This is a genomic window from Thalassotalea eurytherma (assembly GCF_030161415.1).
GTDB classification, from domain to species: domain Bacteria; phylum Pseudomonadota; class Gammaproteobacteria; order Enterobacterales; family Alteromonadaceae; genus Thalassotalea_G; species Thalassotalea_G eurytherma.
Window position 1 is genome coordinate 57672 of sequence record NZ_BSSU01000012.1, and the last position, 57671, is coordinate 115342.

Below are 57671 nucleotides of genomic sequence, written 5' to 3' on the forward strand. Positions count from 1 at the left end.
CCTATTGTCAACTTAGAGTGGATCCAAAAGATTATTCGAGATACCAATCAACGTGGTCATAGTCGTGAGGCTGTAACTCACAGCATTGTTCGCTCTATGGACGACTATATCAATTTTATAACGCCACAGTTTTCTAGGACACATGTTAATTTCCAGCGTGTGCCGACTGTAGATACGTCAAATCCCTTCAGTGCGAAAGCAATCCCTTCTCTTGATGAAAGCTTTGTTGTCATACGGTTTAGAGAATCCGAAAACATCGATTTTCCATTTTATTTAAGTATGATCGACGGTGCGTTTATGTCTCGTGTTAACACGTTAGTCGTGCCAGGAGGGAAGATGGGATTGGCAATGGAGCTCATTCTAACGCCATTGATCAAAGAACTCATGGTAAAAAAACAACAAGCAAATCAGCAGCTAGATTGGATGTCGGATCTATAAAAGGGGAGTTTGATAGAGTGCGCATCTAGCAATTACTCTATCAATGCGACTTGATTAAACGTCTACGATTTCAAAATCATGGGTAATGTTAACAGAGCTGTTGAGCATAAAAGCAACTGAACAGTATTTATCAGCAGACAAATTTATTGCTCGTTCAACCTGTTTTTCACTGACCTGAGTCCCTGTAATAACAAAATGCAAATGTATGTCAGAGAAAACCCGTGGTGTGGTATCGACACGATTGCCTGTAATCTCAACTTTTACATCACGGACATCTTGGCGTGATTTGTGGAGAATACTAACCACATCTACTGAAGAACACCCTCCTAAGCTCATTAATACGTTTTCCATCGGGCTAGGTGCTAAATTACCGCCATTAGCGTCCATATTGATGATGTGGCCACTTTCTGAAGTGCCCATGAAGGTTTCGTCACCGACCCATTTTACCGTTGCTTTCATAATGTAATTCCTAATCTAGTTTGGCACTATATTACCATTAGCTGTTTCAAAGCAGAATGAAAAATAGTGCCTAAAGTCTCTTGTTAGGCTAAAAGGTGGGTGTGAATTTCTGTATCGAAAAGGTTCTTGATAAGTAATGCAAACTCTTTAATAAACATGTTTTGTTCAGGTGTAACATTATTGTTAACTACACCTGACAATATCTCCTGCAGATCATAAACTATTGAGTCTACTTCGCGAATTACGGTATTACGTTGATTGAAAGACAATGCTTCGTTTTGACTACAGACACTTATTATCTGTTCACTTAGTTCATTTTCAATGACAGCCATAACGGTCTTGCCATTGCTAGTAGCATCGGCGCTGTTCTCAAACAATGATAAGTGCTCAGTCAAGTATTCGATGATGTGCACATAACCTTCAGTGTCAGTTACCATGGCTCACTTCTTATTATAGTTTTTCTCTACTTTACTGAAAAATTGTTGCTTGCTCAAGGCACAAAAAAAAGCCTTCAACAATGAAGGCTTTAACTATTTAATGCGTTTTCATTTACGCAGCATTAGTACTTTCAAAAATTTTGTCGGCTGACGCTGCCACAAAACCAGTGTAAAGGGTACCGTCTTCCAATGGGTAACGTTTCGCGAATTCGTAGAAGCAGCTTGGGATTTCAAGTGCTCTATCACTAAATTCAACAACCGCTTGGTCAGCCATTGTTGATGATTGCTCAAGCTTAACTTGAGGATCGCCTTTAATTTCACCGCCTGACGCATTTAGTACAAAACCTGCATCTTTAAGTGTCTGGTTTACCGTTTCAATGTCATTATAGTTCTGTAAGTGATTAATACTTACAGTAAAGTGATTTGCGCGGTAACCCCATGCAGCCATCCATGCGGCGTATTCGCTTTCTGCTAGGAGTGCTTTGTAGTCTTCTGAGCTAACTTGCCAATGTGTGCCTGAGTATAAAAAGCTTTCATCTGCGATGGCTTTTTCATCAATTTGATCAACCATTTTACGAATAATGGTTTGTGCTTCGTCAGAAAACTCTTCAACAAGTAACTGGCTGATGAATACTTTTGGTAAGGTATTGTCAGCATGCTCAAAGTGCTTTGCGTAAAGTTTTTTTGCTTCGAAATTGTATTCACCTTTCTCTACATAACCTAACGCTTCAAGATGAGCAGATAGTTTGCCAATGCATACTTTGTCGATATTGAATGTACGGTAAGCAACATGATCATTGATAAGATCATTGCCTGAACCAAGCAATTGGTGAACGTTTTTTGCAGAAGGAGTTACAGTTAAGTAGTTGTCCCAAATTTTGTCAAAAAGTGCTTTCACTTGTGTAGTCATAATACTTCCTCATATTTCTTAAAATAAATTCGAGTAAGGTAGAATGCTAAGCGACAAATTGTGTCAGAGGAGAGAAACTCATGACGAAGGTAATCGCTTACCATTCGTCAGATAAGTTATAGATTATCGATGCTTTTGAAGAAGCAGGGGCGATTCCCTGCTACTTCCAATTGATAATCAAATACTAGCATGTTAAATGCTTAAGCCTGGGCTTAACGTTGCTGGTAACTGAACTTTTTCAGCTTCGACAGAGGCAACTGGGAATGCACAGTAATCGGCTGCATAATATGCACTAGCACGGTGGTTACCGCTATCGCCAATACCACCAAATGGTGCTGCTGAACTTGCGCCAGTTATTGGCTTATTCCAGTTAACAATACCAGCTCTAATACGAACGAAGAAATGATCGTAATCCGCTTGGCTATCAGCTAAAAGGCCAGCCGATAAACCAAAGCTTGTATTGTTTGCTTCAGCAATGGCTTTATCAAAATCACTATAACGGTAGATTTTCAATAATGGGCCAAAGTGCTCTTCATCAGGCATGGTGATTGCTGTTACGTCTAAAATACCTGGTGTAACAAAGCCTGTACCTGCTTCTTTATGTGTTAACGGTAGTAAAGCTGTCGCACCTAAATCGACAAGTTGCGCTTGTGCATCTACTAAACCTAATGCTGCGCGTTCTGAAATCATTGAACCGATAAACGGTTGATCTGCATCGTCGTAGTAACCAATTTTAATCGCTTTAGTGGCATTAACTAATTTCTCAATCAATGCATCACCTTCGCTACCTTCTTGAATGAATACACGACGAGCACAGGTACAACGTTGGCCGGTAGTAATAAAAGCAGATTGGATAATATCGTGAACAACGGCGTCAGTGTTCTCAACATCTTTGATAATCAATGGGTTATTACCACCCATTTCTAGTGCTAAGATTTTACCTGGCTTGCCAGCGTATTGTTCATGCAATAATTTACCCGTAGTTGAGCTACCGGTGAAAAACAGACCGTCGATATCATCATGGCTTGCAAGTGCTTTACCTGTATCAACTTCACCCTGTACAAGATTAATGATACCTTTTGGTAAACCAGCTTTTTCCCATAACTTTATGGTTTCTTGTGCAACCATTGGTGTTAATTCACTTGGCTTAAATACAATGGTATTACCAGCGATCAATGCCGGAACAATATGTCCATTTGGTAAATGACCAGGGAAATTATAAGGACCAAATACTGCAACAACACCATGAGGCTTATGACGAATAAATGCTTTTGCACCAGGCATCGGGTTTTCAACCGTACCTGTACGTTCGTGATAAGCTTTTAATGAAATGGCTACTTTACCAACCATAGCACCAACTTCGGTACGCGTTTCCCAAAGTGGTTTGCCAGTTTCTTGAGCGATTGTTACCGCTAAAGCTTCTTTATTTGTTGTTAATTGCTCAGCAAATTTTTCAACGATTGCAATACGATCTTCTAAAGATGTTAATGCCCATGTATTAAATGCAGTGCGTGCTGCATTTACTGCTTCGTTTACTTGTGTAGCTGTCGCAGTATGACCTTGCCAAATCACTTCGTTCTTAGCAGGGTTTAATGATTTCATTTCATGGCCTTGGCCTTCTAACCAACTACCATTAATAAATTGAATCGCTTGAGACATAAATGAATCCTCTAATTAGTTGCTGGCAATGCGCACCCAGTCACCTTCAGTAACTAGCAATGCATCAGCGACAGCTTGCGGAATAACAACCTGATTGGCAGTTTCACGCAAAGAAATTTTTGTTTGTGTTGCTCTAAAGTCTTTTACCTTTGTGTTGCAAACAATGAAATTACCTTCTTCTGTCGGATCACCGATAATGACCTGAAGCTTGTTGCTTTGACGAACAGTTTTTATATCTTTAATACTTGCTTCAACGGTTGGGCCACCGTCGAATATGTCGACATAACCGCGACGCGCAAATCCTTCGGCTTCTAGCAATCGTAGTGCCGGTACAGTTTTATCATGCACCTTATTGATAACTTGCTGGGCTTCAGGGCTAAGTAAATTGACATAAATAGGGTATTTCGGCATCAACTCGGCGATAAATACTTTTTTACCTATACCGGTTAAATAATCTGCCGTTGGGAAATCTAGTGAGAAAAAATGCGTTTCTAACCAGTCCCAAAATGGTGAGCGACCTTCTTCATCTGAAACGCCGCGCATTTCCGCGATAACTGTTTCTGAAAAACGCTCATTGTGCTCTGCCATAAACATAAAACGAAAACGAGATAAAAAGCGCCCGTTATTATTTTTTCGGCAGTTTTCAGATAAAAATAGCGTACAAATCTCTGACGCACCGGTGTAGTCATTACACAAAGATAATGTTTCTACTGTGTTATATACGTTTAATTCGCGAGAGTGGTGAACAACTTTACCTAAATGGTAATGATAAAACGCATCGTCTAAACCTACCGCAGCTTCAATACCACTTGTTCCAACGACTTGACCCGTCTCGGTATCTTCCATGACAAAAAGATAACCTTCTGTACCCGGTTGAGTCACCGTTTTAGCAAATGACTCTTCAGCACGCTCAATGCGGCTTCTTAATAACGTTTCATTGACAGGTAGTGATGTAAAACCGTGTCCTGATTCAATAGCGATGCGATGCAGTGAATCGTAATCACTATGACGAATAGGGCGTATAATAATCATAAAAAAAGTCCTGTTTCGTGAAATTGACGTTCGTAAGCACTAGGCTTACGAACCATGCAAAAGCCTGTTATTACTGAGCAATCTTAGCAACAGCTTTTTCAAAGCGTGCTAAACCTTCAGTAATATCTTCGTTAGGAATAACAAGAGAAGGAGCGAAACGTACAATGCTTGCACCAGCAACTAATGTCATCACGCCTTCAGCCATTGCGGCTACTAAGAAGTCTTTTGCGCGACCTTGATAGTCATCATTTAAAACAGCACCAATGAGTAAGCCTTTACCACGAATTTCTTTAAATACGTTGTATTTAGCATTGATTGCGTTTAAACCTTCAACGTAGATTTCTGCTTTTTCTTTAACGCCATTTAACACTTCTGGTGTATTAACTGTATCAAGTGCAGCCTCACCTACAGCACATGCTAATGGATTACCACCGTATGTACTGCCGTGTGTACCAATTTTTAAGTGCTTAGCGATTTCTGTTGTTGTTAACATTGCGCCAATTGGGAAACCGCCACCTAATGCTTTCGCTGTCGTTAAAATGTCAGGTGTAACGTCTAAACCCATGTAACCGTAAAGTTCACCTAAACGGCCAACACCGGTTTGTACTTCATCAAAAATCAATAAAGCGTTGTTTTCGTCACATAACTCACGAACACCTTTAACAAATTCTGCTGTTGGAGCAACGATTCCGCCTTCACCTTGCAGTGGCTCCATCATTACGGCACATGTTTTGTCAGAGATTAACTCTTTAACACTTTCTAAGTTGTTGTACTCAGCGTGAACTACATCACCTGGTTTAGGACCAAAACCGTCAGAGTATGCCGCTTGACCACCTACAGTTACTGTGAAGAAAGTACGACCGTGGAAACCTTGTTTGAATGCGATAATTTGTGTTTTGTCAGCACCGTGAACATCTAATGCCCAGCGACGAGCTAGTTTTAATGCCGCTTCATTTGATTCTGCACCAGAGTTAGCGAAATATACCTTTTCCGCAAATGTGCTACCTACTAATTTTTTAGCTAAACGTAAAGCTGGCTCATTCGTCATTACATTTGATAAATGCCAGATTTTCTCACCTTGCTCTTTTAATGCGTTCACTAACGCAGGGTGACAGTGACCTAAACAGTTAACTGCAATACCACCGGCAAAGTCGATCAATTCATTGTCATTTTGATCCCAAACACGAGAACCTTCACCGCGAACTGGAATAACCGCTGAAGGGGCATAGTTAGGTACCATTACATCGTCGAATAATGCGCGGTCTACAGGGAACTTGTTAGACATCTCTCTCTCCTCATGTTGAAAATCGAATAATAATTTTTATCTCACCAGCTAATCATTTAATCAATTACTGATAAAAAATAGGCGGCCATTATGTCAGAAAATTTACCGTTTGTCTTGCTTGAAGCGTGCTGAAGCCTAGATAAAATAGGGTTTTGAGAGTTTTATTCAGTTATCTTGCATAACTATTTTTTATCGGGGATTTGGTTGATTTCTAGCAATTATTGGACTTGTCGGATGAAGGGCTAAGATTGACGACAATTTATGCAATTCATAACTAAGCACAAAAAAATCTTCAATATGTTAGTTAAAGTTCAGTTTCAAGTGATCAATATCGCTTTTGCGCAGTAAGCTAATGTCTTGCGTTGTTAATCCTGAAGCACTTAGCATCAATTTACTTTCATCGTTATCAATCAATGATTCTTTGGCTAACATTCTAAAAGCAACATAACCAACCGCTTTTAAAACGATGCGTGCTAATTCGTTCATTTGTGAGATCTTAGGCGTGTGAGCAATATCAAAAATAGCGTCAGTGATACGCAAGCGCTCAAAGTTCATTAATTCAACTATGTCAGCGCTTATACCAAAGCTACGATTGGTTAACTGATCGAGAAGAAATTCTGGAGCAGTTTCTAGTTCAACCAAGGTGTTATGGAGTTTTTTATCTTTATTTTCGTACGCTTCACGCAACGCTTGCTGATGAATGTCGTTATAAGTACGTAAAAAGCAACGTGTCACAGCTATGTTGCCAATATTAATGAGCATACCTGCACAAAATGCATGGTATTCATCTAGGCCGTAAGATTTTGCGAGTGTTTTTGAAGCAATACCAATCGATAAACTATGGCTCCACAACTTACGTTTCATCAGGCCAAAGGGCTGAGTTGTAGGTGGCAACCAGTGTTTTAGAATAAAGGTTGGCGCAACCAGTTTTAGGTTGTCTAATCCGATATAACTTAATGCCAAATTCGGGTTGGTGACTTTTACATCTGAATTTTTACGGTACTGTGGCTTATTAACTAGGTTGACGAGTTCATCACCAAGCCAAGGGAGTGAATTTACCAATGGTGTTATACGTTTGATTGACGCCGCTTTCAGTGAAAGCAACTCAAGAATATCGGCAGTAGCCATTTGAATGTTTAACGTACTGCTAAATAGTAGCTCTTTATTATCAAATTCTTCGTTGAAGCCTGAGCGCACTTTGGCATAAAGATCTTCCATCACTTGTTGCTTGAAGTGATTTTTACCATATTCTTCAATAATTTTATTTTTGTTGGCTTGTGCTTCAACAGCCAACAATTCACGACGACGATTAGCTTGCTCGCTACCTTGGTAATCAACAAATACATGCTCACCAAGGCTTTGCTTTGCAAATTCACTACTAATGCAAAGGCTTAAGGCTCGGTTGTAAATTGCAGTAACTAATTCGTTTTGCTCAAATATTTTCATAACACGTATTTACTTATCGACAACTTTCTTTATCGGCAATCAATCTAAGTTCATTAGAGGTATAGTCGATTTAATTATATAAATGAATAAAGTTTTTTAGCAATTCATGACCTTGTTTCGTCAAAATTGACTCAGGATGAAATTGTACACTCGCAATCGGTAAGCTGTTGTGCTCAAGGGCCATGATTTCGTCAATGTCACCTTGCGGCGTTTCAGACCAAGCTGTTATGACTAATTCATCAGGCAAGCTATCTTTATCGACAATAAGCGAGTGATAACGAGTAACCTGTAAAGGATTTTCCAACTCTGCAAATAACCCTTTGTTATTGTGTTTGATCATAGATGTTTTGCCATGCATCACTTTCCTTGCTTTTTGCACGTTAGCACCAAAATGTTGTGCAATTGCTTGGTGACCTAAACAAACACCTAAAATGGGTAACTTGCCAGCAAACTCTCTCACCACTTCGAGAGAAATACCTGCGGCATCAGGATTACATGGGCCTGGCGAGATAACGAGGTATTTCGGTGACATTTTCTCTATGCCTTCAAGGGTTACCTCATCATTACGACATACAACAACTTCTTGTCCTATTGCTTGAAAGTAATGAACTAAATTGTAGGTAAATGAATCGTAGTTATCGATCATTAATAGCATGTGATGATTACCAGTACTTCTTCAGGGCGAGCTATTTTAACCAAAGGTGGTCATTATGCCTAAGTTTTTCTTAGCTTAACATGCGTTGATAGAAACAAAGGTTCAACCACTTATCAAATTTGTAGCCAACTTCTTTTAAAGTACCGGCATGAAAAAAACCAAATTTTTTATGCAGTGCAATACTTGCATGGTTGTTTTCATCAATTGCCGCTATCAAGGTGTGGATATTTTGAGACGTAGCTTTGACAAGTAGCGCTGGTAGCAAATGGCTAGCAATTCCTTGTCCTTGCGCTTTATCATCTACATAAATGGCAAGCTCAGCGGTAAATTTATTGGCAGGATATGGCCTAAACATGCCGTAGCTCGCAAAACCGAGTAGTGTCTTGTCACTATCAATGATCCCTATCACAGGGAATTTATGTTGGTTCTTGTTGGTAAACCAATGCTCTATATCCAAAATAGAACGTGGTTGATATTCGTACAGCGCTGTCGAGTGCATAATCGCATGGTTAAACATCGTTAGTATAGCTTCGCCATGCTCTTCAAAACTGCAATCGATAATTTGCATGGTACTATTTTTTTCTTTGGTCTCTGTCATACCGGTTATTGTGGCATAAAACGTTGATAAAATGCGTTTAATTGACTTTGCGCTTGTTCAATTTCTGCAGGGATAAATTTTACTTTTTGCCCGGGTGTAAGCTGAGCTAAACGGAATAAATCTATTTGAAAAACATTACCTAGTGTAGGGTAACCCCCCATTGTTTGACGATCTTTCATTAAGACTAATGGTAGCCCCGAAGGAAGTATTTGAATTGTGCCAAAATTTACAGCACTTGAAAGTGTTTGGCTAAGTTTGCTAAATGCGTGACCTGTCGTTAGTTCTTTTTCAAATTGATAGGCCATTCGATTACTATTACTATCTACGATAAAAGTTGTGTTAAGCCAATCTTCTTGTTGATGATTAGGTGCGTCAAACCAATGTTGATGCGGCATGAAACGCAAATAAAGTACATCGCTAGCGTAAAAACCTGCTGGCGTGTATTTTGTTAAGTCTAATATTGTTTCGGGTAAATCATCAGACGATCGGGAAAATGGTAACTCTTGACCTTTAACAAGTGGTGAAAGAACAGGCATCTGCTGATTTGCAACAACGCTTTGAGCGCGAGATCCGAGAAATTGAGGGGAACGAATGCCTCCTTTAACTGCAACATAGCTAATAACACCTGTTGAGGGCCGATTAAGCACTATGCTATCACCGGCTTCTACTAAATAAGGTTGCCACATAGGGATATCGCTATGCGATTTATTTTTTGAAGTGACATAGGGCTGGCAATCAGCACCTGTAATCGCGATATAACAGCTATCATCAAACGCCAATTTTATTTGGCCATAGAACACTTCTAGGCTTGCATTTTGCTCATTAGATTTGTCGTTTCTTGTTGTAAAAACATGATTGCCTAAACAATGGTTGGCTTTTAAAAACGCAAACTCATCTGCAGCACCATTAACGCTAATCCCTTGGTGTTGATGTCTAAACCGGCCAAAATCTTGAATAAGCGCAAGACTATTAAGTTCAATAATTGACATGCTTGCCATACTAGCGCTCCCTCGCGATATTGCCGCCTTGAGCGATAAACGCTTCGCGAGAAATAGGGTTAAAACTGACAATATCACCAACGTTGATAAGTGGTTTGAATTGATTTTTTGCCATTGCGTACATAACGTTTGGCGTTTGGCCGATAATATGCCAGCCTCCAGGACTGCTGTCAGGGTAAATAGCCGTTTGATGGTGTGCGATTGCAACTGCGCCAGCAGGAACTTTTTTACGAGGAATTGTTTTTCTAGGTAGCTGTAAGCGTTTATCTAAACTAGCGAGATAACAAAATCCGGGTGTAAAACCAAGTGCATAAGCACGATAGGTTCTACTTGTATGCCAGTCTATGATGTCCTCTAGCGTACACTGCTTTTGTTGGCAGATGGTTTCAATATCCCAACCCGTTGCAACGTCATAGCAAACATCAATGGTAATCTGCTTAGCTTGTGAGGCGATTAAAGGTTTCTCATCAGCATTTAAGATCGCTTGTTCAATTGCTGAAATAAGTTTTGCTTTGAAATCGTGAGCACTAATTGCTTCAAATCTATAATAAACTAATAAGCTATTGTAGGAGCAGACTTGCTCGATAAACCATGGTTGTATGTTTTCAACAAGCTCACTGACAGAGATAATATGTTGGTGTAATTGCGCACTTATCAGCTCAGGCCATTGGATTAATATCGCATTTTCACTATACGAAAAAACTTTATAGTCGCTGAGCTCAAGCATTAAGTTCTTGCCTAACTGTTTTTGCTATTTCTACAGCAAGCGGATGATCGCCATGAATGCATAAAGTATCAATTTTCATATTAAGTTCGACACCATTTAGTGACTGAATCGTACCTTTCGTTTTAAGCTGTTGGCTACGATGTTTAATTAAGTCTAGTTCATTAATTGATGCATTGGCGTTTGTTCGTGAAACAAGTAATCCGTTGTCTTGGTAATGTCTATCTATAAACGCTTCAAACTGCAGTGATATCTGATATTTGTTAGCTAAATCAATAAAGGCCTGATTGTCTGGCAGGGCCTGTATCACTAAAGTAAGTTGGTGTGGGATTTCTTTGATTGCGTGACAAATGTTTTCAAATATTTCGACGTTCTTCATCATGTCGTTGTATAGTGCGCCATGTGGTTTTACATAGGACATTTGCAAACCATGAATTTGAGACATGCCATATAATGCCGATACCTGATATTGAATCGCTTTAATTAATTCAAGTTTACTCAATTGCATCGAGCGGCGACCAAAGCCAACCAGATCTGGGTAACTAGGGTGGGCGCCAATCGTTAAGTTGTGCTGTTTAGCAAGTTCAAGTGTGGTCGCTATTGTGACTGGATCTGAGGCGTGAAAGCCGCAAGCGATATTTGCCATATCGATGTAAGGCATGATGTGCTCGTCTTGCCCCATTTGCCAAAGACCAAGCCCTTCGCCTAAATCACAGTTAATTTTCATGTTTGCTACCTAATTAATCTTTGCTGATAACCACATCTGATTGCGGAATTGAGCTACACGCAAGAATGTAACCTTCATCTTGTTCTTGAGGTGATAAACCATCTGTAGCCAGTTGTCTAACGTCACCGGAATTGAGCTTTACTTTACAACGACCGCACATACCTCCTCGACAAGAATAAGGGAGAATTAAACCAGCCGCTTCCCCTTGCTCTAAAATCGTTTCTTGGCTATTACCTGGCACGTATTTGTCCCAGCTATCAAATAATATATTCACGTTAGCGTTTTCCTGTGCAGTTTGAGGAGAATTGTCTGGCTCTTTAGGCTTCAGTTGACTAGAACGTTTATTGATAAAGGTTGGAGGTGATTGTTTAGCAATAACTTCAACGCTATCAAAAACGCTAATTTTTCCTTGGTTGAGTGGAATGATGTTTTGTCCAAAACAGACGTCACCACCAGCTAATTGACGATATTTTTTTAAGCTATGAAGTGGCTCTTGCTTCGGGTGCTTTTCTGCCGTGCTTGGATTAATCGTGGTAAAAATGCAACGAGTACAAGGCTTAACCACGTCAAACTCTACTTCACCGATACGAATTCTTGACCAAGTATCTTCTTCATAAGGCTGACAGCCTGATACCACAAGGTTTGGTCTAAATTGGGTCATTGTCGTCTTATGGTAACTTCTTGCATTTAGGTCGTTAAGTGATGCTTCAGAGGTTAAAAGCAGTGGATAACCATCAGCAAAAGAAACTTCACTTGTTGAGTCTTTCACAGGGCGAGAGGAATGTTTACCAAAGTACATGAGTTTACATGACTCATTTAAATACTGTGATAGCCAAGTGTCATATCGCTCGTTACAGTGCTGGGCATTAATTGTATCGTTCCATACGTTAACACTTTCATAATTTTCCTGAAAGTCGTCATAATGAATCGATAAAACAGGCATGCCAGGAGCAACGAGTTTCAGACCTGTTGGAGTGATCACACACTGAATTAAACATAAATGATGATGTGTTCGAGCAGTGATGAATTCACCATTTGGCTTAGTGATAACAAAACGGCGATCAAAACTTAGGCCTAATTCGTCGACCCAGGTTTGAGAAAGGTGAATGCCTCCCGCAGATTTAATTGGATATACTGTGATTTCACTAACTTTCGACATGCTGGCGTTCCTATGCGCGTTAAAATCCAAATAGTTGTTTAGTAAAAACTTTGTCTTGTTATTTTTGCATCGCCAAATAATTAAGACAAATGTTATATTACGGTGAGTTTAGTTGTCCTTACAGATAATTTTAGGATTATTTGTTAGCAAAAGAGAAAATTAATGCATATACATATTTTAGGGATCTGTGGCACTTTTATGGGTGGCATTGCTGCTATCGCAAAAGAAATGGGGTTTCGGGTCTCAGGGTGTGACGCTAACGTTTACCCGCCAATGAGTACACAACTTGAATCTTTGGGTATTGAATTAATGCAAGGATACCAAGTTGAGCATCTTGCTGATGAACCTGATTTAGTGATTGTGGGTAACGCAATGGCTCGAGGAAATCCGTTGGTAGAATATGTATTAGATCGCAACATTCCTTATACATCAGGCCCTCAATGGTTGTTAGAAAATGTACTTAAAGACCGCTGGGTATTAGCTGTCTCCGGCACGCACGGTAAAACAACAACCTCTAGTATGCTGGCATGGATTTTAGAGTACGCTAAGTTAACGCCGGGCTTTTTAATTGGCGGCGTACCACAAAACTTTTCTAGTTCAGCACGTTTAGGAAATAGCCCGTTTTTTGTCATTGAAGCCGATGAGTACGATACTGCCTTTTTTGATAAGCGCTCAAAGTTCGTGCATTACAGACCGAGAACATTGGTCATCAATAATATGGAATTTGATCACGGTGATATTTTCAATGATATCACTGATATTCAGCGACAATTTCATCACCTGATTAGAATGGTACCAAGCAATGGTTTAGTTTTATCACCAGCAAACACGCAAACCATAGAAGAAACGTTGAAGTTAGGCTGCTGGACACCTCAAGAGCAAATGTCATTATCAGATGAATTGGTTGGCTGGAGCGTTCGAAAGTTAAAAGCCGACGGTAGTGAATATGAAGTGTACTTTAAAGGCACCTTGCAAGGTGTTGTTAATTGGCAGTTGATTGGTGATTTCAATATTGAAAATGGTCTTATGGCGATAGCTGCAAGTCGACATGCTGGCGTGCCAACTAACGTCGCGATAGAGGCGTTAGCCGAATTTGTTAACACTAAAAGACGCTTAGAGCTTAAAGGTGAAGTGAATCAAGTGAAGGTGTATGACGATTTTGCTCATCACCCAACGGCAATTGCTAAGACACTTGATGGATTGCGCAAACACGTAGGCCAATCACGTATATTGGCGGTGCTAGAGCCTCGCTCAAATACGATGAAGTCGGGTATTCATAAAGAGACCCTACCAAAGTCACTAGCATTGGCTGATCAGGTATTTGTTTTTCAAGGCGAGCAAGTGAAGTGGTCAGTGAGTGAATTGATTGACGCTTGTCATCAACCCTGTAATGTCAGCAATGATATTAATAAATTGGTAGACATGGTAGCTGATGAAGCTACGTCGACGGATCATATTTTAGTGATGAGTAATGGTGGGTTTGGCAATTTTCATCAAAAATTAATTGACGCTTTGTCGTTACGTTTAACTGCTCAGGGCAAGGGTTAACCATGTTAAAAGAACAATCGAACTTTACTGACACTATTACACTAGCGGTAACAGGAGCGTCAGGTTCTGCTTATGCGCTTCGCTTGTTAGAATGCTTGGTCGCGGCCAACTATCAAGTTTATTTTCTGTTTTCTTCTGCAGCACGTGTGGTGTTTGATACCGAAGTTGACTTGAAGTTGCCTGCATCGCCTGACGCTGCTGCTGAGTTGTTAACTCAAAAATATCATGCACAGCCAGAGCAAATAAAAGTGTTTGGCAAGGAGCAGTGGTTTTCTCCTGTAGCTTCTGGCTCAGCTGCACCTCGAAAAATGATTGTATGTCCTTGTTCGACAGGTACATTAGCTGCGATCAGTCAGGGGATGAGTGACAATTTAATTGAGCGAGCCGCCGATGTAGTAATTAAAGAGCGTGGCCAACTGATTATATTGCCTCGTGAAACACCATTTTCTACTATCCACCTGCAAAATATGCTGACCTTATCGCAAATGGGCGTGACCATCATGCCATTAGCGCCAGGCTTTTATCATAAACCTCAAGGTATTAATGATTTAATCGACTTTATGGTGGGGCGGGTGTTAGATCATTTATCAATAGAGCAAAAGATTATGCCGCGTTGGGGCTATCAGCGTTAGAGGTATTAATTGAAGCTTTCGAGGACATTTTATTAAGGTAGTGCTGAATTGTTTTGCTTTCCATGTTTAAAATCGCGTGATTGATACTGTTTATGTATAGCTCAGTTGCGCGATTTTTATGACAGGTTATTTTTATTTCATCGACGATAAAGTCTAACGTAGGATCGAAGAATAGCGCGCGCTTTTGTTCATTGCTTAATAACATGTTAACACTCGCTGAGTCTTGAATCATTGCATCAACGCGCCCTATAGTAAGTAATTCAACTAACGCTTTAAAATTTGATACTTCAATAATTTTAGTTTGGTTATCACGAAGCAATTCTTTGTAGTTAGGTAATGCGTTCTTGACTACGCCAATCACTTTGTTGTCTAAACTGACTCTATTCGTTACGGGAACATTATCTTTCAGTGTATAAACATGAAATTGCTTGGTGGCAATTGGCATACTTTGAATGGTATTTTGGTTGTCCGCAATCATAGGTAGGTTACTAGCAGGCAGCACACAACTAATTTTTTTTCGTAAAAAACTTCGACGAGCTCGCGCAAAAGAAAGCACGCTATATTGGTGAACAATACCTGACGCATGTGCAATATCAGCCATCAAAAGGTCAATCGCGCCATGATGATCATATTCAATAAAGTGCTCTAAATGTGTCGCAACCATAGAGATTTCTAGCTTATTAAAAAGCGCATCACTATAGGGCGAATAAAACAGCAACAGAAATCCTACGATTTTATACAGCACATTTATCCTTATGGCCTTTGCGTATTATCACCAGTTACTATACTTGTCTATTGTTCACTTTTTCAACAGTTAATTTGTAACGTGCTTTTGAGTTTGTCGTTATTTGCAGACAAGTTAACGCATAACTGTTAAGTTTTTGTGGCAAGTATGTTCTATTACATAAAAATAAATTCCTCGCCTTTGACATGCTCAGCGGCGATTTACATTACAACATAGGGTTTAATTCATGGCGATTAACTTTCCTAAGGTTTCTGCTTTAGCATTTGCTGTTGCAGTGGCATTACCGTCAACTGCGTTTGCAGAAAAAAATAATGAAGAAAAGGCTTGGTCCGTAAATGAGCCACAAGGTGTATTTAAGACTGTCGATATCGATGTACAGCAGGGCACATGGATGAATGTCGATATGAGTCCAGATGGCAAGACCATTGTCTTTGATTTGCTTGGTGATATTTACACTATGCCGGCATCAGGTGGTGAAGCTAAAGCCTTGATGACGGATATCGCTTGGCAAATGCAGCCAAAGTTCAGCCCAGATGGTAAGTATATTGCTTATACTTCTGACCAAGATGGCGGTGATAACCTATGGATTATGAACGCTGATGGTACAAATCCAAAGCCAGTAACAAAAGAGACCTTTCGTTTATTAAATAGCCCTGCATGGTCGCCAGATGGAAACTATATTGTAGGCCGTAAACACTATACAGGTTCGCGTTCTTTAGGCGCAGGCGAAGTATGGCTATACCATAAAACGGGTGGTAGTGGTGTGATGTTAACGAAGCGTCCAAATCAGCAAAAAGATTTAGGTGAACCATCGTTCTCACACGACGGTAAATACGTCTATTTCTCACAAGATGCGACGCCAGGCAAAACGTTCCACTACTCAAAAGATTCTGTGAAAGGTATCTATAAGATTAAGCGTTATGAGTTAGAAACTGGCGAAATCAATACGATTATTTCAGGTAAAGGCGGTGCAATTCGACCAACGCCATCGCCAGACGGCAAATATTTAGCCTTTATCAGTCGTGATGACTTCCAATCAAACTTGTACTTGTATGATCTGGTGAGTGGCGAAGAAATCTTGATTCACGAAGATTTAGAACGTGATATGCAAGAAACATGGGCAATTCACGGTGTTTATTCAAATATGAGCTGGACACCAGATAGCGAGAACTTAGTATTTTGGGCTGATGGTAAAATCAAAAAGCTTAATATTGCGTCAAAGAAAGCTAAAACGATAGAGTTTCACGTAAAAACTCAAAAGAAAATTCAAACAGCTTTGAAATTCGAGCAAAACCTAGAGCAAGACGACTTTGATGTGAAAATGCTACGAAACGTGCAAATTTCACCCAATGGCAAACAAGCTGTCTTTGAAGCGATGGGTAATATTTACACCCGTTCATTACCAGACGGTAAACCAAAGCGCCTAACTAAAGAAAAATCTAAGTTTGAGTTCTACCCTAGCTTTTCTCGTGATGGGAAAAAGATTGTATATATCGCATGGGACGACCAAGATTTAGCTGAAATCAAAGTAGTTTCATCACGTGGTGGCAAAGGTAAAACGATTTCTAAAGAGCCTGGCAAATACGTTGAACCAACGTTCTCTCCTGATGGCAAAACCGTTGTTTATCGCAAAATTTCAGGTGGTTATATTACCGAACCTACTTGGGGATTAAACCCTGGCATATATGCTATACCGGCAAAAGGCGGTAAGGCTACGTTAATTACTGAGCGCGGTGTTCAGCCTCACTTTGGTGCGACCAATGACCGTGTTTACGTAATACGTGGCGGTGAAATGCCAAATATTGCACGTGTTGATATTGATGGTCAAAACGATACAACTCTTTATCAAGGTAAATTCGCTACAGAATATCGCGTATCGCCTGATGGACAATACTTAGCATTTGCTGAACGCTTTAAAGTGTTTGTTACGCCATTTGTAGAACGCGGCGATGTAATTACCACAGGCCCTAAAGGTGGTAACTTCCCTGTTAAGCAGTTATCTGTGCGTGCAGGTGAGAGTATTAGCTGGAATGGCGATTCAAATAAGCTGTATTGGAGTTTAGGCCCTGAACTTTACCAAGCGTCAGTAGCTGGTTTATTTGATATTAAAGGTGAAGGCGAAGCGGCTGATGAGAGCGAGCCAACGGTAACAAACTTAAGTTTCAAGCATAAAGTAGATAAGCCGTCTGGCGCGATTGCTTTCGTTGGTGGCAAGGTTGTTACAATGGAAGGCGATCAGGTTATCGATAACGGTGTTGTTGTTGTCGAAGGCAATAAAATTATTGCAGTCGGTGCGCAAGGCAGTGTTGATATTCCAGCTAACGCTAAACAAATCGATATTAGTGGCAAATCAATTATGCCAGGATTAATCGATGCCCATGCCCATGGCCCGCAAGGTAGCGATGAGATTATTCCGCAACAAAACTGGAAGAACTACGCTGGTTTAGCATTGGGTGTTACAACTATTCATGATCCGTCAAATGACACTACTGAGTTTTTTGCAGCAAGTGAAATGCAAAAAGCCGGTGACATTGTTGCAGCGCGTTTACACTCAACCGGTACAATTTTATATGGTGCAACGGTAGCTGGTTATACTTCGCACGTTGACAGTTTAGATGATGCTAAATTCCACGTAGAACGTTTACAAAAAGCCGGCGCTTATAGTGTGAAAAGCTACAACCAGCCTCGCCGTAATCAACGTCAGCAGTTTATTCAAGCAGCTCGTGAAGCGAATGTACTCGTTGTGCCAGAAGGTGGTTCATTATTACAGCACAACCTAACCATGGTAGTAGATGGTCATACAACCTTAGAGCATTCAATTCCAACTGAAAAAATCTATGATGACATCAAGCAGCTATGGTCAGCATCGGAAATGGCCTACACGCCAACAATGGGTGTTGCCTATGGCGGTATTTCAGGTGAGCATTTTTGGTACGATACAACCAACGTTTGGGAACATGAGCGTTTAAGTAAATATGTACCTAGCGAGTTTTTAGATCCGCGTTCAATGCGCAGAACGAAAGCGCCTCATCATCACTACAATCACTTTAACGTGGCAAAAGTAGCGAAAGAGATGAATGATTTAGGGGTACTAGTAAACTCTGGTGGTCACGGTCAACGTGAAGGTTTAGCAATGCATTGGGAAATGTGGATGATGGCACAAGGTGGCATGAGCCCGCTTGAATCGTTGCGTACTGCAACTATGAACCCAGCTAAAACTTTAGGTCTTGATAAGCAACTCGGTTCAATTACCAAGGGTAAATTGGCTGACTTAATTGTTGTTGACGGTGATATTACTAAAGACATTAAAATCAGTGATAAAGTAACCTATACCATGATTAATGGTCGTTTATTTAATGCAGAAACCATGAACGAAATTGGTAACTACGATAATAAACGTGAGAAGTTTTACTTCGAAAAATAAGTGATATTAATTGGTAAAAAGGGTCCTAACGGACCCTTTTTTATTTAAGTTTATTTGTTATCCAGATTATCATCCATCGCTTTTTCAATCGACTGTTGGGTACTGGAAATTGTTTTATCCTGTTGCGAAATCTTTTTTTCTAATTGGATCAATCGCTCAATAATTTGTGCATTTTGACTGCGTAACTCACGGTTTTTGACATTGGTATCTGAAAAACCAAGAATTTTAGATGCTGCTAATGCACCAAGCCCGCCCATGATACCGACACCAAAAATGAACATGATCATTACCATTGCTTGGCCACCAACGGTAACTGGGCCAATTCGACCAAAGCCAATGGTGGTTGAGCTCATTAACATTAACCAAATAGCGTCAGCATAGGTTTTCACTGTGGCGTCAGGATGACTCTGTTCAAAATGTAAAGTAAGGAAGCCTAATGAGCATACCAGCAAAATCATCGATAATAGTGCTAAGAAAAAAACGAAACGGGTTTTGTAGTTTTTCACACCATGTCCATCGACATAATAAAACTGATCGGAACTAAGCATTCGTTGGAAAATAATAGGCATAATAATTTATCTTGTCAGGCAAAATTTTCTTATAAGTATAAATAGCCTAACGGCTATTTCAATAGATTAGCAGGCGAATATTGATCGGTAAGAATGCGCGTATTTTTTGGCCAGTCTTGTTCGATTTTCATGCTGCGAAGTACACGATAGATATCAACACCGTATTTTATCAATACGGGAGCTAGTTGATCTGCGCGTGATTCTAATTCCGCTTGCGTCGGTTTAGTGCCATTTGTATAGGCAATAATACGATTGCCATGCTCATTAAAGCGAACATTATAGAACTCACCGAAAACAGCTTGGTAGGTTGCTGACTCAGCGTTGTAGAGCTGGCTTAATGAAAAGGTATTTGCTGTCATCACGCCGGTAGGTGAAAGTAGCTTTTTAGTTTCCGCTAAAAACTCTTTCGTCATTAGATGTTCGGGAATATAGTCGCCATTGTAAGCATCTAAAATAATCCAATCATATTGCTGCTTTTTGAGCACCGCTCGCTTAATGAATATACGCCCATCTTTTTCGTAGTTGGTGACCTGTTGGTTTTCTTTAAAATCAAAATACTGTTTTGCCACTTTTACAACGGCAGGATCAATTTCAACATTGTCAATAATCGCTTCGGGAAATAGTTGGTGAAAAGTATTAGATAGCGTGCCGCCACCTAAACCTACAATCAAAATACGTTTAGGGTTTGGCTTAAGTAACAGACCAGAAAATGCGAGCTTCGTGTAGGTAAATACCATCTTGTTAGGATCAGATTTATAGATACAGCTTTGATTACTGGTTTCACGTTTTACACTAAATTTTAAACAGCGCAGATCTCCACTATCTTCAACAAAAATATTTCGGTATAGCGATCGCTCTTGATGAATGACCTCTGCAAATAGCGTAGGTGAGGCTATTAAAAGCAGGATTGTAAATGCGAGGATATTTTTGATCATGCTGAAGCCCTAACTTGGTGTTTTGACGAGGCAGTAAATACGTGATTCAAAATGATTGATGTTATGCCTAAAGCCATCAGCAAGAAACAATAAAACAAGATAATGGTATTTACTTCAAACCACAGGACAAGATAGAAAGAGGTCATTAACGTTCCGAGCGCACTACCTATGGTGGAAACAAAATAAAGAACGCCGGCAACTTGCCCGCTTTTTTCTTTGTCGGTGATCAACAGTCTAATCGAATAAGGAGAAATCATGCCTAAAATCACTGTAGGGATAAAGAATAGTGCAACTGAAGCGACAAGTGAGCCATACCGAGTATCTTCAATGTTGACAAATATCAGCTCTAAAATCGGTGTCGCAAATAAGGCGATCGGCGTGACGGTGAGACCAGAAAAAAAGAACAGTAAGCCATATTTTTTAAGCGTTGGTAAATGGGTAGAGAATTTACCGCCAATTAAATAACCTAAAGATAGGCTTAAAAGAAAGACAGCAATAATACTGCCCCAAATATGAATGCTAGAGCCAAAATAAGGCGCAAGTATACGACCGCCGAGCAACTCAATGCCCATGATGGCAAAGCCACTTGAAAATGCTAGGAGGTAAATAAAAAGGTTTTGCCACATAAGAGATTTGGTTAATTATTGTTTTACAACATATTAACCAGATGTGTTGCGATCTACCAGTTGAATTTCAAAACAAAAAAGCCTGCTAAATGGCAGGCTTCTATTCGGTATCAGTTAATCTAATTAGTTTAACATGGGTTTTAAGAAGTGTGCGGTGTGCGAGCGTTTATCTTTTACAATATTTTCTGGCGTACCTGTCACTAAAATTTCGCCACCACCAGAGCCGCCTTCAGGGCCAAGATCGACAATCCAATCGGCTGTTTTTACGACATCTAGGTTATGTTCAATGACAACAATGGTATTTCCGTGATCACGCAAGCGATGAATAACCTGCAGCAACTGCTTGATATCATGGAAGTGCAAACCTGTTGTTGGCTCATCCAAAATATAAAGCGTTTTACCTGTATCGCGTTTAGAAAGCTCTTTCGCCAATTTAACGCGCTGTGCTTCGCCGCCAGAAAGTGTCGTAGCTGATTGACCCAGTTTAATGTAACTCAAGCCTACATCCATTAATGTTTGTAACTTGCGTTTCACTGCAGGAATAGGCGCGAAGAACTCTAGCGCGTCTTCAATCGTCATATCGAGTACCTCATGGATACTTTTTCCTTTATAACGAACTTCCAACGTTTCTCGGTTATAACGTTTACCTTTGCAAACATCACAAGGCACATAAACATCAGGTAGAAAGTGCATCTCTACTTTGATTACGCCATCACCTTGACATGCTTCACAACGACCACCTTTAACGTTAAAGCTAAAGCGGCCTGGTTTGTAACCGCGTGAGCGGGCTTCTTGTGTTGCTGCGAATATATCTCGAACAGCGGTAAATATACCTGTATAAGTTGCAGGGTTAGAGCGAGGCGTTCTACCTATTGGGCTTTGGTCGATATCGATAACTTTATCAAGATGCTCTAAGCCAGTAATTGATTTATATGGCGAGGGTTCTTGCGTCGTTGCGCCATTTAATTCAGTGTGAGCTAACTTATATAATGTGTCATTTATGAGTGTTGATTTACCCGAGCCAGACACCCCTGTAATACAGGTCATCAAGCCAACTGGAATGGTCAAATCAACATCTTTAAGGTTGTTACCACTTGCTCCTTTTAACTCAACAACATTTTTGGCGTTGAATTGTGTGCGTGATAGTGGTACTTCAATACACTCTTTTCCTGATAGGTATTTTCCGGTGAGTGAGTCTTCACTTTCTAGGATGTTTTCTAAGCTACCTTGCGCAATAATATTACCGCCATGAACACCTGCACCAGGGCCAATATCAATAATGTAGTCAGCTTCACGAATAGCATCTTCATCATGCTCAACAACAATAACGGTATTACCTAAATCACGTAAATGTATCAGGGTGTTGAGCAAGCGCTCGTTGTCACGTTGGTGCAAGCCAATTGATGGCTCATCAAGTACATACATAACACCGACTAAACCTGCACCAATTTGGCTAGCAAGTCGAATACGCTGGGCTTCACCACCTGAAAGGGTATCTGCACTGCGCGATAAATTTAAGTAGTTTAGGCCGACGTTGACTAAGAAGCCTAAGCGGTCATTAATTTCTTTTAGAATTTTTTCTGCGATTTTGCCGCGTTGGCCTGATAGTTCCAAACCTTCAAAAAATGCTAGTGCTTCAGCGATAGATAATTCTGCAACCGTAGGAAGTGGCACATTCTCAATAAACACGTTACGTGCTTCAAGACGCAAACGAGAACCACCACAATCATTACATGGCTGGCTATTTAAATATTTAGAAAGCTCTTCTCGAACAGCATTCGACTCAGTTTCTTTATAACGACGCTGCATGTTGTTTAAAATCCCCTCAAACGGGTGCTTTCGCACAACGATGTCGCCTCTATCGTTCATGTATTTAAATTCTATTTCTTGTTTACCGCTGCCGTATAAAACAAGCTTTTGTGTTTTTTCAGGTAGTGCTTCAAACGGTGTATCGAGCTCGAAGTCGTAATGTTGACCTAATGCTTGGAGCATCTGGAAGTAATAAAAATTACGTTTATCCCAACCACGAATCGCACCGCCCGATAAACTTAATTCAGGGTTAGTGATAACGCGACTTGGATCAAAAAACTGCTGATTGCCAAGACCATCACAGGTTTGACAAGCACCTGCCGGATTATTAAATGAGAACAGCCTTGGTTCTAACTCTTGCATAGAGTAGCCGCACTTTGGACAGGCAAAGTTAGCAGAAAAGATAAGCGCTTCTTTATCTGGCTCATCCATATAGGCGACTTTAGCTGTACCGTTCGTTAACCCTAACGCAGTTTCGAATGATTCAGATAAGCGAAGTTGAATATCGTCACGCACTTTTAAACGGTCAACGACAACTTCAATAGTATGTTTTTTGTGAAGCTCTAGCGGTGGTGGATCTGATAAGTCGCATACCTCGCCGTCGATACGCGCACGAATAAAACCTTGGGCACTTAGGTTTTCTAGCAACTTAATGTGCTCACCTTTACGGTTTTGCAAAACCGGCGCTAAAATCATCACTTTAGTGCCTTCTTCGAGCGCCAGCACTTTATCAACCATTTGAGAGACTGTTTGTGCAGCTAACGGCTCATGATGCTCAGGACAACGAGGTTCACCTACTCGAGCGTATAATAAACGCAAATAGTCGTATATTTCAGTAATTGTACCAACGGTAGAGCGTGGGTTATGAGATGTAGATTTTTGCTCGATAGAAATAGCTGGCGATAAACCTTCAATATGGTCAACGTCTGGCTTTTCCATTAAAGATAAAAACTGGCGAGCATAAGCAGATAAAGACTCAACATAACGTCGCTGTCCTTCTGCATAAAGCGTATCAAACGCTAAAGACGATTTTCCTGAGCCCGACAAACCTGTAATGACAATCAATTTATCGCGAGGTAACACTAAATCAATGTTTTTTAGGTTATGGGTTCTAGCACCCCTAACTTCAATCGTATTCATAACCAATCCGCTTACTTAAAGAACCCACTAGTATCGCATAAAAACGCATCAATGTTGACCTAATTAGCTTAATTATTTAAGGGCTTTCGATGGTGATTATTGTGTGGAAGTCATGCTAAAATAACGTGTTTTTCCCATAAAGTATGGTGAAATCGATATTCCTTAACAAGAAACAAGGCGCTGAACTAGCTAATGAAAGCAGACGGATTAAACAGTATAGAAAAGAAAGCGGCATTTTCACTAGCGACCGTTTTTGGCTTGCGCATGCTTGGTTTGTTTATGATCCTGCCAATTTTTGCAATTTATGGTGTTGAGTTAGAAGGTTACTCACCTTTATGGCTAGGTGTTGCTATTGGCGCCTATGGCCTTACGCAAGCGCTGTTACAAATTCCAATGGGAATCCTGTCGGATAAGTTTGGCCGTAAGCCGATAATCATTATTGGCCTAATTGTTTTTCTTATTGGTAGTTTAGTTGCAGCCAGCGCAGAGTCGATTTATGGCGTTGTGTTTGGTCGTGCACTACAAGGCATGGGCGCAATTGCAAGTGCAGTGCTCGCCTTAGCGGCTGATTTATCGAGAGAAGAGCAACGTCCTAAAGTGATGGCAACAATCGGTATGTTTATTGGGTTGTCATTTACCGTCTCTATGGTTGTAGGGCCGATTGTTGCGCAAAGTTATGGTTTGTCAGGTGTCTTTCTATTCACGGCGATATTAACGCTAATGGCTATTTTTATGGTGCAATTTGTTGTGCCAGTGTCTCAAAATAAAGCGCCCAAAGGCGATAATGTCGCTATTCCACAACAGGTAACACGCCTGATAAAACACCCTCAACTCTTTAGATTGAATGCCGGTGTTTTTATTCTACACATGATATTAACGGCGAGCTTTGTTACCTTGCCAACGTTATTTGTAAAAGCGGGTTTACCATTAGAGCAACATTGGTCGCTGTATTTACCTACGTTGTTTGGTTCTTTCTTTTTAATGGTGCCATTTATGATTTTTGCCATTAAAAAAGGTTATGAGAAAGGTATGTTTAGCGCGGCCGTCGCGTTACTTGCCTTCACTTTGCTTGCCTTGACCTACCATAGTGAATCGCTCGTCTGGCTAGTGGTATTAATGGTCGCTTTCTTTACTGCTTTTAACTATCTTGAAGCAACAATGCCTTCCCAATTAGCACGTATCGCGCCAGCTGGAGTCAAAGGCAGTGCAATGGGAATTTTTACCTCAAGCCAATTCATGGGCGCATTTGTTGGTGGTGCTCTTGGTGGTTATATCGCTCAAAACCTAGATGAAAGTGCAATATTCATGTGCATGGCTTGGTTTGCTATTTTTTGGTTTGCGCTCTCTTTATCAATGCAAGCTTATCTGCCTTCAAAGAGTTATAGCTTTTCAACACCTCAACTGAATGAAGTAGAAAGTGAAGCCGTATTGCAAAAGTTAATTAAATTACCTGGAGTTGTCGAAGCAACGTTAGTTTATGAAGAGCGTGTAGCATACGTAAAGCTAGATGTTAAAAAAACATCGGTTCAACAAGTTAAGTCGTTATTACATTCTTAATAGAGTTCATCAATGACATATTCCATGTCTTTGTGACCAAGTTTTAATTGCACGTCGTCGTCTATTGCTTTGCCAAGCATTGCTTTACCTAGTGGAGAGCTTGGCGTGATAACCTTGATGGTCTTTCCACCCTCAACACAGCTCATGCCACCACCAACAGGAGCAATAAAAAAGTACTGCGTTTGATGTTGTTCATTACTTAGAACAACCAAGCTACCAGCCTTGATATACCTATGGCATTCATTCTGTAGCATGAGTTTCTCAATGATCGCAATGGCTTGCATTAACTGTTCAGCTCTTTGAGACTGGCCATGCGCTAAAAAACTAGCTTCTATTGCCAGCGTATCATATTGTGTTTCAGCCACTGATTGATCATCTGTTGCCGCCAACCTTGCTTGCTCTGCAGCGTGCGTAGCATTGTCTAACTCAGCGCTTAACTGAGTTTTAATGTTCATCAAAATAGGTACTTTATTCATTCGTCAACCATAATGTAAAAGCTTGACAAAGCCAATGAATAAGATAAATTAGATGTCAATCTGACAGGTGTCAACATTGAGTGCTAAAAACGTAAACTCGCGTGACGACATTGTGTCTATAGATATCAATTGCTTGGGAATAAATTATGACAACATCAACGATGTATCCTCACCTATTAGCGCCTTTAGATTTAGGCTTTACGACCCTAGCGAATAGGGTGTTAATGGGCTCAATGCATACCGGCCTAGAAGAAGAAAAAAATGGTTGGTCTAAGCTTGCCGCGTTTTATGAAGAACGCGCTAAAGGAGGTGTTGGTCTGATTGTTACCGGTGGTGTAAGTCCAAACATTCGCGGTCGTGTTGCACCCTTTGGTGGCGATATGACTATGCCATGGCACCCTAAAAAACATAAAGAAGTAACGGCTGCTGTTCACAAGTATGATACGAAAATTTGCTTACAGTTACTTCATACAGGGCGCTATGCATATCACCCGTTTAGCGTTTCAGCGAGTGCAATTAAAGCACCCATTAACCCTTTTAAACCAAAAGCAATGTCTAGCCGTCAAATTTGGGGCACAATTAAAGACTATGCAAAAGCGTCTCGATTAGCGCAAAAAGCTGGTTACGATGGTGTTGAAATTATGGGTTCTGAAGGTTATTTATTGAACCAGTTTAGCTGTAAGCGCACTAATCACCGTACCGATGAATGGGGTGGTAGTATTGAAAACCGTATGCGTTTTGCAGTTGAAACTGTTCGTGAGACCCGTGAACGCTGTGGTGAAAACTTTATCATTATTTTCCGTCTATCAATGCTCGATCTTGTTGAAGGCGGCAATAGTTGGGAAGAAGTTGTTTTAATGGCTAAAGCGATTGAAGCCGCAGGTGCAACAATTATCAATACCGGTATTGGTTGGCATGAAGCTCGTGTACCCACTATCGCAACGTCGGTGCCACGCGCAGCATTTACTTGGATAACTGAGCGTATGAAAAAAGAGGTGAGCCTACCTCTTGTTACAACTAACCGCATTAACACGCCTGAAGTCGCCGAAGAAGTTTTAGCTAATGGTCATGCTGATATGGTATCAATGGCACGCCCCTTCTTAGCTGATGCCGATTTTGTTAATAAAGCCGCGGCAGGTAAAAGTGATGAAATTAATACATGTATTGGCTGTAACCAAGCGTGTTTAGATCATGTGTTTGAGCAAAAACGTGCGTCTTGTTTGGTTAACCCGCGCGCTTGTTATGAAACAGAGCTTACGTTCTCAGATACAAAACAAGTAAAGAACATTGCAGTCGTAGGTGCAGGTCCAGCAGGATTAGCGTTTAGTGTTTACGCTAGTCAACGTGGGCACAAAGTTACCTTATTCGATGCAGGTTCAGAAATCGGTGGGCAGTTCAATGTTGCCAAACAGATCCCAGGTAAAGAAGAGTTTTATGAGACATTACGATACTTTAAAAAGCAACTTGAGCTATGTGATGTCAATATTCAATTGAATAGCTTTAAAACTTCTCAAGAGTTAGCTGAGGAGGGCTTTGATGACGTTGTTATTGCGACAGGCATTAAACCGCGTCAATTAGCAATTGAAGGCATCGAACACGAAAAAGTGAAAAGCTACTTACAGGTGTTGAAAGAGAAAGAGCCAGTAGGGCAAAAAATCGCGATAATCGGCGCAGGTGGTATTGGTTTTGATACGGCGAGCTACTTGGCCGAGGAAGAGTCGTTAACGACGAATACTGAGGCTTGGATGAAAGAGTGGGGCGTTGATAAAACCTATGAGCATGATGGTGCATTAACGCAGTCTGAGTCGGAGAAGGCAGAGCGAGAAATTTTCTTACTTCAACGTAAAACGTCTAAGGTAGGTAAGCACTTAGGCAAAACGACAGGTTGGATACATCGCGCATTCTTACAAAAGAAAGGCGTCAATATGATTCCAGGCGTTACTTACAAAGAAGTAAATGATCGCGGTCTTTTGATTGAAGTCAACGGTGAGGAGCAACTACTAGAAGTAGACAATGTGATCATTTGTGCTGGTCAGGAACCAAATCGTGATTTGGCAACTGAACTAACGCAGGCGGGTCAAAATGTGCACTTAATTGGCGGTGCTGACGTAGCTTCAGAGTTAGATGCGAAACGTGCAATCAGACAAGGAGCTGAATTAGCTGCCAGTATTTAATTTGATTGTTTATATCAAAAAAGGCTTACCGTTAGGTGTCGTAGATCATATCTGACTTACAGTTCAAGTTAATTGGTTTAGATTTCATCTAACGGGAAGCTATGAGCGAATTTGAGACGGTTGCGTTCATTTGGTGTTACTAGTTTATTCCTATATAGTAGAGGTTCAGTCAACTTATTTGTGCACCAAGTTGATTTATAGTAGAAAGAAGTAATTTATTATTAACAGCCCCTAGTAAGATAAAGTGGAAGTTTAAGTAATGATAAAGCCTCTCCTTATATACATAGTGTTAGCTATGGGAACTTTTCAGGTTGCTATCGCCGATCCAGTTAATTGTTATAGCGTTAATATATCAGCACATCCGAACTATCCTCCTTTTCATTGGAAAGAAAAAGATACAATAGTTGGTGCATCTATTGATATCAGTCAAAAAATATTTGAAAGGCTAGGCGTAGAAGTAAGCGTAAGTTATGAAGGCCCATGGAAAAGAGTTCTAATGTCGGCCAAACAAGGAAAAATAGACTTTATACCTGCTTTAAAAAAAACTTCAGATAGACAAGAGTACTTCCTATTTACTCATAACGAATTTTCAATAAACCCAGTCGCTATTTTTGTAAGAAAAGGCGAAACTAAAGTTCCAGCTTCACTGGAAGATTTAGTCGGTTTATTTGGCAGCATAAATGCAGGTGATAAGCATGGTGACAAGATAGATTCATTTGTATTAAAACAACCTAATATGCAATTTATTCATGGGTTAGCACAGAACTTTGAAATGCTAAAGCTTGGTAGAACTGACTATTTTATTACTGGGTTTTATACAGGCTACGACTACCTTAAGTCCAATGAGTTGAGTGAACATTTTAAAATGGCATTTAAGATCAATGGGCTAAAAGTTCACAATGGATTTGCACTTCATTATGCAAAAGAGTGTAACGCAATTATAAAAGAGTTTGACAAACAGCTTTCACTTCTAAAACAAAAAGGAGAGATAGAACAAAGCATTAACGATTATAATGAGCTCTGGTTAGGAAAGTATAAAGAACATTAAAATGAATAGATTGCTAGAAATTCTTACGAGACCGTAACTCATTATGTCCCGATATGAGTTGAATGTCTGCTTAAGCTTTGGCATATAATCAGTGGCAGCAAGCTTGAACGGCTCAATTGGCACGGAAAAGACTGTCAGATTTGATTGTGTTCTATTAACCAAATTTTACAGATAAAGTTAAGACTTATTCACATTAGGTTGTTCAGATTAGGTAAGCCTTTTTATGTTTATTGTGTGTTGTTCTACTCGAAATCTAAAGCAAGTGACTTTTTAAAAAGCTTCCCTGTTTCTTCATCAAATGAATTGACTAAACCTTGGTAGAGTTTTCGTTGTTCATCAGGCTTATCTAACGCTGAGTTAATATCACGAATAAACTTTTGATTTAGTGGCGTGTCATTACACATTAAATAGGTGCTAATGTCTTTGCCTAAGCCTTCTTCTAATGTATAGCTTGTTAAAGATTGAACATTTACACCTTCAGGAATGATCTCAGGCAACACGGTTGGCCATAAAATAATCGCATCTAATCTGTCAGCATTTAACATTTTAATTACTTTGCCATAAGCGGCATCTTCAAAAACCATAATCTTCTCAAAAAGCGCTTTTGGTAGTTTATTTGATAAGGTTCTATAGGCGAAACCTTTATTAACAATACCTAACCTAAATTGAGGATTGTCAGTTAACAAGCTATCAAGATTTAGCACACCTTGGTTAGATGCCTCTTTTATCACTGTTGACTTGCTATTCTCTTTAGTGATTAATCTTGGCCTTATATAGGTGTTAATAGGTTTGGAAAACAATGCATATTGGCTGCGTTTAGGGTTTTTAAACACGTTAATAACGCAGTTGTTTTGGCTTTTGTCTTCAGCATTAATAACAGAGTCGACAACACTGACACTGCCAAGCTTTAAATTGAATTGGTAATTTTTAAAATGATTGGCGACATAATCGCCATATAAATGATCTAGCCTCAATGTTTTTAGTGAGGAGTCACCTTGATAAAGCTTGGCAATTAAGTACCAATTAATCGGATTACTATGATCTTTTGAGAAATACTCAGCAAATTGAAAAGAAAGGTCGTTGTCAAAAAACTCTTTTACTTTGCCTTGTGCTAACAAAATCGGCATTTTTTCATCGTAAATTGATGCTAGTTGCTTACCTTGTTTAGTGTTAGGAAAGCCTAAATACATTTTTTGTTTTGGCAGTATCTCAACATGCTCGAGTTGCTTTTTTGGGTCAGCGCTATTTAAATCACTGGCATAAAGTAGCGCACCATCTAATCGTCCTTTTTCTATTAATCGAGCAACGTTTGCCAGGTTATCCATAGGGTAGAGTTTTACGTTGGGTGGCAATCTACTTTTTAACACGTAGTTACTAATCCCCGCTATGTTTAGGTTATCAATATCACTAATGGATTTTATTTTGTGCTTATTGCTGTCAAATAATAGGTAAAATGATGAGTCCATATCTAAATGAAGTGCAGGGGTAAGGACATTAGGGAATTGTCCTTTATAAACCCCTATGACAATATCAGCTTGGTTTTTTGACACCAAATTAAGCGCTCTATCCCTACTGACTACTTCAAATTCTAGATCGTATTGTTCAGCGTAAACTGCCCTGACAATATCCCAGTACTTTCCAGTTAAGTCAGCATTTGTTGAGCCTTGCCACTCTTCAGCAACAACACGTAATACAGGTTTTTCAGCAAAACAAATACTTGTATGCACTAAGGTACATAACAACAGCAGTATTTTCACGACGTGCTTCATCAATTTCTTACCCTTTTAGTTACTGAAGAGATTTTGTTTAATGCTTAGGATTAGTGGCTCTTTTCACTTGATAGTTTAGCGTCGATCTTAGCTTGTTTTACCATATCTCTGACATCTTCCAAGAGCGTGGGTGCATGATAGATAATGCCGTCCTTAATGGTATAGTGAACACCGCCTTCTCGCACTGGTTTGTTATTATCATCAAGTTTGAAATGACCGGTACCGTATAGCTCTTTTAAATTACGTAATGGATTATTTTTAACAATAACCAAGTCAGCTTTTTTTCCAACTCGAATAGAGCCTATTTCACTTTCTAAACCTAATGCTTCAGCGCCATTGTAAGTTGCCGCTCGCACTACTTCTAATGCGTTGAAGCCTGCTTCTCTGAGTAATTCCAGCTCACGAATATAGCCAAAACCATAAATCTTAAAAATGTATCCTGAATCAGACCCCGTAGTTACTCGGCCACCATGATTTTTATAATCATTAAGAAATACCATCCATTGTTGGAAGTTTTTCTTCCAAGCAATTTCATCATCGGTAGTTAAATAGAACCTTAAGCTAAATATCCAATATGATAGTATGGGATTTATGGTATATTCTTTTAACAGTAACACTTAAATATCAACTTTGTTAGGTAGTAATATTATTATGCGTAAAGACATATTAGAAAATGTGAAGATAAATGGGCAACCATTTCACAAACTAATTGTTATTACTGATGATGACAACAATGTTTTATTGCTACCATTATTATACGCTGTTCATCTTGATAGAATAGGAACCTCATTCAGATACATTCAACGTAAAGATGATGATGGGAAAGAGTATAAAGAATTGGCAGAAGGGATACTAAGTGAATCAAGTATACCTACTTACTTTTCTTATATTTCTAAATTTCACAACTATTTAAATGAGCTAGCTAAAAGCGTTGAAAACATATCAACTCATCAAGTTTATAAATGCGATAGTTATTTCGTGAATGACTACTTAAATGACTTTTTGGTCGAAAGTGGAATTAAATCAATTGATGAGCACAAAGCAGCGTTGGATGGCTACTTTAATTTCTTATCTCATATCGGTATTTGCCACTCTCTAGATTTAGCCATTTACGCTAAGTCCAGACAGCGAGTAGCAGAATTGGATGAGACAAAAAATGTCATCAAGTACGTATCACGTGATCATCGTCATTTACTGCAAATGGCATGTAAATCAAAAGCGGAAAAACTTATATTGAGAATGGGTCATGAAGTTGGGCTTAGAGCAGCAGAAAACTGTGGTCTACTTCTAAAGAAGGAAAAAGAAACCGATACAAATAATGGATTACAGTCTCTATTTGACCAACTCGAAGAAGATAAAAATAAGAGCAAATTCAGATACCACTTACAAGGTAAATATACAAAGAATGGACGGCCTAGAGACATTTACTTTAATAAGGAGCTACTTCTTGCTCTAAAGGATTATGTCGAAACTGAACGCCAAGACATGATTGATGTTAACGACTATCAACATGATTACTTATTTGTAAGAAGCGACAATGGTTGTGAGGGGCTACCTATAGCTACATGGCATGCCTCGAATGTCTTTAGTAAGAGAAAAGTAAATATCCCCGGACTTGATCAAGAGTTAACTTACCATGCTTTGCGGCATACTTTTGCCACAGAACTATTCTACCAGAATTTATTGGATAAGAGTGGTAGAGAAACTCGCAGTGAAAGTGCAGCTCTTATTAACGTCGCGATACGCCTTGGGCACAAGCTAGATAGAAAGGAAGGAAAAGCTCCTTCAACTACAACAATATATATTCGTTTGTTAGAAGAAATGAAGGATATTGAAGGGATGGCAGCTTAGTTATGGATGACAATAATAGAACATCTGAATTCGCATGGGACAATACGAATTTAGCAAATACATTTTCAAAAAATCGTTCTCAAGATCCAGTTCCTCTGCCTGTTGATACTAATAGGATCAACACAGGTGCTTACTTAGCATCTACGAGAATAACTGAACTTACGAACCAGCATGAAAAGGCGACATTAATATTTAAACTTTTGCGTTTGTACTTAACAACCCCCAAATTCAACAAAATTAAGGAACAATCTCGACAAGGTTACCTAAACGCAATCCATTATTTTGTCACTTGGCTGAACACTAAAGATAATGTTTCAAACACAGTGGTAAAAGATTTTGAGACTGAACAAGTAAATCATAAAAAAATAAAGCCGGAATCTACAGGAGCCACTGAAATTTTGTTTTGCATAAAACATGCATTGGTAAAATCTTCCTTGGCAGGTTCTGACTTAAAGTTTATTAGTACGGTAATAAATAAAAGTAAGTTGATTCCAAACTCAAACGTTTCGACTAAACAAGCGACGCTAACAGGATATTTTTTAGAACATTCATGGATTGAGAGTGAAATAGGCAACAAACAGTTTCTAAAATTGGCTAGCCCTAAACGCTTAATAGAGTCGTTCAGAATAGTAGTTTCAGAATCTTTGTTCTACCTGAAAAAATTTGGAGAGTTGATAAAACAAAGTTCTGATTTCAACAATTTAGTGTTGAACAACTCTGATGATATTTACACTCAACGAAATGAACTTGCAGATCTTATTAGCAAAAGGGTCGTTTTGGATGACTTAAAAAGACCTGCTGATATTTTTTCCAACATTCTACTTATTGATGGCACCAGAACTAAATTCGAGGCTCAGATACTTAATAACTTAAGTAAGGGTAAACCAGCTCCAGTAAAGTCTATTATCAAAACTCAGGTTTTTATAAATAACAATTTTGGAGAAGTCATTTCTGAATTAGAGCAACTTTTAATGGCATTTTTATGTGCTTCTTATTGTGTGCAACCAGAAGACATTTTTAAGTTACGAAAAAAACACTTCGCTGTTGCACGAAACACTAGAAATGAACCTCGTAATATATCGATAACTTACTTCAAAGGCAGATCAGGCGGCAATCACGACACGCCTGTTCTCTCTATGCGGCATTCCGCAGGACGAGCTATATACCAATATTTGGATAGTATACCTGAAAATCAGGAACACCTATTTAGCCAAAAGCTAGATCGAGTTAAGTTTTCGACCTATTCGATACATTCAGTTAAAAATGATAATTCGATTTCAAGTTTTTTAGTAAGGCTTTGGCGTAGCAATCACTTCAAATCTCAAGTAATGCCTGTATTAAATACTGAGGGGAAAAGTACTCTTTTTCTTGATTGTATATCTGCGATTTCTTCACCTAAAGCTTTCCCATTCTCCGCATGGAAGAGAAATAATATGGGATTGTATGAAGATTACATCAACTCAAGTGTATTTACTCAACCAGTATATCTATTTTGGTTGGCGCATATAAAAAACTCTGCTGTCCATGCTAACTCTGATAAATACCGAGACGGTGATATTAAAAATTTTAATTCTCATACATCTTTGACCGAAAAGACCAACTATTTAGGCTCCGATAACCCAGAATTTGTGAATCAAGCTGGACGTGTTTCACGAGCTGTATTACAAGATATCGAAAGCTCCGTATATCAACCAAACTTGGACAAACTCCAATCAAAGATCCACGATAAAAATATACGCTCTCATTTGGTTAAAATTACTGAAAACGATGACCTATCAGTCAAAGCAATCGCTCATGAAGATAATACCTACGTTTCATCAGAATTTGATTTTGATGACATTAGAATAATTGAAAGTAAGGAAACGGTAGTGCAAATGCTTCACTACATAGCTCAAGCTGATAAATATTCGGAGCAACTAAAAAAGATGAATCCTAACTTTTTTTACTTCACTGTTCTGGTCAACGTTGAGTGGCATAAATACGTACTGTCTGAGCTGTTCAGTCCTAAATCTGATGCATTCATTCAAGGCAAGAGCACATACGAAAATATCAAAAAACATTTGCCAGATTTATTTACAAATGAACTGTATGGAGGGATTGGCTAATGAGCAGTGTTATTTCCATTTCTCAGCAATCTCAGGAACTGTTAAATAACAATGAGCTTATAGAGATCTTAAATGGTCTGTCTCAAAGCTCAACTAACAACATTAACTCTTTATCTTGGACGTTTAAAAATAAATACTTTGACGTTACTACGGATTTTTCTTCGATAGAAAACTTGAAAGGTTTATATCCTGATTGGTTTGACAGTTTTCCTATTTCTCCGACTGATATGGCCAAGTATATTTGGTTGAACCAAATGGATATTAGCTCTCAAGGTGCTCACTATTTTATAGGCCGATTTAATGGACTAGTTCTACTATTTTACTTCCTAGCACAAAATAATTGGCACAGAATAGACAGAGAAAACCTTTATTCTTTCATTGAATGGTTCCTTCTACATGACTTTAACAAATTTGTTTTCAAGAGACCTTCTATCAAAAGTTACGCTCTTTTTATCAGAGCTACGAAGTTAACCGATATAAACTTATTGCTTAAAGAAATCGGCATCGACAACTTTATTCAAGATGTTAAAGAAATCCACATTGATCAAACTCTTAAGAATGCAATTGATGTATTAAGTGGCGGAGAAGTTACTTACAATCAATGGAAAGATGGGGGAACGTTTAACTTTCTGACATTGGATTATGGCAGATATTATGTTGACTATTGTCAGGAGTACTTTAGTCAATATATAAACCATGCGCATGTATTAATGCGCATAATGAACGAGTCAAAGGATGACCTTCAACGATTAGGTGCTAAGGGCAAGACTGACAGGGCTGTGCTAAGGATTCTGTCTGGAGAAACAATCGATAACTTAATAAAGGAGTTTTCATTAAAAAGGGATGTGGCCTATGAACTGGCAGAGATACTAAAATCAAAATATCAGCGGTATATGCTGCCGTTACTCCAACATGACTATCTTTTATCAGATGAAAGCATAGACAGGGTCATTGAACGTTTTAACCTTCCAAATGATCTTCATATTCGCGATAAAATAACATTTCTAGTTGAACATGTTTCGCTGTCACAAAACATTGAGTTGGTAAGGAAATCGTTTAACGGTGACTTACAGCACATTTCGCTCGAACAGTTAACGATAGCTATTAATGAAATAAAACAAAGTGCGCCTGTAGAGGTCACAATGCCAGACTCTGACTTCTACGAGCAATTAGGCATACCGAAGACGAGTAGATCAATCATCAACAGTTTTGTAAAAACCATTCGGGATGCTGGCTTAACCTATTTTGTTTCACTCAATGGCTGGAGAAAATCAGAGTATGGTTTCCCCTTAACTTCGGTTAGTTCGATTGAAAATACGGATCCTTTGGATAAACATGCTTATCCTATACGGTTCATCGTAGATTGGCATGTTTTTAAAACGCATGGAGACACGATTACACAGCGTGAGATAACCCATACATCGTATAGATTAATCAATCAGCTTTCACTGCTACATGAAAGTCATGAAACATGTCCAGCAATGTACTTTGCTAAAGCAAACGCCAAAGATATCAAAAACTCAGGTAAAAGGATTGAAGCATCTGTTAAATCAAACTGGACACGCTTTATAGATAACTATGAACCTTTCAAAGCCATTGGCACGCAAAATCAAATTGATGCAATCTTGGCTGCTAGTAAACCCGACAACGTACTATCTTTTGAGGAAGCACAAAAAATACAAGGGCTACAGAAAATTATCAAAGCCAATGAATGGCAAAAATATATAGCCGATAATGAGCTGAGAGACGCGTATGAACGCGCCCAAAGAGAGAGAACAAGAGTAGATTTTTACCTTACTGGCCCAGAAAATAAATCTAAAAAAAACTGGCTCATTAAATATAAAAGCTATTTATTACAAGGGGAGACTGAGTTACCTAGCGAATGGATAACTATGCTAGACGAGCATTTATCTGATGACACCAAAGATTATATTCGTTCCTCTGAGCATAGTTATCTCAAAACCAACAGTGTCTCGAAAATAATCTCCGCTGAAATTATCGAAGGATGCTTATATCCAACTCCGCATGCCTTCCGGCATATGTGGGCTGAGGCAGTCTACAGGCGTTTTGATGGCGACGTTGGCTGGATGATACGCAGTCAATTCAAACACATCACAATGGGAATGTGGCTCGCTTATATCAGAGATAAAGATAACCGAGACTTAAACAATCACGTTCAAGTAGCGGTAAAGACTAGTTTGTTAAACAACTGGCTGCAAAACGAAGGAAAAGAGCATGCAGGCCGATTCCACGTATTCTTAAGACGGTTATTTAAAGTCAGTAAGTTACAAAAAGTAGAAAGTCTACATGCAGTCATAGAAAACTTAGCAAAAATTGAAATTACAGATATAAAAGCGAATCCGTGGGGATTTTGCTTATTAAGGCGCACTAATAAAGAATTAGCAAAATGTGCTGAAGATGGAGTTCCGCAACGTCAAAACGCTACTCCAATCCTTTGTCTTGGCTGTCATCACAACTTAACTAAGTCTTCTAATGTTGATTACATTGTCTTTGAAACAATGCAACATATCGCTTTATTAAGCCGTAATGATCTGGAGTTGTTTCCTCTAAATATTCTGTGGAGTTCTTATGATTTAATCAAAAAAGCACACAAGCATATTTCAAACCTCTCGCCAAATAATGAAGTGCTTAAACAATACCAAACTGCAATGATTGCTTATGAAAAATTAGCTAAGAAAGAGAATAAAAATGCTTAATCATTTTGAAGCCAAAGCAGAAGAAGCAAAAAAAGATGAGCTACCAGAGTGGGTATCAGAGAATAACTTATCTAAACCTGCTTACTTAGAGATTATCAAAAAGCAAGATGAGTTGATGGCTTATATAGAAAGGCACAAAAACTTATCTGACTTTAAGGCTAAAAAAACTTACCACATTTCAGCTCGAAGTATTGCGATAGCGTTGGATTGTGCAGCCAATAGCCTCACTGACGAAAAAAAAGTAAGTTTTGCAAAAGACTTTAATGACTTTTTAAAAGGGGTTAACAAAGAACTTCTAGAGGCCAAAAATGCTCGCGTTGAAAAACAAAGAAAAAAACAGAGCCGTGGTAAACACGCTGCTACCAAAGAAGAGCTAGTAGAGCTTGCCACATCCACTGAAGATCAACTAAAAGAGCTACAAAAGAAAAATGTAATTGAACAAGTAGAGACTATTTTCAATCAGCTTGATGAGCCAATTAGAAGAAAGTTACAAATACGGCCTTCTAATGTGGTTAAATTTTAATGGTTAAATTTTCGGTGTCGATGCAGGCATTCCGGGGTATCAATGATCTTTCTGATTACGCAGACTTTAACTAGCTGATATGAATAAGTCTTAACTTGATCTGTCAGGTTTGACTAATAGAACTTAATCAAACCTGACAGTCGCATAAGTGCCCAAAAGCAGACCTTAAGATTTATTGCAGCAACTGCTTCCTTCTTGAATAGGTGGGCATTTAACAGTCCCGTAAGAGCAATAAACGCAACAATCGCCTTTTAACGGCTTGAGTAGCGCTTTGCATCCCTCACATTCGTAATACCACTGGCAGGCGTTTGTTGGCATGGTCTCGACCTTACTAAATCCGCATTTGGGACAAGTAATCTTAGATTCTAATTCTATACCTTGCATACGGGTTCCTTAACTGGCTTAACGATATCCAACACTGACATAATTACCATCCATGTGATCCCAAAGTAAAATAAGTAAGTGCTCCAGTCGTATTGCCACAACGGATAAAGTGCCAGCAATACTGCAATTGGGCCAACTACACTTAATATGCCTCTTACCACATGCTTATGTTGATACCAGTTGTACGAGTTGACCAATAAAGCGAGTGCAGCAAACAATGGTAATAAAGTATTAACCGCTATTCCTTCAAAATGAGACAGGAAACCAAGCCCTAGAGCTGATGCTAGTGAACCGAGTGCTGGAAAACATGCTGTGCAGCTAAGTGCGGCTAGCCAAACGCCACCAGAGCCGATTTTATCAAGAATTTTATTAATCATAATTACCTCTATTTTTGAGGTAGTTTAAACTCCGTATATAGGTACAGAGTCAACAGCTAACTGAGCGAATTTATTATTGGGCATGAGTTGGGGTCTTGATTGGCTTTACAAGAATTTGTCATATCTTGAATCACCTGCTCTAGCCGCTGCAAATCAGAAATTTTCTCCCTAATTAATCTGAGTTTCTGTAATCCCATAGACTCGACATCAGCACAGCTTCCACTTAGCGACATAAGCGAAGCGACTTCATCAAGTGTAAAACCCAAAGCTTTAGCTTTTAATATGAATTTAAGTTGATTGACATGTGTGTTGTCATAGATGCGATAACCGCTATCAGGCTTTAGTGGCTGTACAATAAGTCCTTTACGTTCATAGAATCGGACTGTTTCTACGTTAATGCTTAGTTCTTTAGCCAGCTTTCCAATGGTTTTCATAAACAGACTCTCTTAAACAACTAGCATCATTTTATCATTATTAGACAAAAGCTGAACTTCCGTTAATCGCTTATAGCTGCCTGTCAGATGAAGTCTAAACCTAATCAGCAAAACTGTATGATCAGATATGAGCTACTACAAGTAATTAATGTTATTCAACTAAATAGTTCTTGATCATCAATTGAGAAATTGAACTCTCAATAAACCTCTGCTGTTAAAGAGAGACTACATTAACAATATTTTAAATGCGATTGCGATTAATACTAAACCGCCAAAGATTTCGGCTTTAGATTCTAACCATACGCCACTTTTTTTGCCGATATTCACGCCAATCCAGCTAAACGCAAACGTCGTGATGCCTATTATCAAGCAGGCTAAGATAATATCTACCTCAAGCAAAGTGATTGCATAACCTGCGGCCATAGCATCAATACTTGTAGCGATAGCAAGAACAAGTAGCACGCGATGAGTAACTTTTGCAATATCTTCTTCAATTCCTTCGGATAGGGACTCATAAATCATCTTACTACCGATAATAACGAGTAAGATAAAAGCTATCCAAGATGCATAATCTTCAATCCAAGATGATAACCCTTTACCGCTGTAATAACCTAGAGTTGGCATGAACCCTTGAAAAAAACCAAAATAAGTAGCGGCTTTAATAAAGAGCTTTTCAGCATTCTCTACTTTTTTAGAACCTAAGCCTATGGATACTGCAAACGCTTCCATACTGAGTGCTATAGCTAATACAAAAACTTCAAACACACCGATTAAACCTGAATAAAATAGATCTGAGATTACCTGACATATAGATCTTTACCTAACTGAGGTTAAACACTTAAGGTTTACTGACAATTGCTCTATTACCGAAGCTTTATTTTTGTACCAAATTTCAGCTAGATATTCAGTAACAGTGCCAACACTTGAAGGAAACAGAATATTTCCCGCTACTTTAGCGAATGGTCCATCGGTTTCGAGTAGAACCCTATCTTGAGGTATCCACGAAATTACTTTTTTTGCTCTGGCTGAGTTCAGCATAGCTGGCCCAATAGAAAAGAAGCAACCTAGATCAACGGCTTCCTGTACTTGCTTCTTTGTTCCTAAGAACCAGTGAAGAATAGGGACTCCTGCTTTAGGGTGTAACCTAAGCTGTTCAAGTACTTCTCCTGTAGCGTTTAGACTATGAATAGTTAGGATTTTATCATCAAACATCTCACAGTTTTTTAAAATATGGGTGAAAACCTCTAGCTGATCATCAAAATGTTCTCTATAACCTTTTGAACTGTCTAGGCCGATTTCTCCGATATATCGAGTTCTATCAACTAGCCTATCGAATAGTGCTAATTCATTTTTTCTTAGATGAGCAAGTTGAGGGTGCAGTCCCAAAGCCGTTTTACAGTGTTTTATGCCACTTGTTAACTGGACTGTACCTTCAAAAGCCGAAGGCACAAATGTACTTGGATATATTCTTGTTCATCAGTATCCAAAGAGGCTTTGGTAAGTTCAAGAATCGTTGATTTTCCAGCCCCCCAATCACCAAAGACACCTATACTAATAGGCATTAATTCCTTTTCAGTTATAAGATCTTTAATCGACTCAGCCGTTTCATTAAAATTTAAGAAATCAATTTTTGATTCTTTATCAGACCACATAACACCTCCTTTAATTTATTATTTCTTTTGTTCCATTCTTTCAAGAGTTCGGTGAACCGTAGGGCGGCTAACAGAATATTTCTTCGCTAATGCAGAGATCGATTCACCATTTAATTTATCTTTATATAATTCTTTCGCTTGTTTGTCTGTTAAAGCTGGCAATCTGCCCATGTGTTTGCCTTTAGCTTTAGCTTCTTCGCGGCCTTCTGCTGTTCTGGCTTTTATAAGATCCCGCTCAAGTTGAGCGAATACTCCACATAGGTTTATCATGGCTGTGGCAAACGGGTTATCATTTTTAGTATTAAGAGAGCCGTCAATAATATTTAAACAAGCACCCTTTTTGTGGATACTTTCAATGGCCTCAAGAATAGACTTTAATGATCGGCCTAGCCGATCAAGGCGAGTAACAATTACTTCATCACCTTCTCTGATAAAATCGATGAGTTCCTTTAGCTTCTCTTCATTTCTAACGGAAGCACCAGATTGTTTACCTTGGAATATTTTTTCACAGCCATGAGCGTCCAACTTGGACAGTTGAACATTCAAATCTTGTTCTTTAGTTGAGACTCTTGCAAAACCAACTTTCATATGTACGAAACCTGTAACTTTCGTACACCTTACCAAGCAGGTGAACGAAAGTCCATTAAATTACATTCGTACATGAACGAAATTTTATGCCAAAATTCGTTCACATAAAAAGTGAAATAAATGACAATTCTAACTATCAAGTGACTTAATTATTCCGCACGCTTCAACGGTGTTTTCAGTTGTACATGAACTTACCATTTGTTGAAGCTCTGCCTTTAACGCCTTGAGTTCTCTCATGCGCTTATTAACTAAGCTCAATTGTTGCTCGATAAGAGCATTAACACTTGCACAGCTTTCTTCTGGCTTATTTTTAAGTTCAATAAGACGCTTAACATCTATTAGAGGGATATCCAAACTTCGGCAATGCTTTATAAACTCTAATTCTTTTAAAGCCCGTTCACCGTATAACCTGTAATTCCCTTCAGTACGTTCAGGAGTTGAAAGCAACCCTTCTTTCTCGTAATACCGAATTGTTTGTATCGAACACCCTGTCGTTTTTGAAAGTTCACCTATTTTCATAAAACTTTAGTCCTAAAACTTGACTCTATAGTCACTATAGACTTTATAGTTGAATTATTAAACAAATAACTAAGGCCGTGTAATGAGTGGTTGTGGTTGCGAAGTCGAACTAAAAGATGCGAAACAAAAATATGTGCTGTATTGGTTGCTCGGTATTAATGCGGTTATGTTCTGCGTTGAGATTACTGTGGGCCTATATGCAAATTCGACGGCTTTGATAGCAGATTCAATGGATATGCTGGCTGATGCAATTGTCTATGGAATTGCCTTGTATGCGGTAAGTCGATCTTTAAAGCATAAAGCCAATGCAGCCCTTATCAGCGGTTACTTTCAGCTTACACTCGGATTACTGATAATCTTTGACATAGTAAGAAGAATAATCGGAGCAGGTGAGCCTCACTCTTGGTTCATGATCGGCTTTGGTTTTATTGCATTAATAGCAAACGTTATTTGTTTAGTTTTAATCAGAAAGCATAACAATGGTGAAGTGCATATGCGTGCAAGCTGGATATTTTCAGCCAACGATGTGATCGCAAATATGGGCGTAATTGCTGCTGGTGTGTTGGTGATGCTACTTGATTCACGCTGGCCTGACATTGTGATTGGTAGTGTGATTGCAATCCTAATTTTAAGAGGGGCTTACCTGATTATTACTGATGCGAAGAAAGAGCTGAGCAACGCAGAGTTAACAAGCGAAAACAATGGCTGTAGTGGAAGTAAATCAAAATCATGTTCTTAAAGGAAATTGATAATGAGTGCTAATTATTCAGAGAAAACAAAAATATTAGACTTTGATGATCAAAGCATCCAATCGTTAATAGCGGAGCGAAATTGGCAAGCTTTGGATGATTACAACAAGATTGGAGCTGCTTACACCTTTGTGAAAGACGAGATTCAATTCGGCTACAACCGCAGTGATGATATCGTCGCAAGTGAAGTATTAGCTGATGGCTATGGACAGTGTAATACCAAGGGAAACTTGTTGATGGCTCTATTACGGGCACTTGGCATTCAATGCCGATTTCATGGTTTCACGATTGATCAACAACTCCAGAAAGGCGCTATTCCCTCTTATGTATTTTGGCTTGCCCCAAAATACATTATCCATAGCTGGGTTGAAGTTTTCTTTAATGATGAGTGGATCAATTTAGAAGGCTTTATTCTCGACGAAGCTTATCTAAGTTCTATTCAATCCAAATTCAGTCAAGCTAAAGATAGTTTTTGTGGTTATGGTATCGCTACGACCTGCATAAAAAATCCAGAGACTAACTGGGCAGGGAAAGATACTTATATCCAAAAAGAAGGCATACACGACGACTTTGGTCTATATGATTCACCCGATGAATTCTATACTGAGCAGGGAACCAATCTAACGGGTATAAAACGTTGGGCGTACCAAAACTTTATCCGCCATATCATTAATTGGAATGTACAAAGGCTTAGAGGTAAAAATGTAAGCGCCGAGGCTCAACATGCATAGCCACTCTCACGGTCATAATCACACTCACAATGATGAGGACGCTTCGAGACGTATTGGTTGGGCTTTTTTTCTCAACCTCACGTTTACCATCATCGAATTTATCGGGGGTTGGTTAACCAATAGTACGGCAATCATGGCAGATGCTATCCATGATTTAGGAGATAGCATTTCCATAGGCACCGCATGGGGATTAAATAAGCTCAGTAACAAGCCAGCCTCTAGCCAGTTTTCATATGGATACAAGCGCTTTTCATTACTTGGCGCATTGATTAACGGTTTGGTATTAACTGTTGGCTCTATTTTTATACTAATTGAGGCTATACCAAGATTAGCTAACCCCGAAATGCCTCAAGTCGAAGGAATGCTCTTATTAGCTATTTTTGGCATGGTTGTTAACGGTTACGCTGCCTATAAGCTAAGTCATGGAAAGACCCTAAATGAACGAGTTTTAAACTGGCACTTGCTTGAAGACGTTTTAGGCTGGATAGCTATTTTTATCGTATCAATTGTATTGATGTTTGTTGAGTGGCCTATACTCGACCCTATTTTATCGATTTGTTTTACTCTTTTTATTTTATTTAACGTTGTAAGAACATTGAAATCGACACTTATGCTGTTCTTACAAGCGACACCAGATATTGAGCTTATTGAAAGTATTAAATCGAAAATAGTGTCTAAAGCCATTGTGGGTGAAGTACATCATTTGCACATCTGGTCACTTGATGGTGAAAACAACGTTTTAACCGCTCATATTGTTTTAAACACTGAAATATCTAACAAAGAACTGAAATCGTACAAACTAGAGTTACAGCATGAGCTTAAAGAGTTTGATTTTGCTCATACAACAATTGAGATTGAGTTTATGAACGAGACATGTCGTGACGCAAGCTAATTGATAGTGTTAACATTGGCATAACTAAGAGAACATTGAACAAAATGAATATTAAACAATTTCCTGCATACATCATGATAGTGCTGATACTACTTCAGTCATTTTCTGGTGTGGCAAAAATTGCTAATATTCATATTGTTGATTCCGAGCATATAAAAACCGAGCATGTTCATGCTTTAGATGACCATATTCCTTCTGAACAATTAATACAATCATCAGCAGATAATGACCAACACAACCCCGCTGATTGTCATCATTGCGGACACTGCAATGGCTCGCATGTACAGTTTGCTACACACATCTACATCAGTGAGAATTTTGATTTCAAATCAAATCATGCCTTTGATTACTTAAAAGTAGTCATTGAAGCTCCCCTTTCAAGATTGCTTCGACCTCCCAAGAGTTAGTCCTTTTATTTAATTAGCGCGTTAGGCGGCAAGCCTTCGCTCCTTTCATAAAATAAACAGGACAAAATATGAACATGTCTTATCTTAAGGCTCCCGTGTATGCTTGGAAGAAAGTAAAACGGTTGCTTCTGGTGTCACTTTTGGTGACGACCAATAACGCAGTTGCAAATGACTTATCCATTGATTCAGTTTCATTATCAGATGCGATACAACGAACACTTGCAAACAACCCACAGTTAACGGCTTTTGAATACAAACAAAAGCGCTTAGACGGCGAGTTAGCTACCGCAGGATTAAAACCTGAATATAACATCAGTGTTGAATTGGAAAACTTTGCAGGTACAGGCGATGTATCTGGATTCAACGACGCTGAATTAACCTTATCGATATCTTCCGTAGTGGAGTTGGGAGATAAGGTAAATAGCAGAAAGTTTTATGTTAATGCCCAACAGCAAGCTATAGCGGTTGATAAAAGAATACAAACACTCGATATTTTGGGTGAAGTAGCAACACGCTATATCGATGTTTTGACCTTACAACAAGTCAATCTTGTCAATGAAAATGCAGAAAAACTGGCACGAGAAACCTACCAAATTGTCTCTAAAAAAGTTCGTGTTGGTTCAGCACCATCATCAGAACAAAAGCGAGCTGAAGCTGCTCTGGCAACAGCTCGACTAAAGACGTTAACCATTGCCAAGCAGTTAGAGGCCAGTATTCGTAAGTTAGCTATTCTGTGGGGAGAGCAATCACCGCAATTCTCTCGTGTATCAGGCGATTTATTTGCACTTCCCAAAACAATATCGCTCGAATACATCATGGCTCAACTTTCTCAAAGCCCTCATATATTAGCTTATGCAGAGCAATCGAGAATTCAGCAAGCTCAATTACAATCAATCAACACACACAGTCGCGCTAATATAACGTGGAGTGCAGGTGTTAAAAGACTTGAAGGTAGCAATGACACTGCGTTGGTTGCAGGGTTTAGCGTCCCTCTATTTACGAGTGATAGAAACAGAGGCAATTATCAATCTCAAAAAGCAAAACTCGATGAAATTGATCAGCAAAAGAAAGCAAGTGAACGAGCAATTTACAGCCAATTAGCGACATCCTATGCGGCTCAGGAAGAGGCTCGCCTTACGGTTGAAACCTTACAAACCAATATTATTCCACCACAAGAAAGTGCTTTGTCATTAGTGCAAAAAGCCTATTCTGACGGGCGCTTTAGTTATTTGGAGCTAGTTTCAGTTCAAAAAGAGCTTATTGATATGCAATACGCGCTTATTTTTGCCGCAAGTGAGGTTCACAAACAAAACGCCGCCATCGAGTCCTTATCAGGCATTCCATTAATTTCTTCCGGCAATACCGTAAGCCAACTATCAAGCTTTATCGAGAATTAATCATGAAAAATATAAAAATATTAAATGTACCAATCAGCCTTTTCAAATTAATGCTTGTTGCTGTAATTGGTTTCACCTCCGTCACGACTTCAGCCAGTGAAGAACACGCTAATGAGTTCGTGTCCGTGTCTGCTGAAATGGCTAAACAAAACGGTATTGAAACAATTGTTGTTACCAGCGGAGTTATTCGCAATGAAGAGATTCTTTACGGAAAAATTGTCGCTGATCCTGCCTCTCTTGCTCATGTTAACGCGAGATTCGAGGGTGTTATTAAGAAGGTAAAAGTTAATATCGGCGAAGAGGTTAAAAAAGGTGAAACGTTGGTAGTCATCGAATCCAATGAAAGCTTAAACCAATATTCGATAAATGCACCAATGTCTGGACGCATAGTCGCTAGGCAAGCAAATATTGGCGAACTTACAAACGCTGAAAACTTGCTGACAATAGCCAACTTTGACGTGGTTTGGGCACAACTATCAGTGTTTCCTACTCAGCTAAGTAAAGTTAACGCTAACCAGCAGGTGCTAATTCATAGCACTGAAATTAATCAACGTGCGCAAATTAGCTATTTAACACCATCACTAAACGACAAGCCTTATTCGTTGGCATATGTAAAATTAAATAACAAAACGAACAAATGGCCGCTTGGCTCTGCAATTAAAGGGGCGGTTACAACTAGTCAACACTCTGTTCCAATTGTTGTGCCAAAAGAAGCCATTCAAGAGTTTGAAGGAAATAGTGTTGTTTTTATTAAGGAAGGCAATGAATACCACCCTAGCGCCGTAAAAACTGGCGCTTCAGACGCTATCAATATTGCTATCATCGAGGGTTTGAACGTCGGCGAAAGTGTGGTTGTTAAGAACAGCTACCTGCTAGTTGCTGATCTAAAAAAATCGGAGGCTGGGCATGAACACTAAACTCCGAAGTCTTTATTTACTTCATATTAGCTTCAATATTATCGAGGTGAAAATATGATCGCTTGGATACTAGAATTATCTATCCGCCGACGTGGAACTATGTTGCTAATGGCGTTGTTTATCATCGCTTTAGGAATGTGGAATTATCAAAAGCTACCTATTGATGCCGTGCCTGATATTACCAATGTACAAGTACAAATAAACACGCAGGCTCAAGGTTATTCACCTTTGGAAACAGAGCAACGGATCACGTTTATTGTCGAAACGGGCTTGGCGGGTTTACCTAAGCTCGACTATACCCGTTCACTTTCTCGATATGGCCTGTCGCAAGTGACCGTTGTGTTCGAAGAAGGCACAGATCTGTATTTTGCCAGAAACTTAATCAATGAGAGGCTGAGCGCAATTAAAGAGCAACTACCGTTAGGTATTGAACCAGAAATGGGACCTATAGCTACGGGCCTCGGTGAAATATACATGTACAGTATAACTGCCGACGAGAGTGCAAAGCAGAATAATGGCTTACCCTATGACGCGATGGCGTTAAGGGAGATCCATGACTGGGTAGTGAAACCACAACTTGCATTGGTTAAAGGGATTACGGAAATCAATGCAATTGGTGGCTATAAAAAGCAATACCATATCAACCCAGATCCGTTAAAGATGCTGCACTTCGGCATTACCAGTGATGCGTTATCAAAAGCGGTAATGCGAAATAATGCAAATCAAGGGGCAGGATTTATAGAAACAAGCGGACAGCAAATTCTTGTTCGTTCACAAGCTCAATTGCAAACTCTTCAAGACATTCAAAACGTCATTATTAAAAGCGATGACGGCACACTTGTAAAAGTAAAAGATGTTGCCGAAGTTGCGATAGGAAAAGAGTTAAGAACTGGTGCTGCATCACAGGAAGGCAAGGAAAGTGTGATTGGCACAGCAATGATGCTGGTAGGAGAAAATTCACGCTCGGTAGCTTTGGCTGTTGGCGACAAGCTTAGTGAAATTCAAAATAGCTTACCTCAAGGAGTGTCAATAGTTCCATTATATGACAGGACAACTCTGGTTGATAAAGCAATTAGCACCGTACAGAAAAATCTCATTGAAGGCGCGTTGTTAGTTATCTTCGTATTGTTCTTATTACTGGGTAATATTCGAGCCGCTCTAATTACTGCCGCAGTCATTCCCTTGGCAATGTTGGCAACAATCACGGGCATGGTTCAAAGCAAGGTCTCTGCGAATTTAATGAGTTTGGGAGCTTTGGATTTTGGATTAATTGTCGATGGAGCGGTAATCATCGTTGAGAACTGCATTCGGCGCTTAGCAGAAAGCCAAAAGCGAAACGGTTCAGTCATTTCCCTCAAAGAGCGGTTAGATATTGTTTACTCTGCAACCAATGAGGTGATACGACCTAGTGTTTTTGGCGTATTGATTATAGCCATTGTCTATGTGCCTTTGTTTACCTTATCTGGTGTTGAGGGCAAAATGTTTCATCCGATGGCCGCTACTGTGATCATCGCTCTATTGTCTGCAATGGTATTTTCCTTCACGCTCGTCCCCGCAGCAGTTGCGTTATTCTTGAAAGGCAAAATCAGCGAAAAAGAAAGTCCCATAATTGTCGGCGCTAAGTCAGTATATCGTCCGGTTTTAAATTGGGCATTAAAACTACGTTGGCTAGTCGTTTGTGGCGCTGCTTTACTTGTGACATTTAGCATATTACTTGGTAGTAAATTAGGATCTGAATTTGTTCCTCAACTTAATGAAGGTGACATTGCTCTGCACGCGATGCGTATTCCGGGCACGGGTATTGACCAAGCTGTAGAAATGCAGAAAATACTTGAACAACACATTATGAAATATGATGAAATCCTCACGGTGTTTTCAAAAACGGGCACAGCAGAAGTGGCGACAGATGCGATGCCGCCAAATGTAACTGATACTTTTCTGATATTAAAGCCTAGAGAGCAATGGCCCAACCCCAATTTAACGAAAGCAGATTTTGTTGAAAAACTGGAAAAAGATCTCAGCTCCATTCCCGGCAATAATTATGAGTTTACTCAACCAATTCAGATGCGATTTAACGAATTAATTAGTGGAGTAAGAGCTGATTTAGGAATTAAGCTCTACGGTGATGACCTATCCCAACTTGTAAATTCAGCACAAGAAATTTTAACTGCACTCAATACGATTTCAGGTGTCGCAGATGCAAGACTTGAACAAGTTGATGATGTGCCTATTTTTACTGTTAACCCCAAGCCTGAAGCACTGGCATTATACGGATTAGATATAAGCGATTTACAATCTTGGTTAAAAACTGTCATGTCAGGTGAAGCCGCAGGATTAATATTCGAAGGTGATCGTCGATTTGAAATTGTAGTTAGATACCCAGAGCTATTGCGAACCGACCTTGATCAGTTAGGAAATTTGCCAATCGCAACAGAAAGTGGTGAGTTTGTACCTGTAAGAGAAGTTGCAGAGTTAAATTATACGACGGTTCCAAGTCAAATAAGCCGAGAAAATGGTAAGAGACGAATTGTAGTTACAGCAAATGTTAGAAACCGAGATCTAGGCTCATTCGTACAAGAGGCACAGCAAAAAATTCAACAAAATGTTGAATTGCCTGCTGGTTATTGGCTTGAGTACGGCGGAACATTTGAGCAACTTGAGAGTGCAACGCAAAGATTATCCATCGTAGTACCTGCCACATTGTTTGTAATTTTGACACTGCTAGTCATAGCATTTAGTTCAATAAAAGATGCCCTGATCATATTTAGTGGTGTGCCTTTAGCACTTACAGGCGGCGTACTGGCTTTGTGGTTAAGAGACATGCCTCTTTCAATTTCTGCTGCTGTTGGATTTATCGCTCTTTCAGGGATAGCTGTATTAAATGGACTGGTGATGCTGTCATTCATTAAACAGCGATTACTTGACACAGGAGAATTAATTAACTCAATTATCGACGGTGCAACGGTAAGGCTACGTCCTGTATTAATGACGGCACTCGTTGCTAGTTTAGGATTCATTCCTATGGCATTAAATGTTGGAACTGGAGCTGAAGTTCAGAGGCCATTAGCGACGGTGGTGATTGGGGGAATTATTTCCTCAACTTTACTAACTTTAGTTGTATTGCCTGTTCTTTATCGAATTGTTTATCACAAATTCAAATCTTAACTTTAGTTTGGAGGCTTCTCGTAATTATTTAGAGAAGCCTTTTATTACGTTACTTTTGCTCACTCAGGTGCGTAAAAAGATCTATTTAAAACTAAATTACTTTTAAGACGCCGCGATACATTTGCATCTGACAATGAAACTCATGCTCTCCCGGTGACAAGTTCAATAAGGTAATTTGAGTAATTTCATTCAATTTAAGCTGTTCGCTTATATCCAATGAAGGAATAAGGATTGTTTCAGCGCAGGGGGATTGATCTTTACGCATAAACTTCAAGGTGACAGGTTGGCTTGCAGACACCTGAATTGAAGATGGGGAATACACGCCATCTTTCACTTCAATTAACACTTCTCTGTTTTGCACAATTGTTTTGTTAGGTTTGTACAGCCAAAACCACCAAACAATCAGCGCGATCAACACTAAGCCTAATAAGTTAATTAACATCATCGTGCGTCTCCTTAATGCTCTTTTGCTTTAAACAGGCGAAGTCGATTTGCATTTGACACTACGGTCAATGACGAAAATGCCATTGCAGCTCCAGCTATTACAGGACTAAGCAAAATGCCAAAGAAGGGGTATAGAATCCCCGCAGCAAAAGGAATCCCAGCTACGTTATAGACAAACGCGCCAAATAAGTTTTGTTTGATATTTCGTAAAGTGGCCTTGCTTACCGCTATGGCATCAGCAAGGCCATGAAGTGAGCCACGCATCAGGGTTATGTCAGCACTTTCGATTGCTACATCAGTCCCTGTGCCTATGGCGAAACCAACATCGGCTAACGCAAGTGCAGGAGCATCGTTAATACCATCACCTGTCATACCAACAGTTTCGCCGCTGTCTTGTAGCTCTTTAACCTTGTTGGCTTTGTCTTCTGGCAGCACTTCAGCAAAAAACTCACTAATTCCCGCTTTTTTGGCAACAGCGGCGGCTGTATCCTTGTTATCGCCCGTTAACATAATGACGCGAATCCCATTGGTCTGAAGCCGTTTAATCGAGGAAATTGAGTCTGACTTAATAGGATCAGCAACAGCAATAATTGCTGCCAGCTCGCCATTAACAGCAAAATACATTGGTGTTTTAGCTTCTTTTGCTAAAGACTGGGCTTTTCCAACGAAACCTGTAAGGTCAATGCCTTTAATTTTCATTAGTTTATCGTTACCAAAAAGTAAGGTTTTGTTGTTACAGGTTGCTTCTACACCAAAACCCGTAATGGCGTTAAACGATTCTATTTTTAGTAACTCAATATCCTGATCTAACGCACTTTCAACAATCGCTTGTGCCAAAGGGTGCTCGGAGCCACTTTCTAAACTTGCCGCAAGCTGTAACACTTCTTTCTCGTCAGTCGCTTTTGCTAAAACAATATTAGTTACCTTTGGTGTCCCTTCGGTAATAGTTCCCGTTTTATCTAAAATCATGGAAGTGATTTTAGAGGCGGTTTGTAAAGCTTCGCCATTGCGAATAAGCACTCCAGCTTCTGCCGCTTTTCCAACTCCCACCATGACAGACATAGGCGTTGCTAAGCCCAAAGCACATGGGCACGCAATAATGAGTACGGTAGTTGCTGAAACGATGGCAAAAGCAATTGCTGGCTCTGGTCCAAAGTTAAGCCATGCTAGAGCACTTAATATAGATATGATCATGACAACAGGAACAAAATAAGCGGAAATCACATCGGCCAAGCGGCCAATAGGTGGCTTAGAGTTTTGCGCTCGTTTCACCATATTGATGATTTGCGCAAGCGCCGTGTCTTTGCCTACGCGTGTCGCTCTAAACAAAATCATGCCTGACTTGTTTAACGTTCCTGCAACAACTTCATCTTCTTTGGCTTTTTCAACAGGCATGGGTTCGCCCGTAAGCATTGATTCGTCAATAGATGTGTGGCCTTCTAATACAATACCATCTACAGGAATTTTCCCCCCCGGTTTTACCTTCACCACATCATTAAGTAAAACCTGCTCGATACCTATCTGAACCTCTTTGCTATCACGAACTACTGTAGCTGTTTTGGTTTGTAACCCGATAAGACGTTTGATGGCTTCAGAGGTTTTACCTCTGGCTTTTAGTTCTAGTGCCAAACCTAAATTAATCAATCCAATGATCATGGCTGTAGCTTCAAAATAAACATGTCTCGCCATCAATGGCACTGCGTCTGGAGCCAATACAACAGCTATTGAGTAAATCCATGCCGTACCTGTTCCTAAAGCAATTAGGGTGTCCATATTGGCTGAATGATTTTTGAAGCTCTTCCATGCTCCGACATAGAAATGCTTGCCTGAAAAATACATAACACCAAAAGTTAAAATGCCTACAACCAACCAAGACATGCGTTCAAGGTTTGTTTCAACTGTCATTTCTCCAACAACAATGCCGTAGATCATTAGAGGAACGCCGAGTGAAAGAGCAATAAAAGTATCTCGTATTAGCTTTTTGTAATACTTCCAGTCTGCTGCCTCTTTCTCGTCAAGCGTATCAATTTCTGAACTATCATCGATTGGCTTAGCGTTATAACCGATAGACTCAACAGCTTTAATCAGCTCTTCCGTTTTCACGGTTCCTGTGACTTGAACAGTCCTATCAGCAAAGTTCATTTCAGCACTAACTACACCATTGGTTCCTTTCAGCGCCCCCTCAATTTTACCGACGCAACTTGCACAGCCAGCACCTTCTATAATGAGCTGATGATCAGGTTTAATATTATTCATGGGAGCCGCCATTGTTTTCTGTAGGTTCAAAACTGTCTATGAGGTGACATACCATAGTGGAGGTTGGAGCTTTATCTTCCTTGACTTCCCATTGTGCTAGCGCATCTTTCATGTTTTTACGCAAAGCTAACATTGCCTGAAATTGTTTTTCAGTCTCAGCTAGCCTTTCCTTAATTAAAGACCTAACTAGAGGGCATGCAGCTTTTCCGAGACTCGCCTCATCAACAATGTGTTGTATATCTGATACTGAAAACCCCAGTTGTCTTGCACTTAAAATAAACTTCAGTCTAGAGATTTCTGTTGGGGGGTAGTACTTATATCCGTTTTCAGACTTAGTTGGATTGAGTAATTTTAATCGAGTGTAGTATCTGACAGTATCGGGTGTTGTACCAAACTCTTTGGCTAATTCAGTAACTTTCATAAGCTATCCTGACTTAATAAATGGGTTAACTGAGTTAAGTTTAGACCTGTGTGTAAGACACAGGTCAAGCCCAATATAATTATTTTAGATCTAGTGTGACCAATGAATATGCTTGATTTTCCATTCTTCGTTTTGCTTTTCGAGTATTATCGTTTCCATGCCCTGATAATCACGGTCTTTACCTTTGTATGTTCCTTTAGTATGGCTGCGTGACGCTGAGATAGCGGCATTTCCAAGAATAGTCACTTGATGCTCTAGCGTTTTAGTTTTCACTGCTGCTAAATATTTCATATCGGCCAACATATGGTGATGTGCATATTCATCAGCACTTCTTTCAACACGGCCACCCTCGTAGATGGTCACATCATCAGCCAACTGTGCTCTTGCTAGCTCCTTATTACCCGTTTCTAGTGCTTGATGAAATGCCAAAACAACTTTTGCGGCAGGGGTATCTATACCTTTAAACAAACCTTTGTCTTTGTTCTTATCACCATGAGCGTTTGCTACGAAACTAAACGTCATTAATAAAACGAGTAATATATTTATTGTTTTCATTTTCATTCTCTCTTTTAGGTTTTAATTTGCAGGGCCAACAACACTAGTAAGCCCAGCCGTTACAGATAAAATGGCAAAAGCGACTACCATTTCTATCGAGATAGATTTAGATAGCGCTTCTCTGCCATCGTTATTTTTAAGTTGTGGGACGAGTTTTAATTTATGCTTAGCTGCGATGCCCAATATCGAAGTCACGAGAGCTAATTTAAGTAGCAGTGTTTGCCCATAGCTTGAACTAAACAGCTCTTCAACATTTCCGACTAATTGAAAAGCTAACCAAAGGCCAGCAACTAACAATAGACTCACAGCGATACTTGCTTGTTTTCCAAACGTGTCCATCAATGAGTAGAGCTGCTCATAGTTCCGTTCATTGCAAGCTTGTCGAAGCGGAAACAATGCTCCGAACCACCAAGCCATAACAAGCACATGGAGCATCAGCAATACTTTTCCGAACACTCCTAGCTCAGATACATGGCCGATTAAGGTAAAGGTGTATGCAAGTAAAAATAAACTAGATACCAAAATGCCTTGTTTTAGGTAATTGCTCAGTACTACTGATTTGAATTTAATGTGTGACGTTATCGCGAATATCGCTAGAACTAACCCAAGACCTCTAAGTAAAGTTCCATCACCGATAGGAGAATCCCACATTATGTCTAAAATATCAGGGTCAAAAGCACCTTGAATGCCTTCTTCTGCCATCGCACCAGTACTAGCGAAGAACCAAAGACCATTTGCAAGCAAAGCGATGACTATTGAACCTCTTATCCATTTTAGGTTCGCTATTGCCAAGTTATTATGAGACTCACTTTGTTCAAAAACTTGCTTGAAAAATGTATAACCAGCAATACAGGCAAAACCGACGTAAAATACAATTTTTGACAGTACAATGACTGTATTCCAGATATACATTTCCATAGCAATCACTCCATTAGATTAGTGAACCATAAAGCCAAAGCTATCTTTCATTTTGTGCCCATCTTTACCTAAGAAAGTAACATCAACAACATAGTTAGCAGGTGTAAGTTTCGGTAGCTTCCACGTAAATTCGGTATTGGTTTCTTTAGTAGGTTTGAAGCCAAATTTAACCTTTTTACCTTGCTTATTTTTCAATGTAATTTTGACTACACGAACCTCTTTGCTAAATGCCAACGTTAACTCTTCTGGAGTCTTCATTAACATTGCATTATCAGCAGGCACACTTTTTTCAAGATGAACGTGCGCGAACACCGCACTACTAAAAACAATGCTGATTACGGTCAAAAATTTAATTAATATTTTCATATTTACCTCTATTTAATTTATGTATTAACGACTAAATTTGTCTTTGAAAATTTGATTACTGGGTATACCAACATCAGTAATTATTTGTTCCACTTCACTCATCATTGCTTCTGGGCCGCACAAGTAAAATTCTGTAGACAGGAATTTTACTTTCTGGCTCAAATACGGCAGAAGTACTTGCTGTACATAGCCAGAATGCCCTTGCCATTGTTCTGAAGGGTTAGAAAGTGTAGGAATATAAGAAAAGTTTTTATGCTGCTCACTCAATAAGTTCAACTCATCGCGGTACAGCAAGTCATCTTCAGTTCGCGCACCATAGATGAGAGTCAAGTCACCTTCATCTTGGCGTTTTTTCAACTGTTCAAAAATGATCGCTCTGAGTGGAGCAAGCCCTGAACCAGCACCGATAAAGATGCGACGAACCTTTTTATCTGAAGTCGCGTAAAAGTCAGAAAAAGGACCTTTTGCCTCTATAGTTTCACCCACCCGCAGTGAACCTAAGTAACTTGAACCTATACCTGCTCTAAAGCCATCCTTAGAAGTTTGCCAGCGAATATTGAAGGTTAACTCATCTGTTTCTTGATCAAAGTTAACCAAGGAGTAATGGCGAGTTACGCTGTCATGTGAAAACTTTCCATGAGTATAACTTTCCCAGTATTTTTCAAAGTTCTCAGGCATATCATCTGGGCGTAGGCTATTCATCCCTGCTGGCACGTCAAATTGCATATATGCACCAGCTTTAAATTCCAATTGTTTGCCTGATTTCAGCTTAAATTTCACTTCCTTGATAAAAGGAGTAATGAAATTAGTCGCAACCACAACTAGCTCATGATTTTCAATATTGAGATCAGTATTAACTTCAATCGAACTAATTTCAGAGAACCTATGCTGACATCCAAGCCGATAGCCTTCTTTAAGCTGCTCCTGAGATAAATGTTCCTTCTCAGATAATGTGATCGGTAATTGAGTTGAACTTAAGAACACGCATTTACCGCACGTACCCCCACCACCACAACTTGACGACAGGTATACATGTGAACTTGCTAGTCCTTCTAATACCGTTGAGCTACCAATGGCTGAGATGTCAGTAACTGTATTTTCATTGGAAAAAATCACTGCCACTTTTTGTCTATTGCGGCTCCAACTTAGCTTCAGTAAACCACTTCGAAACTGTTGTATCAGCCAAGTAACGCCAGTCACCGAAAGTAATAGCGTTGAAAAAGCAAAGGCAATGATCAACCAATGGTTAAATCCTCCAGAATTGCCATAGTCCATAAAGTGAAGCTTCATCATCAGATCTTTCAATCTGAAATCATCATTGGCATGGCGAAGCACTTGCCCTGTAATACTATCTAAATAAATAGTTGTATTATTCTCATCCTCAACGACAACTTGCCACATAGGATTTTGCTGCCTCACGTGGTCAGAAAATGGAGGCTGAGATAACACTGGAGTAGTTAACTTACCCTCACCTGAGTAGGAGTTTTTTGCCAAAGTTAGTAATTGTTGTTTAGACAGATTAAATGGCTTTCCTGTTACAGCATCAAATAGCTTTGAGTGGCGTTCTTGGTAGCTATGCTGTCCCTTATCGAACACAAAGTGATAGTAAGGCTGATGTAAAATCCATATAAGTTTTACTTCTTGAGGTGCTTCACTAGTAATGTCTTTAATAGGGATAAATCTAAAGCCTGTAATGTTACCTTCATGATGTGAATGAACTCTAAGCTCATTACCACTGGCTTTACTATGATCCATCAAATTGAAGTAAAGGCCCGTTCCCAACCAAATAAGCAGTTGTAAACCAACAAATAAAGAAAGCCATTTGTGTAACGTTGTATTCAACTTAAATAGTCGCATCAAATGACTCCCTTTTTATTTGGGGAAAGCACTCGATAATAAGTCAATACTGCGCCAGTAATTGCTCCCATTAAACCTAGAGTTGCGACCAAGAACAAAAACCAGTTAGATACGTTTTCTCCATCATCGTAATCCATAATATGAAAACGCCACATCCAATCAAACAAGCGCCAGTAATCATGCCGCTTGGCAACGAGTGCGCCTGTTTGTTGACTTATATAAAATGTTGGTGTGGCGAATTGCTCAAACGTCACTCTCCAAACGGGTAAGTGTCTTGGAGACAATTCAGCAGGCATATCAGTCACTGACTTAATCAGCCTTGTGCTGTTGATTTCATGATTCATCGCATAGTGATATTGCGCGATTTCTTTAGCTTTGATTTCATCAACAAGGGCTTGAACAGCCCCTGTTTTAGCATCAATTGCCATTTTCCCCTGTTCTCCATTAATAAAAGAATACAAAGGGTT

At 39.5% G+C, this 57671-nt stretch carries 54 protein-coding genes and 1 pseudogene (2 of these 55 cut by a window edge); 18 read left to right on the top strand and 37 right to left on the bottom strand.

What is annotated here, in order from left to right:
* A protein-coding gene (locus QQK02_RS12610) for a phosphoribulokinase (protein ID WP_284208408.1) crosses the window boundary here: on the top strand, window positions 1-438 show its final stretch. It extends 462 nt beyond the left edge of the window; the window shows 438 of its 900 coding nt (coding positions 463-900); its start codon lies beyond the left edge, outside the window; its stop codon occupies window positions 436-438.
* A 54-nt stretch (window positions 439-492) separates the two neighbouring features.
* On the opposite strand, the gene QQK02_RS12615 is transcribed toward QQK02_RS12610, so the two are convergent.
* From QQK02_RS12615 to QQK02_RS12675, 13 genes are all read right to left on the bottom strand, one after another.
* Complete coding sequence (locus QQK02_RS12615) at window positions 493-897, bottom strand: OsmC family protein (RefSeq protein WP_284208409.1); 405 nt, start codon at window positions 895-897, stop codon at window positions 493-495.
* 83 nt (window positions 898-980) lie between these two features.
* The gene (locus QQK02_RS12620) at window positions 981-1334 is read right to left on the bottom strand and encodes a DUF3802 family protein (protein ID WP_284208410.1); all 354 of its coding nucleotides are present in this window, start codon (window positions 1332-1334) and stop codon (window positions 981-983) included.
* A gap of 112 nt (window positions 1335-1446) precedes the next feature.
* The gene (locus tag QQK02_RS12625; RefSeq protein ID WP_284208411.1) at window positions 1447-2244 is read right to left on the bottom strand and encodes a DUF1338 domain-containing protein; all 798 of its coding nucleotides are present in this window, start codon (window positions 2242-2244) and stop codon (window positions 1447-1449) included.
* 192 nt (window positions 2245-2436) lie between these two features.
* Entirely contained in the window at window positions 2437-3903 is a 1467-nt protein-coding gene (gene astD, locus QQK02_RS12630; RefSeq protein WP_284208412.1) for a succinylglutamate-semialdehyde dehydrogenase, read from the bottom strand.
* 15 nt (window positions 3904-3918) lie between these two features.
* Window positions 3919-4935: an arginine N-succinyltransferase gene (gene astA, locus QQK02_RS12635; protein ID WP_284208413.1), complete on the bottom strand. Its 1017-nt coding sequence runs from the start codon at window positions 4933-4935 to the stop codon at window positions 3919-3921.
* A gap of 70 nt (window positions 4936-5005) precedes the next feature.
* The gene (locus QQK02_RS12640) at window positions 5006-6220 is read right to left on the bottom strand and encodes an aspartate aminotransferase family protein (RefSeq protein WP_284208414.1); all 1215 of its coding nucleotides are present in this window, start codon (window positions 6218-6220) and stop codon (window positions 5006-5008) included.
* Between the two features lie 300 nt (window positions 6221-6520).
* Window positions 6521-7666 carry an HDOD domain-containing protein gene (locus tag QQK02_RS12645; RefSeq protein ID WP_284208416.1) on the bottom strand — a complete coding sequence of 382 codons (1146 nt, stop codon included), beginning with the start codon at window positions 7664-7666 and terminating at the stop codon, window positions 6521-6523.
* A gap of 70 nt (window positions 7667-7736) precedes the next feature.
* Window positions 7737-8321 (bottom strand): anthranilate synthase component II, encoded by a 585-nt coding sequence (locus QQK02_RS12650; protein ID WP_284208417.1) that lies wholly within the window; start codon window positions 8319-8321, stop codon window positions 7737-7739.
* Window positions 8322-8391: 70 nt separating this feature from the next.
* Entirely contained in the window at window positions 8392-8919 is a 528-nt protein-coding gene (locus QQK02_RS12655; protein WP_284208419.1) for a GNAT family N-acetyltransferase, read from the bottom strand.
* A 5-nt stretch (window positions 8920-8924) separates the two neighbouring features.
* Complete coding sequence (locus QQK02_RS12660; protein ID WP_284208420.1) at window positions 8925-9917, bottom strand: 5-oxoprolinase subunit C family protein; 993 nt, start codon at window positions 9915-9917, stop codon at window positions 8925-8927.
* A gap of 1 nt (window position 9918) precedes the next feature.
* Complete coding sequence (gene pxpB / locus QQK02_RS12665; protein WP_284208421.1) at window positions 9919-10644, bottom strand: 5-oxoprolinase subunit PxpB; 726 nt, start codon at window positions 10642-10644, stop codon at window positions 9919-9921.
* Window positions 10637-11368, bottom strand: coding sequence for a 5-oxoprolinase subunit PxpA (locus tag QQK02_RS12670; protein WP_284208422.1), 732 nt, complete (start codon window positions 11366-11368; stop codon window positions 10637-10639). Before QQK02_RS12670 ends, pxpB begins: the two co-directional genes overlap by 8 nt.
* A 13-nt stretch (window positions 11369-11381) precedes the next feature.
* Window positions 11382-12527, bottom strand: coding sequence for a YcbX family protein (locus QQK02_RS12675; protein WP_284208423.1), 1146 nt, complete (start codon window positions 12525-12527; stop codon window positions 11382-11384).
* A 162-nt stretch (window positions 12528-12689) separates the two neighbouring features.
* On the opposite strand from QQK02_RS12675, the gene mpl reads away from it, so the two are divergent.
* Entirely contained in the window at window positions 12690-14075 is a 1386-nt protein-coding gene (gene mpl, locus QQK02_RS12680; protein ID WP_284208424.1) for a UDP-N-acetylmuramate:L-alanyl-gamma-D-glutamyl-meso-diaminopimelate ligase, read from the top strand.
* Between the two features lie 2 nt (window positions 14076-14077).
* Complete coding sequence (locus QQK02_RS12685) at window positions 14078-14707, top strand: flavin prenyltransferase UbiX (protein WP_284208425.1); 630 nt, start codon at window positions 14078-14080, stop codon at window positions 14705-14707.
* Here QQK02_RS12685 and QQK02_RS12690 read toward each other — a convergent pair.
* Window positions 14679-15452, bottom strand: a complete 774-nt coding sequence (locus tag QQK02_RS12690) for a substrate-binding periplasmic protein (RefSeq protein ID WP_284208427.1) — start codon at window positions 15450-15452, stop codon at window positions 14679-14681. The two genes, QQK02_RS12685 and QQK02_RS12690, sit on opposite strands and share 29 nt — an antisense overlap.
* Before the next feature lie 226 nt (window positions 15453-15678).
* On the opposite strand from QQK02_RS12690, the gene QQK02_RS12695 reads away from it, so the two are divergent.
* Window positions 15679-18876, top strand: a complete 3198-nt coding sequence (locus QQK02_RS12695) for an amidohydrolase family protein (RefSeq protein WP_284208428.1) — start codon at window positions 15679-15681, stop codon at window positions 18874-18876.
* Between the two features lie 50 nt (window positions 18877-18926).
* Here the strand turns inward: QQK02_RS12695 and QQK02_RS12700 are convergent, their stop codons facing one another.
* From QQK02_RS12700 to uvrA, 4 genes are all read right to left on the bottom strand, one after another.
* Window positions 18927-19445 (bottom strand): ion channel, encoded by a 519-nt coding sequence (locus tag QQK02_RS12700; RefSeq protein ID WP_284208429.1) that lies wholly within the window; start codon window positions 19443-19445, stop codon window positions 18927-18929.
* A gap of 53 nt (window positions 19446-19498) precedes the next feature.
* Window positions 19499-20380, bottom strand: a complete 882-nt coding sequence (locus QQK02_RS12705) for a spermidine synthase (RefSeq protein ID WP_284208430.1) — start codon at window positions 20378-20380, stop codon at window positions 19499-19501.
* Window positions 20377-21006, bottom strand: coding sequence for a fused MFS/spermidine synthase (locus QQK02_RS12710; RefSeq protein WP_284208431.1), 630 nt, complete (start codon window positions 21004-21006; stop codon window positions 20377-20379). The genes QQK02_RS12705 and QQK02_RS12710 overlap by 4 nt, the downstream gene beginning before the upstream one ends.
* Before the next feature lie 123 nt (window positions 21007-21129).
* Window positions 21130-23955: an excinuclease ABC subunit UvrA gene (gene uvrA, locus QQK02_RS12715; protein WP_284208433.1), complete on the bottom strand. Its 2826-nt coding sequence runs from the start codon at window positions 23953-23955 to the stop codon at window positions 21130-21132.
* A 192-nt stretch (window positions 23956-24147) separates the two neighbouring features.
* Between uvrA and QQK02_RS12720 the strand changes: the two genes are divergently transcribed.
* Complete coding sequence (locus QQK02_RS12720) at window positions 24148-25512, top strand: MFS transporter (RefSeq protein ID WP_284208434.1); 1365 nt, start codon at window positions 24148-24150, stop codon at window positions 25510-25512.
* Here QQK02_RS12720 and QQK02_RS12725 read toward each other — a convergent pair.
* On the bottom strand, window positions 25509-25988 hold the full coding sequence (locus QQK02_RS12725; RefSeq protein ID WP_284208435.1) for a GreA/GreB family elongation factor: 480 nt from the start codon (window positions 25986-25988) through the stop codon (window positions 25509-25511). The two genes, QQK02_RS12720 and QQK02_RS12725, sit on opposite strands and share 4 nt — an antisense overlap.
* A gap of 146 nt (window positions 25989-26134) precedes the next feature.
* Here QQK02_RS12725 and QQK02_RS12730 point away from each other — a divergent pair, with 146 nt between their 5' ends.
* Both QQK02_RS12730 and QQK02_RS12735 read left to right on the top strand, forming a co-directional pair.
* Window positions 26135-28162, top strand: coding sequence for an oxidoreductase (locus QQK02_RS12730; protein ID WP_284208436.1), 2028 nt, complete (start codon window positions 26135-26137; stop codon window positions 28160-28162).
* 295 nt (window positions 28163-28457) lie between these two features.
* Window positions 28458-29210 carry a substrate-binding periplasmic protein gene (locus QQK02_RS12735; protein WP_284208437.1) on the top strand — a complete coding sequence of 251 codons (753 nt, stop codon included), beginning with the start codon at window positions 28458-28460 and terminating at the stop codon, window positions 29208-29210.
* 242 nt (window positions 29211-29452) lie between these two features.
* Here the strand turns inward: QQK02_RS12735 and QQK02_RS12740 are convergent, their stop codons facing one another.
* Window positions 29453-30982, bottom strand: coding sequence for a type 2 periplasmic-binding domain-containing protein (locus QQK02_RS12740; RefSeq protein WP_284208438.1), 1530 nt, complete (start codon window positions 30980-30982; stop codon window positions 29453-29455).
* A gap of 47 nt (window positions 30983-31029) precedes the next feature.
* Window positions 31030-31557 (bottom strand): annotated as a pseudogene (locus QQK02_RS12745) (amidohydrolase family protein); the annotation flags it as partial.
* 73 nt (window positions 31558-31630) lie between these two features.
* Between QQK02_RS12745 and QQK02_RS12750 the strand changes: the two are divergent.
* The 4 genes from QQK02_RS12750 to QQK02_RS12765 are packed head-to-tail and all read left to right on the top strand — an operon-like array spanning window position 31631 to window position 38175.
* Window positions 31631-32830: a tyrosine-type recombinase/integrase gene (locus QQK02_RS12750; protein ID WP_284208439.1), complete on the top strand. Its 1200-nt coding sequence runs from the start codon at window positions 31631-31633 to the stop codon at window positions 32828-32830.
* Between the two features lie 2 nt (window positions 32831-32832).
* Window positions 32833-34935, top strand: a complete 2103-nt coding sequence (locus QQK02_RS12755; RefSeq protein WP_284208440.1) for a hypothetical protein — start codon at window positions 32833-32835, stop codon at window positions 34933-34935.
* Entirely contained in the window at window positions 34935-37652 is a 2718-nt protein-coding gene (locus QQK02_RS12760) for a ubiquitin family protein (protein ID WP_284208441.1), read from the top strand. Before QQK02_RS12755 ends, QQK02_RS12760 begins: the two co-directional genes overlap by 1 nt.
* Window positions 37645-38175, top strand: a complete 531-nt coding sequence (locus tag QQK02_RS12765; RefSeq protein WP_284208442.1) for a hypothetical protein — start codon at window positions 37645-37647, stop codon at window positions 38173-38175. Before QQK02_RS12760 ends, QQK02_RS12765 begins: the two co-directional genes overlap by 8 nt.
* A 165-nt stretch (window positions 38176-38340) precedes the next feature.
* Here the strand turns inward: QQK02_RS12765 and QQK02_RS12770 are convergent, their stop codons facing one another.
* The 8 genes from QQK02_RS12770 to cadR all read right to left on the bottom strand — a co-directional run bounded on the left by QQK02_RS12770 (window position 38341) and on the right by cadR (window position 42129).
* Window positions 38341-38559, bottom strand: a complete 219-nt coding sequence (locus tag QQK02_RS12770; RefSeq protein ID WP_284208443.1) for a GDCCVxC domain-containing (seleno)protein — start codon at window positions 38557-38559, stop codon at window positions 38341-38343.
* Window positions 38547-38936 (bottom strand): organomercurial transporter MerC, encoded by a 390-nt coding sequence (gene merC / locus QQK02_RS12775; protein WP_284208445.1) that lies wholly within the window; start codon window positions 38934-38936, stop codon window positions 38547-38549. Before merC ends, QQK02_RS12770 begins: the two co-directional genes overlap by 13 nt.
* A gap of 56 nt (window positions 38937-38992) precedes the next feature.
* Window positions 38993-39370 (bottom strand): MerR family transcriptional regulator, encoded by a 378-nt coding sequence (locus tag QQK02_RS12780; RefSeq protein ID WP_284208446.1) that lies wholly within the window; start codon window positions 39368-39370, stop codon window positions 38993-38995.
* A 225-nt stretch (window positions 39371-39595) separates the two neighbouring features.
* A complete protein-coding gene (locus QQK02_RS12785; protein WP_284208447.1) occupies window positions 39596-40135 on the bottom strand; it encodes a manganese efflux pump MntP in 540 nt (179 codons plus the stop codon).
* A gap of 51 nt (window positions 40136-40186) precedes the next feature.
* Entirely contained in the window at window positions 40187-40819 is a 633-nt protein-coding gene (qatD, locus tag QQK02_RS12790) for a Qat anti-phage system TatD family nuclease QatD (protein WP_284208448.1), read from the bottom strand.
* The gene (locus tag QQK02_RS12795; protein ID WP_284208449.1) at window positions 40786-41022 is read right to left on the bottom strand and encodes a P-loop NTPase fold protein; all 237 of its coding nucleotides are present in this window, start codon (window positions 41020-41022) and stop codon (window positions 40786-40788) included. The genes qatD and QQK02_RS12795 overlap by 34 nt, the downstream gene beginning before the upstream one ends.
* Before the next feature lie 18 nt (window positions 41023-41040).
* Window positions 41041-41610 carry a recombinase family protein gene (locus tag QQK02_RS12800; RefSeq protein ID WP_284208450.1) on the bottom strand — a complete coding sequence of 190 codons (570 nt, stop codon included), beginning with the start codon at window positions 41608-41610 and terminating at the stop codon, window positions 41041-41043.
* A 129-nt stretch (window positions 41611-41739) separates the two neighbouring features.
* Entirely contained in the window at window positions 41740-42129 is a 390-nt protein-coding gene (cadR, locus tag QQK02_RS12805) for a Cd(II)/Pb(II)-responsive transcriptional regulator (RefSeq protein WP_284208451.1), read from the bottom strand.
* 82 nt (window positions 42130-42211) lie between these two features.
* On the opposite strand from cadR, the gene QQK02_RS12810 reads away from it, so the two are divergent.
* The 7 genes from QQK02_RS12810 (at window position 42212) to QQK02_RS12840 (ending at window position 50387) form a co-directional block, all read left to right on the top strand.
* On the top strand, window positions 42212-42868 hold the full coding sequence (locus tag QQK02_RS12810; RefSeq protein ID WP_284208452.1) for a cation transporter: 657 nt from the start codon (window positions 42212-42214) through the stop codon (window positions 42866-42868).
* Between the two features lie 12 nt (window positions 42869-42880).
* The gene (locus QQK02_RS12815; protein WP_284208453.1) at window positions 42881-43609 is read left to right on the top strand and encodes a transglutaminase-like domain-containing protein; all 729 of its coding nucleotides are present in this window, start codon (window positions 42881-42883) and stop codon (window positions 43607-43609) included.
* Entirely contained in the window at window positions 43602-44501 is a 900-nt protein-coding gene (locus tag QQK02_RS12820) for a cation diffusion facilitator family transporter (RefSeq protein ID WP_284208454.1), read from the top strand. Before QQK02_RS12815 ends, QQK02_RS12820 begins: the two co-directional genes overlap by 8 nt.
* A gap of 44 nt (window positions 44502-44545) precedes the next feature.
* Window positions 44546-44908, top strand: a complete 363-nt coding sequence (locus QQK02_RS12825) for a hypothetical protein (protein WP_284208455.1) — start codon at window positions 44546-44548, stop codon at window positions 44906-44908.
* A 74-nt stretch (window positions 44909-44982) separates the two neighbouring features.
* Entirely contained in the window at window positions 44983-46305 is a 1323-nt protein-coding gene (locus QQK02_RS12830; protein WP_284208456.1) for a TolC family protein, read from the top strand.
* A 2-nt stretch (window positions 46306-46307) separates the two neighbouring features.
* Entirely contained in the window at window positions 46308-47222 is a 915-nt protein-coding gene (locus QQK02_RS12835) for an efflux RND transporter periplasmic adaptor subunit (protein WP_284208457.1), read from the top strand.
* Between the two features lie 54 nt (window positions 47223-47276).
* Entirely contained in the window at window positions 47277-50387 is a 3111-nt protein-coding gene (locus QQK02_RS12840) for an efflux RND transporter permease subunit (protein WP_284208458.1), read from the top strand.
* Between the two features lie 91 nt (window positions 50388-50478).
* On the opposite strand, the gene QQK02_RS12845 is transcribed toward QQK02_RS12840, so the two are convergent.
* The 8 genes from QQK02_RS12845 to QQK02_RS12880 all read right to left on the bottom strand — a co-directional run.
* On the bottom strand, window positions 50479-50832 hold the full coding sequence (locus QQK02_RS12845) for a cupredoxin domain-containing protein (RefSeq protein ID WP_284208459.1): 354 nt from the start codon (window positions 50830-50832) through the stop codon (window positions 50479-50481).
* Window positions 50833-50843: 11 nt separating this feature from the next.
* Window positions 50844-53087: a heavy metal translocating P-type ATPase gene (locus tag QQK02_RS12850; protein WP_284208460.1), complete on the bottom strand. Its 2244-nt coding sequence runs from the start codon at window positions 53085-53087 to the stop codon at window positions 50844-50846.
* Entirely contained in the window at window positions 53080-53508 is a 429-nt protein-coding gene (locus QQK02_RS12855; protein ID WP_204999611.1) for a MerR family transcriptional regulator, read from the bottom strand. Before QQK02_RS12855 ends, QQK02_RS12850 begins: the two co-directional genes overlap by 8 nt.
* A 90-nt stretch (window positions 53509-53598) precedes the next feature.
* A complete protein-coding gene (locus QQK02_RS12860; protein ID WP_284208461.1) occupies window positions 53599-54069 on the bottom strand; it encodes a YybH family protein in 471 nt (156 codons plus the stop codon).
* A gap of 15 nt (window positions 54070-54084) precedes the next feature.
* Window positions 54085-54981, bottom strand: a complete 897-nt coding sequence (locus tag QQK02_RS12865) for a copper resistance D family protein (protein ID WP_284208463.1) — start codon at window positions 54979-54981, stop codon at window positions 54085-54087.
* A gap of 18 nt (window positions 54982-54999) precedes the next feature.
* Window positions 55000-55347, bottom strand: a complete 348-nt coding sequence (locus tag QQK02_RS12870; protein WP_116001648.1) for a copper resistance CopC family protein — start codon at window positions 55345-55347, stop codon at window positions 55000-55002.
* A gap of 24 nt (window positions 55348-55371) precedes the next feature.
* On the bottom strand, window positions 55372-57204 hold the full coding sequence (locus tag QQK02_RS12875; protein WP_284208464.1) for an FAD-binding oxidoreductase: 1833 nt from the start codon (window positions 57202-57204) through the stop codon (window positions 55372-55374).
* Window positions 57204-57671, bottom strand: partial view of a PepSY domain-containing protein gene (locus tag QQK02_RS12880; protein ID WP_284208465.1) — the 3' portion only. The gene runs 144 nt beyond the window's last position; only the last 468 of its 612 coding nucleotides appear in the window; its start codon lies beyond the right edge, outside the window; the stop codon is at window positions 57204-57206. Before QQK02_RS12880 ends, QQK02_RS12875 begins: the two co-directional genes overlap by 1 nt.

Bases quoted from the DNA above. Each gene is read 5' to 3' on its own strand.
- QQK02_RS12780 (WP_284208446.1), bottom strand. From the start codon at position 39,370: ATGAAAACCATTGGAAAGCTGGCTAAAGAACTAAGCATTAACGTAGAA.
- QQK02_RS12655 (WP_284208419.1), bottom strand. From the start codon at position 8,919: ATGACAGAGACCAAAGAAAAAAATAGTACCATGCAAATTATCGATTGC.
- QQK02_RS12625 (WP_284208411.1), bottom strand. From the start codon at position 2,244: ATGACTACACAAGTGAAAGCACTTTTTGACAAAATTTGGGACAACTAC.
- QQK02_RS12725 (WP_284208435.1), bottom strand. From the start codon at position 25,988: ATGAATAAAGTACCTATTTTGATGAACATTAAAACTCAGTTAAGCGCT.
- pxpB (WP_284208421.1), bottom strand. From the start codon at position 10,644: ATGCTTGAGCTCAGCGACTATAAAGTTTTTTCGTATAGTGAAAATGCG.
- astA (WP_284208413.1), bottom strand. From the start codon at position 4,935: ATGATTATTATACGCCCTATTCGTCATAGTGATTACGATTCACTGCAT.
- cadR (WP_284208451.1), bottom strand. From the start codon at position 42,129: ATGAAAATAGGTGAACTTTCAAAAACGACAGGGTGTTCGATACAAACA.
- astD (WP_284208412.1), bottom strand. From the start codon at position 3,903: ATGTCTCAAGCGATTCAATTTATTAATGGTAGTTGGTTAGAAGGCCAA.
- QQK02_RS12755 (WP_284208440.1), top strand. From the start codon at position 32,833: ATGGATGACAATAATAGAACATCTGAATTCGCATGGGACAATACGAAT.
- QQK02_RS12685 (WP_284208425.1), top strand. From the start codon at position 14,078: ATGTTAAAAGAACAATCGAACTTTACTGACACTATTACACTAGCGGTA.
- QQK02_RS12820 (WP_284208454.1), top strand. From the start codon at position 43,602: ATGCATAGCCACTCTCACGGTCATAATCACACTCACAATGATGAGGAC.
- mpl (WP_284208424.1), top strand. From the start codon at position 12,690: ATGCATATACATATTTTAGGGATCTGTGGCACTTTTATGGGTGGCATT.
- QQK02_RS12770 (WP_284208443.1), bottom strand. From the start codon at position 38,559: ATGCAAGGTATAGAATTAGAATCTAAGATTACTTGTCCCAAATGCGGA.
- QQK02_RS12800 (WP_284208450.1), bottom strand. From the start codon at position 41,610: ATGAAAGTTGGTTTTGCAAGAGTCTCAACTAAAGAACAAGATTTGAAT.
- QQK02_RS12645 (WP_284208416.1), bottom strand. From the start codon at position 7,666: ATGAAAATATTTGAGCAAAACGAATTAGTTACTGCAATTTACAACCGA.
- QQK02_RS12710 (WP_284208431.1), bottom strand. From the start codon at position 21,006: ATGTGGCAAAACCTTTTTATTTACCTCCTAGCATTTTCAAGTGGCTTT.
- QQK02_RS12860 (WP_284208461.1), bottom strand. From the start codon at position 54,069: ATGAAAATGAAAACAATAAATATATTACTCGTTTTATTAATGACGTTT.
- QQK02_RS12660 (WP_284208420.1), bottom strand. From the start codon at position 9,917: ATGGCAAGCATGTCAATTATTGAACTTAATAGTCTTGCGCTTATTCAA.
- QQK02_RS12810 (WP_284208452.1), top strand. From the start codon at position 42,212: ATGAGTGGTTGTGGTTGCGAAGTCGAACTAAAAGATGCGAAACAAAAA.
- QQK02_RS12700 (WP_284208429.1), bottom strand. From the start codon at position 19,445: ATGCCTATTATTTTCCAACGAATGCTTAGTTCCGATCAGTTTTATTAT.
- QQK02_RS12875 (WP_284208464.1), bottom strand. From the start codon at position 57,204: ATGCGACTATTTAAGTTGAATACAACGTTACACAAATGGCTTTCTTTA.
- QQK02_RS12830 (WP_284208456.1), top strand. From the start codon at position 44,983: ATGTCTTATCTTAAGGCTCCCGTGTATGCTTGGAAGAAAGTAAAACGG.
- QQK02_RS12870 (WP_116001648.1), bottom strand. From the start codon at position 55,347: ATGAAAATATTAATTAAATTTTTGACCGTAATCAGCATTGTTTTTAGT.
- QQK02_RS12695 (WP_284208428.1), top strand. From the start codon at position 15,679: ATGGCGATTAACTTTCCTAAGGTTTCTGCTTTAGCATTTGCTGTTGCA.
- QQK02_RS12705 (WP_284208430.1), bottom strand. From the start codon at position 20,380: ATGATCAAAAATATCCTCGCATTTACAATCCTGCTTTTAATAGCCTCA.
- QQK02_RS12750 (WP_284208439.1), top strand. From the start codon at position 31,631: ATGCGTAAAGACATATTAGAAAATGTGAAGATAAATGGGCAACCATTT.
- uvrA (WP_284208433.1), bottom strand. From the start codon at position 23,955: ATGAATACGATTGAAGTTAGGGGTGCTAGAACCCATAACCTAAAAAAC.
- QQK02_RS12620 (WP_284208410.1), bottom strand. From the start codon at position 1,334: ATGGTAACTGACACTGAAGGTTATGTGCACATCATCGAATACTTGACT.
- QQK02_RS12850 (WP_284208460.1), bottom strand. From the start codon at position 53,087: ATGAATAATATTAAACCTGATCATCAGCTCATTATAGAAGGTGCTGGC.
- QQK02_RS12865 (WP_284208463.1), bottom strand. From the start codon at position 54,981: ATGGAAATGTATATCTGGAATACAGTCATTGTACTGTCAAAAATTGTA.
- QQK02_RS12795 (WP_284208449.1), bottom strand. From the start codon at position 41,022: ATGTGGTCTGATAAAGAATCAAAAATTGATTTCTTAAATTTTAATGAA.
- QQK02_RS12730 (WP_284208436.1), top strand. From the start codon at position 26,135: ATGACAACATCAACGATGTATCCTCACCTATTAGCGCCTTTAGATTTA.
- QQK02_RS12640 (WP_284208414.1), bottom strand. From the start codon at position 6,220: ATGTCTAACAAGTTCCCTGTAGACCGCGCATTATTCGACGATGTAATG.
- QQK02_RS12760 (WP_284208441.1), top strand. From the start codon at position 34,935: ATGAGCAGTGTTATTTCCATTTCTCAGCAATCTCAGGAACTGTTAAAT.
- QQK02_RS12835 (WP_284208457.1), top strand. From the start codon at position 46,308: ATGAAAAATATAAAAATATTAAATGTACCAATCAGCCTTTTCAAATTA.
- QQK02_RS12765 (WP_284208442.1), top strand. From the start codon at position 37,645: ATGCTTAATCATTTTGAAGCCAAAGCAGAAGAAGCAAAAAAAGATGAG.
- QQK02_RS12675 (WP_284208423.1), bottom strand. From the start codon at position 12,527: ATGTCGAAAGTTAGTGAAATCACAGTATATCCAATTAAATCTGCGGGA.
- QQK02_RS12825 (WP_284208455.1), top strand. From the start codon at position 44,546: ATGAATATTAAACAATTTCCTGCATACATCATGATAGTGCTGATACTA.
- QQK02_RS12855 (WP_204999611.1), bottom strand. From the start codon at position 53,508: ATGAAAGTTACTGAATTAGCCAAAGAGTTTGGTACAACACCCGATACT.
- QQK02_RS12670 (WP_284208422.1), bottom strand. From the start codon at position 11,368: ATGAAAATTAACTGTGATTTAGGCGAAGGGCTTGGTCTTTGGCAAATG.
- QQK02_RS12615 (WP_284208409.1), bottom strand. From the start codon at position 897: ATGAAAGCAACGGTAAAATGGGTCGGTGACGAAACCTTCATGGGCACT.
- QQK02_RS12720 (WP_284208434.1), top strand. From the start codon at position 24,148: ATGAAAGCAGACGGATTAAACAGTATAGAAAAGAAAGCGGCATTTTCA.
- QQK02_RS12735 (WP_284208437.1), top strand. From the start codon at position 28,458: ATGGGAACTTTTCAGGTTGCTATCGCCGATCCAGTTAATTGTTATAGC.
- QQK02_RS12845 (WP_284208459.1), bottom strand. From the start codon at position 50,832: ATGATGTTAATTAACTTATTAGGCTTAGTGTTGATCGCGCTGATTGTT.
- QQK02_RS12650 (WP_284208417.1), bottom strand. From the start codon at position 8,321: ATGCTATTAATGATCGATAACTACGATTCATTTACCTACAATTTAGTT.
- merC (WP_284208445.1), bottom strand. From the start codon at position 38,936: ATGATTAATAAAATTCTTGATAAAATCGGCTCTGGTGGCGTTTGGCTA.
- QQK02_RS12840 (WP_284208458.1), top strand. From the start codon at position 47,277: ATGATCGCTTGGATACTAGAATTATCTATCCGCCGACGTGGAACTATG.
- QQK02_RS12815 (WP_284208453.1), top strand. From the start codon at position 42,881: ATGAGTGCTAATTATTCAGAGAAAACAAAAATATTAGACTTTGATGAT.